The following is a 57,671-nucleotide window of genomic DNA, read 5'->3' as shown; positions in this document are numbered from 1 at the left end:
GTCCGAAGGGCTGGTCGTACAAACTGCGGGTGACACGAACGAGGATGGGCGAGGCGGCCGGAGCCTAGGCGCAAGCATGCCGGGATTCACACCCGGCCGCATCTGGCCGGCCCCTTCAGCGCTGGCGGCAAGGACCGTGCTGGGCTAAGACGCTGCAGGCGCTGCACCATGCGCATGCAGAGGGTATGGCAGCACGGCGGCAGAGGGCCTGCCTGCGCTGTTGTCACCACCAACCAGGCGGTGACGGCGCAATGTATGGCGGCTGCGCCATCGTGGGATGAAAGTTGAGCGGATCGCTGATCGGGGGATCAGGAGGCACCGGGACAGCAGCACCGAGTGTGCCACCGCTGCTGCTGTCAACGGGTTACAAACGGTCCAATTCCGCGACGGCGGTCGTAAACAGGTCCAGCGCCGCATCCCCATCAATGGTGGCCATCAGGTCGATGTCCAGCTCTTCCAGGCTGACATCGCTGTAACCCATCGACCATGTCGCATAGCGCCGCTCTTCCAGCGAGCTGCCGGCATTCAGCTGCAGAAAGTCCGTATGCCGGCGGTCCCGGACAAGATTGCGAACGAGTGCATCGATTTCGCTACCGGGACCTTCGATGTACTGGGTGAATCGCTCACCATCGAACACCAGGATGCCGGTGATGCCGTGCAGCGCATTGAATTCCCGCGCCACCTTCACAATGGCGCCCACTTCGGTGGGATCGCAATCGGGAGCCAGCCGACTTGAATAGAGGAAGTAACCCAACAGGGTCGACATGGTGGCGCCTTTCAAGAATATTGACCCAATGTAACCCCTTATTCAATAGACCTTTGCTTTTTTGCAGCTTATTTGGTGAAGTAGCGCAATGACTGCCCACAAAATCCGCGCCGGCAGACAGCAGTCCTGCAGGGGTTTGGCAGTGCAGCGGCTACGGGGCGCCCTGGGCCGCGTGCCACCGGCCTGGTTCGGCCGACGGCCACTGTCCGCCTCAAGCCCCCAGAACGGATTGCGCGCAGCGGCGGCCCAAGAACGGTGCCAGGATCACGCCAGGATGCGCGACCAATGCAAACAGCCCGTCGATCCCCTCCACATAGCCGCACAGCGGCCGGTCGTCGGACGTCATCGGGCGCTGGGCAGCGCCTACGGACCGCAAAGGTGGCACCTTCGCGAGCCCCAACAGCTGAGCGACCTGGTGGCCCGTGCGGGCGGCAAGCGCGGGCAAGCCGGCTTCACCCGCGCGCGGATAGTCCGCGGCCGACACCAGTCCACCGGCCAGCGCGGGCCGAAGCTCTACATCGTCAGCGCAGAGGAGGTGACGAAGGCCATGGGCCTGCATATCCCATCGAAGCAGCACGGCCGGCGACTGGCCAATGGGAAGATCAACGCCGGCGGTCAACGCCAGTGCGCCCGCGCCAAAGCCGTTGGCCAGCACGACGGTGTCTGTCACCAGCTTCTGCCCGTCCACAACGACCGCGGCCACCCGGTTGCCGGCCACTTCAACGGCATCTGCCGTCCCGTGGCGCACGCATGCGCCCAAGTCCAGAGCGCCGGCCCGCAACTGGCGTGCCAATAGCGCGGGCTCCACTGCGAAATCGTCGGGCGCCCAGGCGGCCAGAGGCGGCCGCTGTGCCAGCCTCGGCTCCTTGTCAGCGATCTGGGACTCGGCCAGTCCTTCCATTCGCGTACCAGCCGCCCTGTGCTCCGAAATCATCGCCGCCGTTTCCTCTTCACTGGCCCCCCACAGCAGCGCTCCGCGCGCAGCGATGGGCAGCGGGCCGAGTTGGCGCTCGATCGCTGCGAACGCTTCCAGGGCCTGGAGCCTTTCGGCGAAGGCGGCAGGGTTGCTGGAGGGGGTACTCGCGCTGGATCCCACCCAGCCAAAAGAGCAGTAGGTCGCGGTGGTGCGGCTTTGTGGAGCGCTTTCGACCAAGGTCACTGCGGTACCGGCATGGGCGAGATGCCAGGCTGCCGAGGCACCCATGATGCCGCCCCCCACCACGACGACCTGGACGCGACGTTTGACAGTGAGCGAATGGGAGGTGGATAGCGGTACCGCTGTCGAAAACCCGGATGGTGGGCGTGGTGCAAACTCGGATGTCATAAGGCGCTGTCAAGACGCCTGGTGCCTGTGGCAGCCAGGGTCTCTCAATGGTGCTTGAAGGGATCAACCGCACATGCTAGCCGCGCCTGGGATCCCATGCCAGGCCGGAGGCAAACGGCTGCGGGCTGTGCTTTGCGGTCAGCGATACCGGAATAGGCATTGACCTGGACCGGGGGCATTGGTATTTTTGGCGCCTTCCAGCAAATGCAGGAGGAAAACGGCAGCACCGGATTGGGGCTGTTCATTGCACAACGCATTGTCTCGGCGATCGGGGCTCCCTGAGAGTCACGAGCACCGCGGGCGCAGGAGCGACGTTTTCATTCAGCTTTCTTGCACCACTAACCGAGGGCCCCAGGGCAGAGTGGCCCGTTCTGGCACGAACACCGATGCAGCCTGCCAAGCAGACGGGAGATGCTGCACCAACCCCGCACGCCATGCCGGCAGACCAGGCTTTGGAGGAACTCACCCATCTGGCGCTTCAGGGCCGCCTGAGCGATATGGAGCGCTGGATCGACGTCCAAAGCGCCTCGGGCGATAGCGCACCCTTCTTCGCTGCGCTCCGCGATCTGCTGGAACGGTTTGATTTTTCTGCCATCCAGCAGCTGACATCCCACCGGGCTGCCGGCAGCGCCGTGAATGGCCAGGGTGTGGGCTGATCCGACGAGGCTGCGAGGCGACGCTCCAAGCCGTCTGAATGGGCAGCAGCAACTGCCGGGAAACCGGCTTGGGGCAGCAACCCGCTTGAGTCTGCCAACGCAACCGGTCCATGCAACACCTCGCCGATTACCCCGCTTCATGCCGAGCGGGAGAGAGTGAAGACAGTGACGGCCGACCCAAAATCCGCATACCAATATTAAGAAATCTTCGTAGACGCGCATCAGCGCTGCATGCGAACCTTGCCCCCTTTCAAGCAAGCAAGGAACCTTTGATGTCACTGCCTTCCGTGACCGGGCTGGACCATTCCATTGTCCGCGTCAACGATCTGCAAGCCGCCACCGCGTCGTACCAGAAGCTGGGCTTCTCACTTGCGCCCCAGGGGCGCCACCACACCGGAACCACCAACCAAACGCTGATCCTCGATGCCAACTACATCGAGCTGCGGTGCTTTCCGCCTGGCCAGCGTGCCACGTCGCTTTTCAACGATTTCGCCGACACCGATGAAGGCCCGGTGGCGGTGGCGCTGCAAACCACTGGTATCGCGGCTGGCAGCTTGCAAGCCTTCGGGCAGGAGAAACAAATATGAGCACCGCATCTACGGTAGAGGCTCCACTGCCCGGCACCATTCCGGAATACTGGCAGGCTTTCTCGCGCGACTACGCCGATGCGCGCCTGCGCTTCATCACGCAAGCCCAATCGGTCGGCGCGTCGGTACACAGCTACACGCACCCCGACAGGACGACGCCCGATGGCCAGCCGCTGCGCATCGACGTCGCCCGGCTCGGGCCTGCGGATGCAACGCGCACCTTGCTGCTCATCAGCGGCACGCACGGACTCGAAGGTGCTGCCGGTTCGGCCGCGCAGATCGGCTGGCTGGCCACCGGCAGCGCACGCGCGTTGCCGGCGGACACCAACGTGGTGCTGATCCACGCGATCAATCCCTACGGCTGGTCGCACCAGACACGCACAACGGAAAACAACGTCGACCTGAACCGCAACTTTGTCGACCACAGCGAGCCGTATCCGCCCAACGATGCCTACGATCTTCTGCACCCGCACCTGGTGCCGGCGCAGTGGACGCAGGCCGGTCTGGCAGCCGTCAAGGCAACGGTCGATGCCTTCCGCGAAGCACACGGTGCAGACGCCACCTTCAACGCCACCGCCAGCGGTCAATACAAGTATCCGCAAGGGCTGGTCTATGGCGGAGAGCAGCGTGAGTGGTCGAACCTGACCCTGGAAACCATCCTGCGCGAGCACCTGGCGCAGTCGCAAAAAGTGGCGCTGATCGACTGGCACACCGGCATTGGCGAATACGGCGAGCCGTTCTTCCTGTGCTTCAACGAAGAAGGCAGCGAGGAGCAGCAACAAGCCGCCAGCTGGTGGGGCAAGGAGCGCGTGCTCGACCAGCGTCCGCACGGCTTGGCGCGCCCCAACTACCAAGGCCTGGTATTCCGTGGCGTCGAGCAGTTCTTGCCTGGCCGCCAGGTGGCCGGTGCCGTCGTCGAATTCGGCACACGCGGCCGCCAGGTCGGCGAAGCGCTGCGGCTGGACCAATGGCTGCGCTTCAAGAGCAGCCAGGCAGCGGATGCCACCCGCGACGACATCCTTCTCCATGACCTGATCGACGCATTCGTTCCTTATGCCAGCGGCTGGCGCCAATCGGTGCTGAGCCACGGCATTCACATCACGGAGCAGGCCTTGCAAGGTCTGGCCTCCTGGTAATTTTTTGATGCGAGTTTCCCCATGAAAGCCATTGTTTTGCACGAACACGGCGGCAACGACAAGTTGACGCTGGACACCCAATTCCCCGATCCAACACCCGGCCCTGATGACGTCGTCGTCCGCGTCAAGGCATCGTCGCTGAACTACCACGATGTGTTCACGCGCCGTGGCATGCCGGGCATCCGCCTGGATTTCCCGATCATCATCGGCCTGGACGTGGCCGGTGAAATTGCGGAAGTCGGCGCCAACGTCAGCGACTGGAAAGTCGGCGACCGCGTGCTGGTGGATCCGATCGACCGCGTCAACGGAGGCCTGGTCGGCGAGACCATCCACGGCGGCCTGGCCGAGCTGTGCCGCGTCGGCGCGCACCAGTTGATCAAGCTGCCGGAAGACGTCAGCTTTGCTGAAGCCGCCGCCTTGCCGGTGGCCTATGGCACCGCGCTGCGCATGATGGAAACCATTGGTCAGGTCAAGGCCGGAGAGAAGGTCTTGATCCTCGGCGCCAGCGGCGGCGTTGGCGTCTGCGCCGTGCAGCTGGCCAAGCTGGCCGGCGCCACCGTCATCGCTGCTGCCGGCTCCAAAGAAAAGGCCGACCGTCTGCGTGAATTGGGCGCGGACGACGTGATCCTTTATACCGAAGAAGATTTCGTCAAAGCCATCTACACACGCTACGGCAAGCCCGGCCGCCGCCGCAACGGTCCGCAAGGCGGTGTCGATGTCGTGGTCAACTTCACCGGCGGCGATACCTGGACCCAATCGCTTCGCGTGCTGCGTGTGGGAGGCCGCGTGCTGACCTGCGGCGCCACCGCCGGCTACGATCCGAAGGAAGACCTGCGCTTCATCTGGACCTTCGAGCTGCAGATCCTTGGCTCGAACGGTTGGGAGCGCCAGGACCTGCACCGCCTGCTGGAGCTGGTGCAAACCAAGAAGCTCAAAGTGCTTGTCAACAAGCAATGGCCGCTGGAGCAAGGCGCGCAGGCACTCGCCAGCCTGGAAGACCGCAACGTCTTCGGCAAGGTGTTGGTGGGCGCATGAGCATCCCCTCTCCCCAAAAACTCGGCGCCGCCGACATCCAGGCCATCTTCGAGAACTCCCCCTTCATCGCATCGCTGAAGCTGGATGTGAAGAAAGTCGACCATGACAAGGGCGTGCTGACGGTGGCCGCCCCTTTTCTGCCGGGCTTCGAGCGCGGTGCGAACACCGGCCAATGGCATGGCGGTCCGCTGGCCGCCATCATCGATACGGTGGGCGACTTCGCTGTCGGCATGCAGATCGGCCGTGGCCTGCCCACCATCAACTTCCGCGTCGACTACCTGCGCCCGGCCATCAACACCAACTTGTTGGCCGTTGCCACCGTGCGCCGCGCCGGCAAGTCGGTCGGCGTCGCCGATGTCGACCTGTACAACGACCAAGGCGTGCTGCTGGCCATCGGTCGCGCCAGCTACTCCACCCTGCCCTGAACCAAGGAACCACCTATGAGCACGTCCGGCCTGTCACGCCGTCAATTCAATTTCCGCAGCATCTCTGGCGTAGCACTGGCGGCCTCTGGCGGTTGGGCGCTTCCGTCCTTCGCGCAAACCGCCACGCCCAAACGCGGCGGTACCTTGGTCGCCACCTGGGGCGGCCTGGAGCCGCAAGCGCTGTTCGTGCCGGGCGGCGGAGGTTCAAGCCCGTTCCAGACTTCGACCAAAATCCTGGAGCGCCTGCTCAAGCTGGACGAAAAACTGGAGTTCCAACCGGTGCTGGCAGAAACCATCACGCCATCTGCCGACTTCAAGCAATACACCATCACCTTGCGCAAAGGCGTGAAGTGGCACGACGGTGCAGACTTCGACGCCAAGGACGTGGTCTATAACTTCCTGCAGCACTGGAAGCCGATTTCGGCCGGCATCGCGCTCAAGGCCCTGAGCAAGGTCACCGCCCCCGACAGCCACACCGTGGTGCTGACTTTCGACCAGCCAACCCCTGAGTTCTTCCTGAAGTCCATCCTGGCAGGCCAATACCAATTGGTGGTACCGCGCCATCTGTACGAAGGCAAGGACCTGCTGACCAACCCGCTCAACAACACGCCGGTCGGTACCGGCCCGTGGAAATACGGCCAGTGGGTGCGCGGCAGCCATGTGCTGTATGCGCGCAATGCCAGTTACTGGAGCGCCAACCGCCCCTACCTCGACAAACTGATCATCCGCTGGTGGGGCGACCCGGCTTCGCGCGCGGCGGCGCTGGAGACCGGCGAGCTGTCGGTGGCCTATTCGAATCCGGTGCCTGCACGCGATATCGACCGTCTGGTGAAAACCGGCAAGGTCGTCGTCGACACGCGTGGCTACGAGAACTCGGCGTGGACCGTGACTGCCGAATTCAACCAGCGCCGTGAGCATGTAAAGCGCAAGGAGGTGCGCCAGGCGCTGCTGCATGCGATCAACCGCCAGTTCATCGTCGACACGATCTATTTCGGCCGGGGCAAGCCCGCCATCTCGCCGATCTTCAGCAGCAACAAGCAGTTCTATACCGACGATGTGCCGCGCTATGCGTTCGATCCCAAGAAGGCGGGCGCGCTGCTGGACGCCGCAGGGCTGCCGCTGAAAGACGGCAAGCGCTTTTCCGTCAATGTGGTGGCTGCTGCATGGTTTGAAGAGAACGCCAAGCTCGGTCAGTACATCAAGCAGGCGCTCGAAGATGTGGGCGTGGAGGTCAAGCTGGACTCGGTCGATCGCGCTACCGCGCTCAAGCGCATCTATGGCGACTACGACTACGACATTGCCATCTCCAACTTCACCGCGCCGCTGGAGCTGGTGCCGACGGTGACGCAGTTTTTCACGACCGATGGCATCGTCAAGGGGGCAGCCTTCCGCAATGCAACCGGGTACTCCAGCAAGGACATGGATGCGCTGGTGTCACAGCTGATGACGGAAACCAATCCAAAGGCACGCCAGAAACTGGCTGCAGACTTTGCCAAGCTGGCCTCGACCGATGTGCCGATCGTGCCGCTGGTGGAAATGGAGTCCTTCACGCTGGCCGGCAAGAAGGTACGCAATGTCACGCGTGGTGCCAACGTCCAGGGCGAGTCGCTCGATGACGCCTGGATCGACAGCTAAAAAGGTGGGTTGAAATGCTTGCTCTTCTGCTGCGCCGGCTCCTGCAGGCCGTGCCCCTGCTGCTTGGCGTGATTGTCCTCAACTTTACGTTGATCCAGATGGTGCCCGGCACGTTCCTGGACGTCATGACGGCCGAGCAGCAGGTGACCGACCAGGCCATGATCGATCGCTTGCGCGTGACCTACGGCGTGGACCAGCCACCGGCCATTCAGCTGGCGAAGTACATCGGCTCGGTCGCCAAGCTGGACCTGGGCTATTCGTACCGCCACAACCTGCCGGTGATCGACGTGCTGTGGGCGCACCTGCCGGCGACCTTGCTGCTGATGTTTGCAGCCTTGCTGATCGCGGTGCTGGTGGGGTCGGCTGCGGGCATCGTCTCTGCGCTCAAGGTGAACACCTGGTGGGACACGGCGGTGTCGGTGTTTGCCGTGCTGTGCTTTGCCGCGCCAAGCTTCTGGCTCGGCATCATGCTGATCATCCTGTTCTGCGTGAAGCTGGGCTGGTTCCCGGTGGGCGGCATGGTCACCATCGGCCTCGACGGGGGCTGGTGGACGCAAGCGGTGGATATCTTGCATCACCTGTTCCTGCCCGCGCTGACCCTCGGGCTGTTCTACAGCGCCAACTATGCCCGCGTGATGCGCGCCTCGATGCTGGAAGTCAGCCGCATGGACCACGTGCGCACCGCGCACGCCAAAGGCCTGAAACACAGTGCCGTGGTGCTGCGGCACATGGCGCGCAATGCCATGCTCCCAGTGGTCACGCTGTTTGGTCTGCAACTTGGCGCGGTGCTGGGCGGCAGCATCGTGGTCGAGGCCGTTTTCAGCTGGCCGGGTATCGGCGGGGTGCTGTTCGACAGCGTGATGAGCCGCAACTATCCGGTGGTGCTCGGCATTCTGGTGCTGAGTTCCGTGGTGGTCATTCTGGCCAACATCCTGATCGATCTTCTCTACGCCCGGCTCGATCCGCGCATCAAGGCCCACTGACATGACAACGCCCTTAACGCTCGCGCCGGCGCCCACCGTTCGCGCCAAGCGCAGCGACCATCTCATCGCCCGTTTTGCCCGCCATCGCGGCGCAGTGGTGGGTGCCTTGTTGCTCGCGCTGGTGGTGCTGATGGCGCTGACGGCAGACCTGCTGTACCCCGGCAATCCGCTGCGCATCGTCGCCGCGCCGGAGATCTGGCCCTTCACCGACCGCGCCTACCCGCTCGGCACCGATGCATTGGGCCGCGACATCACCGCCATGATCGTGCATGGCGCGCGCGCCACCTTGCTGATCGGCCTGGTGGCGGCTGCGGCGGCCACCGCCATTGGCGTTACCGTCGGCGCGCTGGCGACCTGGTACGGCGGCTGGGTGGAAGAGATTTTGATGCGCCTGACCGAGCTGTTCCAGATCATCCCGAACGTGGTCTTTGTGCTCACGGTGGTGTCTGTGCTGGGACCGAAGATCGGCAACATCACGATCGCCGTGGGCTTGGTGTCATGGCCGCCGATTGCACGACTCACCCGTGCTGAATTCCTGTCGCTGAAGGAGCGTGAGTTCGTACAGGCCTGCCGTGCCGTGGCGCTCAGTCCGGGGCGCATCATCTTCCGCGAGATCCTGCCCAACGCGCTGCCGCCGGTCATCGTGATGGCGTCGCTGGTGGTGGCCGGCGCCATCCTGTACGAATCGGTGGTGTCCTTCCTGGGCCTCGGTGACCCGAACATCGCCAGCTGGGGCCGCATGGTCGGCGAGGGCCGCACCTTGATCCGTTCGTCATGGTTCCTGAGTGCCGTGCCCGGCGTGGCAATCATGTTGATCGTGCTCGCCCTGAACCTGGTCGGCGACGGTCTGAACGACGCCCTGAATCCCAAACTGCGCAAACGCTGACCGCCCGCGCTGCAATCCTTCCCTTACGCCAACGCACCATGACTGACTTTCGCTATAACCTCGGCGATCTGAACGATCCCGCCCTTCCCCTTGACCTTCCGGCCATCGTCGACCTGCGTGACTTTGACCAGCCCCGTGAATACAGCCATGCGGATATCCGGGGGCTGGCCGGCGGCGTCGCTCGCTGGTTGCAGGCGCAAGGCCTGCCGCGTGGTTCGCGCATCGCCATCGCCTCGCTCAACCGGGCTGAGTTTCTGATCAGCTATTTCGGCATCATGCGCGCCGGCTACGTCGCCGTGCCGATCAACATCAAGCAACCCGAGCAAACCATTGCCTACGTGCTTCAGGACGCACATATCGTGCTGGCGTTTGTCGATGGTGCACGACGCAATACCTTTTCTGCCTATGTGCGCGTGGTCGACTTCGACGATGCCGGCCCCGAGGGCTTTGCTGCACAGATCACGCCGGCCGAGTTCGAGAGCATTCGCCCTCAAGCGGATGAAGAAGGCCAGATGCTGTACACCTCCGGATCGACCGGCATACCCAAGGGTGTGCCGCTGACCCATAGCGGGCAATTGTGGGCGCTCCAAGTCACCACGCCGCCGCCGGCAGAGCCGCAACGCCTGCTGCTGGCGCAACCGCTGTTCCACATGAATGGCCTGTTCATGGCCAAACGCGCCTTTGCGTTGCATTCGCAGCTGGTGATCCTGCCGGGCTTCGATGTGGACCATTACCTGACCGCGTTGGAACGCTACCGCATCAACACAGTGACCGCTGTGCCGACCATGTTCGCCCGCTTGATCCGTGATCCGGCACGTCTGCAAGGCCGCGATTTCTCGTCCCTCAAGCGCGTGGCATTGGCATCCGCTCCGATGACACTGGACCTTCTCGGCCGCCTCAAGGCCCTCTTTCCCGCGACCCAGTTTGCCCATGGCTATGGCACGACCGAAGCCGGGCCGGCGGTGTTTGGCCCCCATCCGGACGGCATCCCCTCGCCGGACCTGGCGGTCGGCCATCCGATCCATGTGGACCATGTGCGGCTGGTCGATGGCCCCAATGAGAACGAAGGCGTGCTGCTGATGCGCAACCCCGCCGTGCTGTCCGGCTACCACAACCTGCCCGAGAAGAGCGCACAGGTGCTCCACGACGGCTGGTACACCAGCGGCGATGTGATGCGGCGCGACGAGCAAGGCTTTTACTACTTCATCGGCCGCGCCGACGACATGTTTGTCTGCTCGGGTGAAAACATCTATCCGGTGGAAGTGGAAAAGCTGCTGGAGCGCCATCCCGATGTCATTCAGGTCAGCGTGGTGCCATTGCCGGATGAAGAACGCGCGCATGTGCCGGTGGCCTTTGTGGTGCGCCGCCCGGGCAGCACGCTCGATGCCGACACGCTCAAGCGCTTTGCGCTGGACAACGGCCCCGCCTACCAGCATCCGCGCCGTGTGCGCTTTGTCGCGGAGTTGCCATGGGCCGGCACCAACAAGGTGGACCGCCATGTGCTGATCCAGTTGGCACGCCAGCTTGAAGCCGAGCAAGGCTGGCTGCGCGCCGATGACGAGGTGGTCGCATGAGCCAGCACAACCGCTTTGATCTGACCGGAAAAATCGCGCTGGTGACCGGCGCCAGCCGCGGTATCGGCCGTGCCATCGCCATCGCCTTGGCGGAACAAGGTGCGCGCATCATCTTGCATTACCACCAGGCCGGCGATGCCGCTGACGGATTGGCATCCGAGATCCGCGCACAAGGCGGCGAGGCCTGGACCGTGGCCGCAGACCTGTCTGCCGCCGATGGTGCAAGCGAGCTGGCCCATGCGGTCAAGGCCATCGTCAGGGACACGTCCGCAGGAGGCCTGGACATCCTGGTCAACAACGCCGGTGTTGGCTTACGCGCACGCATTGCCGATGTGCGCGAAGAAGACTTTGACCGCGTGCTGCAGGTGAACCTGAAGACGCCGTTCTTCCTGATCCAGCAATTGCTGCCGGTGCTGCGCGACGGCGGCCGCATCATCAACGTGTCGTCGATGGGCACACGGGCGGCCTATCCGGAAATGAGCGTGTATGCCCCGGCCAAGGGCGGGCTGGAAGCGCTGACCTTGCTGCTGGCAGCGGAACTCGGCCCGCGCAACATCACGGTGAATGCCGTGCTGCCCGGCGCGACGGCGACCGACCTCAACCAGCGTGCCCGCGATCCGGAAACCGCCAAGGTCATTGCCCAGACGGTTGCATTGGGCCGCGTCGGCCAGCCCGATGACATCGCCGACATCGTCACCTTTCTGGCCAGCAACGCCGGCCGCTGGGTGACCGGCCAGAACATCGATGCCACCGGTGGCCAACGCCTCTGAAACCGCATTGGACCGGTCCACACCAAGATCGCCAAGATTGATTTATGACTGCCCTGCTTTCACTCCAGAACCTCACCGTCGCGTTGCCGCCCGGTGCTGACCGTCCCCATGCGCTCTCCGGCGTCAACCTGGACATACATCCCGGCGAAGTGCTGTGCGTGGTCGGTGAAAGCGGGTCGGGAAAATCGCTGACGGCAGCGGCCGTGCTGGGCCTGCTGCCCGAGGGTGTGTCTGTCACCGGCGGCCGCATCGCCTGGAATGGCGAAGACCTGCGCTGCGCGAGCCCCGAGCGCCTGCGCCAGCTGCGCGGCAAGGAAGTGGGCACGATCTTTCAGGAGCCGATGACGGCGCTCAATCCGCTGCGAACCATCGGCGACCAGATTGCCGAGTTGTTCCGCACCCACACCCAACTCCGCCGCAAGGAGATCGAGACGCGCACGGTGGCGTTGCTGGAGTCGGTGCATATTCCGAACCCGGCTGCTGCCGCAAAGGCGTACCCGCACGAGCTGTCCGGCGGCCAGCGCCAGCGCGCCATGATTGCCATGGCGTTGGCATTGGAGCCCCAACTTCTGATCGCCGATGAGCCCACCACGGCGCTGGATGTGACCACGCAGGCGCAGATCCTGAAGCTGATCCATGAGCTGCAACGCCGCAAGGGCACCGCCGTGCTGTTCATTACCCACGACTTCGGCGTGGTGGCCGACATTGCCGACCGCGTGGCAGTGATCCAGAAAGGCAAGCTGGTAGAAAGCGGCCCGGCAGAGCAAGTGCTCAACCATCCGCAGGACCGCTATACGCGAGCCTTGATTGCGGCCGTGCCGCCGCTGGAGCCAGCGCCTCGCGTGCGTGCCGAAGGACGGCCGGTGGCGTTGTCTGTCAGCCATTTATCCAAGACCTATGGCAAGAAGCGCTGGTTCAAGCGCAATGCGCGCATCACGCATGCGGTGAGCGACGTCTCGATCGAACTGGCCGCCGGCAGCACGCTGGGCATCGTGGGCGAAAGTGGATCGGGCAAATCCACATTGGCGCGCAATGTGCTGGGCCTGCTGGTGCCCGAAGCCGGTGAGATGAAGGTGTTCGGCGAAGCGGTGGACCTGCGCACGCCCTCCGGACGCCGGCACCACGCGTCACTGGTGCAGATGGTGTTTCAGGATCCGTATGCATCGCTGAACCCGCGCCGCCGCGTGGGTGATATCGTCACCCAAGGACCCATCGCCCACGGCAAGACGCATGATGGTGCATGGCGGCATGCGCGCGAACTGTTCGATCTGGTCGGCTTGGCGCCGGATGCGCTGGAACGTTATCCCCATGAGTTCTCCGGCGGGCAGCGCCAGCGCGTCGGCCTGGCACGCGCACTGGCGATGGATCCCAAGATTCTGGTGGCCGATGAACCTGTCTCTGCACTCGATGTATCTGTCCAGGCACAGGTGCTGGAGCTGCTGGCACGGCTGCAGGACCAGTTGCATCTGTCCATTCTCTTTATCACCCACGATTTGCGCGTTGCTGCGCAGGTCTGCGACCGCATCGCAGTGATGAAGTCCGGCCAGATCGTGGAACAGGGTGAGAGCGCCCATGTCTTCGGCAAGCCGTCCCATCCGTATACGCAGGCCTTGCTGGCGGCAGTGCCGGGCCGGCACTGGCATCCCGAGGCAGCCGTCCAGACGAAGATGGCCGAGGTCGCCTGAGCGCCTCGTCCCCCGGGCCGCCTGCCTGCTTGGCCGCGAAAACCATGCCCCTGCGCGCCGCAAAAGGATTATTTATGGCGTGTGCAACGCCTGTGGCGACTGCGCCGCCAAATGGCTCAACAACGCTTTGGCTGCCGACGACAGCAAGGCCGCATCCCGGTAGCTGATCGCAAACTGCCGCTGCGCCCAGCTGTCCGCCAGCGGAATCACCCGAACATCCGTGTTGGCGGCAAAGCTCAGTGCCACTTCGCGCGGCACCACGCTGATCGCCAGGTTGGCCTGAACCACGCGCAGCGCGGCATCGAAGTTGGAGACGTGCACGCGGTGGCGCAGCGCCTTTCCTTCTTGCGCGGCAGCGCGGGTGAGCAAAATTTGCACTGCGCTCAACGCCGGCATGCTGACATGTTCGTAGTCCAGTACGTCAGAGAAGTGCACCGCTGCGCTTTGCGCCATGCGTGCAATGGGGTGGCTTTTGTGCGCCGCAATGGCCAGGTGGTCGCTGCCATAGGGCTGGGTCTGCAGGCCGCTCAAATCGGCCGCGTCCCAGCAAATCCCCATGGCCGCGCGCCCTTCGCGCACGCCGCGCACCACATCCGGGCTCACGCACTCCTCCAAAGTCACACGGATACTGGCGTGCGCGGGTTGCTGCAAAAAACTCGCGACATGGTCAGCCAAGGATTCGGCCATCACCGACGCCGTGACCAGCACCCGTACCTGCCCCTGTACGCCCTTGCTATAGGCCGCCATCTCCTGCTGCAGGTGGTTGGCGGCGGCCAGTATGGTGCGCGCATGTTCCAGCAAAGTCTCACCCGCTGCCGTGGGGCGCAGGCCGCGCCGTTCGCGGATGAACAAGGGCGCGCCCATCTGGTGCTCAAGCTGCGCCAGCCGCTTGCTGATGGCCGATGCCACCAGCGCCTCGGCCTGCGCCACACGGGCAATGCTGCGCTGCTCACAGACCTGCACAAACAGCCGCAGGTTCAGCAGACTCAGGTCATACATGATTTTCCTTTTTGGAACGAAACCGGTTCCGTATTCGATTATTGCTGATACTTTGGAAAATCTAAAATCAGCACCAACGACAAAAGCCTGGAGACACGATGACCGCCACCTCAACCCTTGCTACACAGCGCGCCAGCATCCGCGAAGTTGGCCTGCGCGATGGCCTGCAAAGCCTGGCCAGCATCGTCAGCACCGCCGACAAATGCGCCTGGATTGACGCCGCCTACGACGCCGGTATGCGCGAGATGGAGGTGGGATCGATGGTGCCAGCGCACCTGCTGCCCCAGTTGGCCGATACCGAAGCCGTGCTCGCCCATGCCTGCCGCAAACCGGGCTTGCTCGCCTCCGTGCTGGTGCCCAACCTCAAAGGCGCCGAGCGCGCCTTGGCAGCGGGCGCGCAGTCCATGGTCGTGCCGCTGTCGGCCAGCCACGCGCACAGCCTGGCCAACCTGCGCAAAACCCCTGACGAAGTCGTGGCGGAAGTCGCCCGCATCCGCGCAGTGCGCGACGCAGCGGGGAGCCACGCCCACATTGAGGGCGGCGTGGGCACGGCCTTTGGCTGCACCCTGCAAGGCGATGTGGCCGAAAGCGAGGTGCTGCGCCTGATGCAGGCCTTGCTGGACGCCGGCGCCGACCATGTGAGCCTGGCCGATACCGTGGGCTATGCCGACCCCGACAGTGTGCGCCGCTTGTTTGAAAAAGCCCGGCGCCTGGTGGGCGGCCGGCTGCGCACCGCCCATTTTCACGACACCCGCGGCATGGGTCTGGCCAACGCCTATGCGGCCTGGCAAACCGGCATCACCCACTTTGACGCCTGCCTGGGCGGCATTGGCGGCTGCCCGCATGCACCGGGGGCAAGCGGCAATGTCACCACCGAAGACCTGGCCTATATGCTGCAGCGCATGGGCGTTGATACAGGTCTGGATGTTCCCGCACTTTTGCAGCTGCGCCAGCGCATGCACGCCTGGCTGCCCAACGAGAAACTGCACGGCAGCCTGTGGCAAGCCGGTGTGATTGCAGCCCCCCAGGCTTGTGCCGCCCTTTGCACTTGATTCTTAAACCCAATCAACCGCTGGTGCCACACCATGCGCACTAGTAGCTATCCAAATATGAGTAACCCCTCTCCCACCCCATCGCTCCCCCTCGCCGGTATCCGCGTGGTCGAATTCACCCACATGGTCATGGGCCCCACCTGCGGCATGGTGCTGGCCGACCTGGGCGCCGAAGTCATCAAGGTTGAACCTGTCGAGGGCGACCGCACGCGCCACTTGCTGGGTGCGGGTGCCGGCTTCTTCCCCATGTTCAATCGCAACAAGAAAAGCATTGCGCTGGACCTGCGCCAGCCCCAAGGACTGGAAGCCGCCATTCGCCTGGCCAGCACGGCCGATGTGGTGGCGCAAAACTTCAAGCCCGGCGTGATGACCAAGTACGGCCTGGACTATGCCGCGCTGTCCAAGCTCAACGAGCGCCTGATCTATGTGAACCATACCGGCTTTTTGCCCGGGCCTTATGAGCACCGCACGGCGCTGGACGAGGTCGTGCAGATGATGGGGGGCCTGGCCTACATGACAGGCCGCCCCGGCGACCCGCTGCGCGCGGGCACCAGCGTGAACGACATCATGGGCGGCATGTTTGGCGCGATCGGCGCCATGGCAGCGCTGATGCAGCGCGCACAAACCGGCAAGGGGCAAGAGATTGACTCGGCGCTGTTCGAGAACAACGTCTTTCTCGTTGGCCAGCACATGATGCAGTACGCCGTGACGGGCGAGGCGGCCGATCCCATGCCCAACCGCATCTCGGCCTGGTCGGTGTACGACGTGTTCACCGTCCAGCACGGCGAGCAGATCTTTCTGGCGGCCGTGAGCGATGCCCAGTGGCGCACCATGTGCCAGGCCTTTGGCTGGGCCGATCTGCTGGCCAATCCGCACTACACCACCAACAACGAACGCGTACGCGCGCGCCCGGCCCTGCTCGCCGATCTGCGCGCGCGCCTGGCCCGCATGGATGTCGAACAGGTCGCCAAAATCTTTGAAGACAACGGCCTGCCCTACGCCCCCATCAGCAAGCCAGAACAACTGCTCGATGACCCGCACCTGCTGGCCACCGGCGGCTTGGCCGAGGTAACGCTGACCGACGGCGAACGCGCCGGCCAAACCGCACAGACCACCTTGCTGCCGCTGCGCATGGCGGGCGAGCGCCTGGCCGTACGCCAAAACCCGCCGCGCCTGGGCGAGCACACCGCCGAGTTGCTGGCCAGCCTGGGTTACGACGCCGCGCAGATCAGCGCCATGCAGGCTACCCAGGCAGCGGCGTAACGCTACCAATATAAGAGCAAACCATCCTTTACAGACAGGCGCAAAGCCGCAATCAGGAGACAAACATGCACCCCACCCGCCCATTCAACCGCCGCACCGCACTGGCGATGGCCCTGGCCAGCCTCGCCAGTGGCGCCTTGCCCGCGCTGGCGCAAACCAGGGCTGCAGGGCACGACAAAGCGCTGCGCGTCATCTTGCCGCTATCGGCGGGCTCGGGGGCCGACGGCGCCATCCGCGCCATCAGCACGCCCATCAGCAAAGCCCTGGGCCAGCCCCTGGTGATTGAGAACCTGCCCGGCGCAGGCGGCATCACCGGCACGGCGCAGATTGTGCGGGCGCCCAAAGATGGGGACACCATCGGCATCGTCAGCAACAACCATGTCGTCAACCCCAGCCTGTACAAGAACATTCCCTTTGATTCAATCAAGGACATCGCGCCCATCACCATCATCGGCACCACGCCCTTTGTGCTGGTCGCCAACCCCAAGGTGCCCGCACGTACCGTGCAGGAGCTGATTGCCCACGCCAAGGCCCATCCCGGCACGCTCAATTACGGCTCATCGGGCAATGGCACCATCCTGCATTTGGGCGCCGCCATGTTTGTCGAGCAGGCCCAGATCGATGTGCCCCACATCCCCTACAAAGGCATGGGCCAGCTGATGAATGACTTGCTCAGCGGCCAGGTGCAGCTGGGCGTGGTGGCGGTCGCACCCGCCATGGCCCACATCAAGGCCGGGAGCCTGCGCGCCATCGGCATCACCAGCGCCAAACGCAGCGCCAGCCTGCCCGATGTGCCCACCGTTGCCGAACAAGGCCTGCCGCAGTACGAGCTGGATGGCTGGATCGCCGCCATTGCCCCAGCGGGTGTACCCAAGGCCGAAATGGACCGCCTCTACCAAGGCTTTGTGCAAGGCATTGCCTCCCCAGAAGCCCGCGAAGCGCTCATCGCCCAAGGCTACGAGATCCAGCTCACCCCGCCGGAAGTGGCAGCCCGTTTTATGGCGAGCGAAAAGCAGCGCATGCAGGCGGCGGTGAAAGCCGCCCAAGTCAAAATGGATTGAGCCCGCAGATGGGTCGTGCTCCTCCAATGAACTCCCACACCGGACGCTGAATGGCGGGAGCTGCGGCATCGCAACCGGGCAGCACGGCTGAGCACGCATGCCGCCACTTCCCCGCTCTGCGACAGCGTCATTCCCGCCGAGTGTGTTAGCACGCTACACTGGCCGGCAGCCCAGCAAGCGGACAATGTATGGGTGGGCGACTTGTTCCCTGGCGGCCTCGGGGCGGTTGCCATGCGGGGACCGCTTCTTGGGCAGGTAGCACCCCGGCAAACCTGCCGAGCCTTCTAGTACTTATGAACGACAATCTCAGCCAGGCACTGGCAGACCAGTTGCAGAGCTCGACGAAAAACGTCGATGTGTTCCTGGCGCTGGAAGCGCTGTCTCATGCAGACCCCGCAGTGGCCTTCGAGGCCACCACGACCTTTTTACGGTCCGCGCCGGAAAATCGGCTGCCGCTGGCCCGAAGTGCGCTGCACGCATTGGCGGATCGTGCGCCCGCGCTTTTGCTGAAAGCCACGCTGGACGAAAACGCCAAGGTGGCAGACGCGGCCAAGCAGGCCTTGTTGGCCCGCCCCTCGAATGATGCGTTGCCCCTGTACCTGCGCATGGCCAAATCCAAGAGCGTTGACGAAGCCTGCTCGGGTTTCATGTTCCTGGGCCGTATCTCCTCGCCGCAGGCGCGTGCGCCCTTGTTCAAGGCCCTGGGCCACCGCAGCGCGGCGGTGCGCGCGTATGCCGCCACATCCATCCACAGCCATGCCGACGAGCACTGGATTGCCGAACTGCTGGAGGCTATCCGCACGCTGCGGCGCGAAGAGGCCGACAAAAAGAAGGACTTCGACGAGGTGATCAACACGCTGTGCAGCACGGTGGTCCAGAAATCCACGCGCTCCAACCTCGAACTGCTGATCGAAGGACTCGGCGACGCGGACGCGAGAGTCCGCCGGACCTGCATCAGCGCACTAGGGCGCCTGGGCGACGCGGCAGCGGTGGTCCCGCTGATCGAGACGTTGGAACACCCGCGCCGGGGGATGCCGCTGCAGCTGCGGATGGAACTGGTCAAGGTGCTTGGCGAGTTGGGCGACGCGCGTGCGATCGCGCCGCTGCTGCGTGCCGGGGTGGCGGTTGCCGGCCCGGCGCTGGGCCTGCTGAAGGCGCAAGAAGCCGTGCCCGAACTGATGGCCATGCTGGAGCAGGCCAGGACACCGCGCGATGCCAGCGAATGGGCCGAAGTTTTGGCGCAGTTGGAAGGCCCCGGCGAGCAGCAGTGGCCCCGCGCCGGGTTGCAGTCGGCGTCGTTGCAGGTGCGCCGTGCCGCTGCGCTGCAGCTGGCGCGCACGGCGCCCGAGGACGCGGCAGAGCATCTGCGCGCCCTGCTGCCCCAGCTCTCCAGCGGCGACGCTGTGCGCGTGGCTGAGGCGCTGGTCTCCATGGGCTGTAGGGAGGGTTTCGAAGGCTTCGCGCGGGCATTGGAAGACGATCCCCATCACTGGAACGCCAGCGCCGTCGCATACGCCTGCAAGAATCTTCGCGGCCCCCAGGTGCAGGCCCTGCTCTTGGGCCTGCTGCCCGGCATCCGCAACGAGTATGTCCATAATGTCTGCGCAGCGCTGGCTGCGCAAGGGGCTGAGGTGTTGCCTGCGCTGATCGGCGCAGCCCAGGAGGCCGGCGACGGCTTGCGGTACCGCTACAGTGCGGCGCTTGCCGAGTTCCGCGACCCGCAAGGCGCCAGCTTGTTGGCACCGCTCATGGTCCGCCGCAACCCCTTGCGGGACGCGGCCACGCTGTCGCTGTCGGCCACGCCCAGCGCCGAGACCCATGCAGCGCTGGCTGCTGCATTGCCGCTGGCGGCGTCGCCTGCCGATGCGCGGCTGATCACCGAAGCGCTGGCGCAGGCAGCCACGCGCGAGGCGATCCCCGATTTGATACGGGCGCTGCAAACCGATACCGCCACCGAGGCGGTATTGGAGGCCTTGGGCCGCCTGGGCGATCAAGCGGCTGTGCCTGCACTGGTCGACCAACTCAGCAGCCCCCATGCGCGCCGCCGCCAGGGTGCGGCGATGGCGCTGGGCCAGATCGCAGACCCTGCAGCAGGGGCGCCGCTGGTCAAGCTGCTGCTGACAGAGCTTGATCTGGCGGTGGCGCAGGCTGCATTGCATGCCTGGCTGGCCAGTGGAGCGGTAGACGGTGGCGCGCTCGACGGGCAGGATGTGCCGGGCACGCGCGCATTCCTGTTGGCCCATGCCCGGCAGCGGCGCAAGCAACGCTAGCACGCAGGTCCGGTGGTGCGGGCGCAGTGCCTTTGTCAGCGGATTGCCGGATGGGGTGAGCGGGGCTGGCAGGCACCTCCCGCCCCCATTGCGGCGCACCCGGTACATCCCGATCCCGCAGGCATTCTCTCAATCTGCATTGCCGGTGCGGATGGAGACATACACAGTCCACCCGCTGGAGATGCGCAGGCTGGAGCATTGCAGGACGTGACGCCCTTCATGGTGATTTCTGCACCCCATCTGCATTCAGCAATGCAGGGATCTCTGCCACCAGCGCATCGATGGCCACGCGGAGCTTGCAACGCAATTGCCGCGTCTGGGGCCAGATAGCATGGATCTCATAGGAACGGGCCCGGTATGCGGGCAGGATGTGTACCAGCTCACCACGTTGGACATAGCTGCTCAGCAGCCAGCAAGGTACCCAGGCAATGCCATAGCCGGCAACGGCAGCAGCAGCCAGGGCCTGGATATCGTCCATGCTGATTTGAGAGCGCAGTTGCGGGCGATGGCTTGCTGGCGCGCTGCCCCCTGTGGCTGGCAGGGCATTCCACGGCGCAAGCACACCCGATCTCGAATAGCCCAGGACGGTGTGGCCATCGAGCGCCTCCAGATTCCGGGGTGTTCCATGGCGGGCCAAATAGGCCGGAGACGCACCGATGCTGATGTGCTGCGTGCCCAGCAGGCGCGCAGACAAAGTGCCACTGTCATGCAGCGGGCCTATGCGTATGGCCAGATCAAAGCCCTCTTCGATCAGATCGACGGTCCGGTCACTGAATGACAGATCAATGCTCAATCGCGGGTACAACCGCGTCAGATTCAGCAGGATGGGTGTCACGCACAGCTGGCCGAAGCCTTCGGGCACGCTCACCCGCAGGCGGCCGCTGGGCTGCATTCGTCCGCTGTCCAGATCCGACTCTGCCGCCTCCAGCTCCTTCAGGGCGCGAATACAGCGCTCGTAATAGATCTGCCCTTCCTCGGTGAGGGTCTGCCTGCGCGTGTTGCGCTGCAAAAGCCGTGTTCCCAGGCGCGCCTCCAGCTTGGCCACGGCCTTGCCGACCGCCGAACGCGTCACACCCATACGCGCAGCAGCCGAGGTGAAGCCACCGGCGTCCACCACATGCACAAATGTGGATACACCGTCGAGAGGGTCCTGTACTGCCATCTTTATTGGTTCCCAAAAGGCGTCATAAACGGGAATTTATTGCGCCAATCCGGGAATTATATTCTCGCAAACTCGCATGGAGTGTTCTGCACCAGAACGCCGCTTTCCTGTTTTTGGAGCGTTTAACCATGTCCTTGAGAGATACCCATGGATCAACCACAGACCGCCTGCCTCTGACCATGGCCCGCCGCAATCGCCTCGCGCTGCTTTCTGTCTGTCTGGCAGCGCTGATGTTCAGCCTCGAGATCTCCAGCGTGCCGGTGATCTTGCCAACGCTGGAGTCCTTGCTCCACAGCGACTTCAAGGACATTCAGTGGATCATGAATGCCTACACCATTGCATGCGTCTCGGTGCTCATGGCGACCGGATCGTTGGCCGATCGTTTTGGCCGCAAGAGGGTCTTTCTGATCTCTACCGTGCTGTTCGCAGTCGCATCGCTGTTGTGCGGCATGGCATGGAACACGCCTCTATTGATTGCCAGCCGCGCCTTCCAGGGAGCCAGCGGCGGCGCCATGCTGATCTGCCTGGTGTCCGTCCTCTCTCACCAGTTTCCCCAAGGGGCCGAGCGCAGCCGCGCATTCAGCATCTGGGGCATCATTTTGGGTATCGGTCTGGGTTTTGGCCCGCTGATAGGCGGCCTGATCGTCGCCCTGGCGGACTGGCGCTGGGTGTTCTGGGTACATGTATTCCTGGCCGCATTCACACTGATTCCGGCCGCGATGGCCGTGCAGGAATCCCATGATCCGGACGCCGGCACGCTGGATATCGCGGGCATCGTGACGCTGTCTCTCGCGGTGTTCGGTCTGGCTTTCTTTGTGACGCAGGGCGCATACACCGGTTTTGCCAGCGTGCCCGCGCTGGCCGCCATCACCGTTGGCCTGCTGAGTTTTGCTGCCTTTGTGTGGGTGGAGTTGCATGCCCCGCATCCGATGTTCGACTTCTCCGTCTTTCGGGTGCGCCATTTCTCAGGTGCACTGATGGGCTCCATGGGCATGAACTTCAGCTTTTGGGCATTTATCATCTACCTGCCCATTTATTTTCAAAGCGCGCTGGGCCAGGATGTCGCGGCTGCCAGTGTTTCCCTGCTGGCCTACACGCTTCCAACGCTGGTGTTTCCAGTGGTTGGCGAGCGCATCGCGATGCGCTATGGCCCGCATATTGCGATTCCGCTGGGGTTGTTTGTCATCGGCCTGGGTTTCGTGCTGATGCTGATAGGCAGCCAGCTTGTCCATCTCCACTGGCTGTACGTGCTGCCAGGCTGCCTGATGGCTGGTGCCGGGCTGGGGCTTACCAACACCCCGGTCACCAACACCACCACGGGCTCGGTCGCACACAACCGCGCCGGCATGGCCTCCGGCATTGACATGAGTGCGCGCATGATCACGCTGTCGATCAACATCTCGTTGATGGGCTTTTTGCTGGTCCATGGCGTGCAGCAGCACCTGCAGGCTGCATTGCCTGGCGCTGTGGATGCCGAGTCACTGCGCAAGATGGCCAATGGGGTTGCGTCCGGCAACTTGCACGCGCTGCAGGCGAGCGCCGACGCCGGCACGTCCATGCCGTCTCTGACCGGCATTGCCCGCGAGGCACTGGCCCATGGCTTCAGCGGCTTGATGCTGTATGCAGCGATTGCGGTATGGCTGCTGGCGCTGGGAAGCGCTGTGATATTTTTCGGTGGCAGGCCCAGGCGGTGACCGCCCCATAGCCCAAGGCATCGATGAGGGACGTACAAATGCCGGGGCGCGTCCGCCCAAGCCGCTTGCCGGTATCGCGCAAGCTACCGCTGGCTATTCAGGGAGTACCCGGCAGCGCATACACTGGCTCCTGGTTTTCAGGGCGCTCACGGGCGCCTTGCTGCTTCGCGAGTCCGCACCACCCGTCTGGGCGGGCATGCTGCTGATCCTCAGCAGCTTCGCCTTGGCAAGCCTGCGTATGCCGCCATTGTCAGCAGGCCAAATCCCCGCCAACGAACCGCGCCCATCGGGCCCATGATCTGCCATGCCACTCCACATTGAAACCCCTCTCGTCCGATCGCAACCGCTCAGCCTGCTGAGCGCCAAAGACGTCTGGCTGAAGTTGGACGCGTTGCAACCCTCGGGCTCTTTCAAGCTTCGCGGTGTTGGTGCCCTTTGCGAAGCCCATGTGCGCCAGGGCAAGAAGCGATTCATTTCCTCGTCCGGCGGCAATGCCGGAATTGCGGTCGCCTATAGCGGTCGTCAGCTTGGCATCCCCGTGACGGTCTACGTGCCGGAAACCACGACCGCACGCGCCAAGCAACTGATTGAACAGGAAGGTGCCGCAGTTGTCGTGCATGGCGCCTCCTGGCAGGAAGCCAATGCGCTCGCGCTGGCGCAACTCGATGACGACACCGCATTCGTGCATCCGTTCGACAACGAGACCATGTGGCAAGGCCACGCGACGATGGTCGATGAGGCGGTGCGCGCCGGGGTCGAGTTCGACTGCGTTGTGCTGTCCGTGGGCGGCGGCGGCTTGCTCTCCGGTGTCGTGGCAGGCCTGGACCGCAATGGGCTGAGCAAGATGCCCGTGGTAGCGATCGAGACGGCAGGTGCTGATTCGCTGTCGCAGTCTGTCCAGCATGGTGCCCGCATCGAGCTGCCTGCCATCACCAGCATCGCCACGTCGCTCGGCGCAAAGCAGGTGTGCGAGAACGCTTTCAACCTGACCCGCACGCATGACATTCGCACGCACGTCGTCACTGACCTGGAAGCACTCGACGCCTGCGAACGCTTCCTTTTCGACCATCGCATTCTCGTTGAGCCAGCATGTGGCGCTTCGCTCGCCCCGCTCTACAGTGCCCAGCCTCCCGCTCTCGACGGGTTGAAAGCGCCGTTGGTCATCGTTTGTGGTGGCGCTACGGCGACTGTCGAACAGCTGCGCGTATGGCGGCAGCAGCTGGGTGCTGCCGCCTGACAGAGACCGCAGCGGCGGCGCCATCCACCCGCGCCCTGGTGGAGGTCGCGGGCTCCCGCATCGCCAGAGATGCGCAGAGGCTGTTGGGCGCACGGGCCGCCAGCTGCTGTGCAGCCTTACTCTTTTGGTGCCGCGCTGCGCTATCCGGTCACTGCCCGGTGAACTCTCCTGCTGCATCTGCCGTTGAAGGCAAATCGCAACACCCACACCTTGCGGGCGCCATCGCCCCTCAGCAAAAGCCAAGGGACAACGCCTAGCGCAGGCGCCCCCCGCCTTCGGCACCGGGGCTCGCACAGCCTCCATGTCGTTGCGAGCCTTGGCATGCTGCCTTTCCAAAAGCCTGTAAGCCATGGCGCAGGGCATGCATACGATGGGGTCGCTGGGCCAATCCTGGATGAATCTGGCTGCCGAGAGGTCGATAGCGGGATTTCTCCCAGGCAATCCGGCCGAAAAGACCGCATTGGCGGGTTTTGCGGTATGGAGGGCCCGAAAACCAAAAACCCCTGAGTGCGAACACTCAGGGGTTTGGTACTTGGCGGAAACGGAGTCCGCCATGATGATGTTCAAAACAGACCAGAGAAGATCATTTAATCATTGATTTTTAAGTAATTTTTATCATACCACGTTCACCGACGTTCGCACAATTTCATCAACAGCCAATGTTTTATGTGGGCATAATGTGGGAATAGATCTACTACTTCATGCACCATGCCCAAAGTCGCCAAACAACTTTCAGACCGCGCTGTCGCGGCCATCAAAACAGAAGGGAGACACGCCGTAGGAGGCATTGCCGGATTGCACCTTCGCATCTCTGCTGGCTATCGCGGATGGATACTGCGAGTGCAGGTTGGCGACCAGCGCAAAGACATGGGCCTTGGCCCGTATCCGGCAGTCAGCCTACTGGAGGCTCGAGACAAGGCCAGAAAGATCCACGATGATCTTCGAAATGGTCAGGTCCCCATATCTCCCAAAGTACAACAACGCAGTCTTATCGCATCCAAGGCAGCCACCGAGAGGACCTTCCACTGGTGCGCTTCCGAATACCTCAAGACAAAAGCACCCGAGTGGAAGAACGCTAAGCACCGCCAGCAGTGGGAGAACACCCTTGAAGCCTATGCGATGCCGCATCTGGGGCAACTCAGTGTTTCGGTCATCGATCTTCCACACATCCTTGCTTGCCTAGAACCCATCTGGAGCACGAAGAACGAAACTGCCAGTCGCCTGCGGGGACGAATTGAGTCGGTGCTCGATTGGGCTACTGTCCGCAAATATCGTAGTGGTGAGAACCCAGCTCGATGGAAAGGCCATCTCGACAAAGTGCTGGCAGCCCCAGGCAAGATTCAGAATGTAGAACACCACAGGGCCATACCAGTAGATAACATGCCTACCTTTATGCAGGACTTGCGCACGCGCGCAGGCATTGCAGCTAGAGCTCTTGAATTTCTCATCTATACAGCAGCACGCTCCGGAGAAGTGAGAGGTGCGCTGTGGTCTGAAATTGACTTAAACACAGCAGTATGGTCTATTCCTGCTGCACGAATGAAGGCCGGAGTGGAGCACCGGGTACCGCTGTCTCAAGCCGCGCTCAAGCTACTTGCTGACATGCCTCGTGTTGAAGGCAGCAATCTACTATTTCCAGGAACTAAAGGCCAGGCCCTTTCCGACATGACTATGACCGCTGTAATGCGGCGAATGGAAGTGAGCGCAGTTCCACACGGTTTTCGATCTACATTCCGTGATTGGGTAGGAGAAAAAACCAATTTCTCTCGAGAACTGGCGGAACATGCGTTAGGACACACGTTGGAAAGCAAGGTAGAAGCTGCTTATCGACGAGGAGACGCGCTAGAAAAGCGACGAAACATGATGCAGGAGTGGGCAATTTTCATTTGCAAATAGACGGTTACTTTGTACTTGGGGAATTTCTTAGCAAATACATCAAGCCATCTTTATTAATCTCTTGAAAGATCGTATTTAAAAGAGCAGATCCTTTCATTTGACGTTCTTTGGCAAGCTTCTTAATAAAAGACTCTGCTTCCCCGGTAAGAATAAAGCTGCAGCTTTTCCTCTTATTCTTTTTATTTTGAGCTCTCGATGAACGCGTGTTATACAAATCGCGAATTTTTTCAAAAACCAGAACTTTGATTGCGGACGAAACATCGAGACTATGAAAAAATATCTCGATATCATCGTAACTTTCTACAATCGGCATTAATATAATTTTCGGAGATTTGTTCAGAATCAATGCAATTTGATTTTCTACAACGCCATGGAATTGCTTCCCCGAATAAAAAGCAGCCGCCCTCAATTTCTCCATATTCTTGTCTTTTTCTTTGGAAAACCAAGCGATATGTTTGCTCCAAGTAATTCTCATAACTTGGAGCTGCTTCTCTAGCTCCATCAAGCTTTCAGCAATTTCATCTGCCGTCATTTTCGAGATGTCGCAAAGATAGCCAAGAATCACTCCTATATCTTGCGCATTTTGGAATACCTGCCTCACCATTAAATCACTACCAACCCCTGTTTTTCTTAATTTAAAGATTATTGAATTTCTCGAAAAATCCTTTAAAAACGCAAAATAATTTTCGGAAACATAATGTTGCGTCTTGATTTTCGCAATCTCACCAATCAGTTTATCGGGGAGGCGTACGACTGCTGGAGAATTAGGCCCAAAAGACCCAATTGGATAAGAATATTTTCTAATTAACTCATTTCCAATTTCAATAATTAATTTTTCATCGGGCATAGATGAAATATTAGCTGAAACTCTTAAATGAAAGGCAATGGATTGCAATCTTCTTAGCGATAGCGTTGCGACTGAAACATTGGCTTCAAACACCTTATTTGGATTCATTTTACCCCCTAAAAATATTTAATCAATCCAACAGATATACTTATATGTTAAATCTATAATGGCGAATTAAAATGATAGAAAAACGATAGAAACATGTCGTTATCACGGAGTCTATTAACCCGAAATGTACCATGATCTTGGCTAGGAGCATTCGAGGGCCTTGCTAGGGGGAGAACGGATTAGAAATCTCATGCGTAGGCGCATCAAGATCGTGCAATATCCTGCGAACAGATGCAACTTGGTGGATGACTCTTGGCGCAAGCTTGAGGGCATCGCAGTGCTTGCAAGAACCGTATTTCATGCAATTGAATCATCCGCCAAAGTGGCGAAACATATCCACCTCTCCCCACTGATGAAAAGGTATTAGTCAGGTGACAAAAGAGCTACTAACGCACTTTGGTGGAAATGGACTTGGAGTGCATTTTTTTTGCTTCAGGGGAATTTTTTCTGGGACGCTGCTGGATTACAGCAGACACAGCTTAAAAAGCAAGCCGCAGGCAATCTGATGTCAAAGACACCGGAGTTTCATCATGCGCGTTCTGAAGTTGAAAGATGTTCTTTCCAAGACAGGATTGGGTAAAACGTCCCTCTACAAACTCATCAGCCTCTCTGAATTCCCGAAACCCATCAGCTTGGGCTTGCGATCCGTTGGCTGGCTTGATAGCGAAATCGAGGCTTGGATTCAAGAGAAAATTAACGTCCGTGACCAGCAGTTGGTTTGATATTTTTTCAGAGTGAGATAGGAAACCTAAAACAGCAGATTACAGACACTCTCCCCTCTGTAATCTGCTGTTTTATGGTCTAGATATGTGTCCTATCGTGTATGTTTAAGTTCTATTAATTAGTATAGAGATGGTGCTAGGCATGGAAGAAATTTAGAGACGTTGGGGTATTTAGTTGATATCCCCATGGATGAGTACAGGCTAGTTCACTAGCAATGGAATAGATCCATCAATGGCCACTAGTACACCCTATAGATGTATGTGGTTGAAATGCGCACACACCACTTTTGAGCCTCAAGCTCAGATGGAAGAGCATCAAAGCGTCAATTGCTGAACTGCATTGAAGGAACTCAATGCAGTCATTCGATAGAGCAGGAAGAGATTCACCCGCCCTACTGCACTTTTTCTCCATAAAAGAGCAAGTCTGTTTACCGCTTTCAACTGTGTGTCAACAACTACCAGGACACACAGCATGAAACGCAATCCTTTGAATACCAACCATCAACTGCTCCATGGAGATCATTTCCATGGATCACCTGTGCAGACTGCGCACGGGTATCTGATTAGTAATCACCTTCAGCGCATCCATGATTGCCTATATCGTTGTTTGGATCGCCATAGCAACATCTGTGTGATGCGCTTTGATTTGTTTGTGCCTGGCCATGTTTCAGCCGATGTATTGGTGTGCAATGCAGTCATTTCCAAGTTCATTGCATCTATGCGAGCTAAGATCGAGCACTCTCAGGAACTGAGCAGAAATCAAGATCATCGCGTCCATGACGCAGATATGCGCTATATGTGGTGCAGGGAGATCAGTGGCAATGGCCGCGTGCACTACCACGTGGCGCTGGTGTTCAACCACGCTGCTTACGCATTCATGGGGAAATTCGAATTGGAACGTGAAAACATGTACGTAAGAATCCATGGGACATGGGCGTCGGCTGTTGGCATGTTTGTTAACGATATGCGAGGTTATGTTCATATCCCAACGGATTCGAATTACCAAATAATCAGAGGCAATGAGGACTCGTTCCGACAAGCATTTTTTCGTATCAGCTACCTTGCAAAGATGCAGACGAAGGAATACAACCAAGGGTTCCACACCTTTGGTTGCAGCTATAACTAAGACGGCAAGATGGGATAAGAGCAGTGAGAAATCACGGCTCCCATTTAAAACGCTTTATCCGCGATGTATACGTCGTTGAGGACTTCAGCAGACTGAATGTTGGAGACCGGGGCGACGAGCCGGCCTAGATTAAGGATATATCTGCCGATGATGCTGGGTGAATATTTTCCTGAATTCCTTCACAGCAACTATTCAGCAGCTTTCGCATCAGCCAATGTTTCTTATGCAGCGAGTGCTGCCTTTCGGTCTCTGCGTCCAAACTCTCGCTGTTGGCCATCTACCTGTCACTCACTTGCTCTACTCAGGATCAGACCAGCGGCCGGTTGAAGAGTCGCTGCGGTCATTTGCGGATGAATGACCCGCGGCCAGATCATGACGCTGTCGGAAAACCGCTGCCGAGGTCAGCGGGCTCTCGCAACAGACTCAACTGCGACCTTCCCCACGGGCTGCAACACACCAACGGCTTCTGCTGCCGTCTCACTCGTAATTCCGGTGGCAATCTGCTTCCAGAACTGCCGCTCCACTTCACGCCTATGCGATGGAACGCCTGGCGATCGCATCCGTACTCACCCCGTTAGTTCCTTGATCCAACTCGCAAGACGACCCATAAATACCTCCATGATTGAAGGTGTTGTGGCCACCGGTTGAATCCGCCCATCACACCAGCGCACATTTCCATCAGATGCTGCGCGAATATGGCATCACCTGCAGCATGAGCAGAGCCGGTGAGATCTGGGATCAATCGGCGATGGTCAGCTCAATGAAGACCGAGTGCACGGCCAGGAAGGTGTTCTGCAGAAGTGAGTAGACTTGCGCCGACGTGTTCGACTACATCGAGCGCTTGTACAACCCAACGCGTCGGCATTCGACGCTCGTGTACCTCAGTCCCTTACAGTTCGAAAAACCTCAAGAAGCTTAGGTCGGTGTCCACGAGACCGGTAATAGCCCATTCTGCTAAACAACCTGTAAAGCAGCGTCTTTTAGGAAGATGTTGTTTTCGACGTTCATACCGATAGTCATCATGCCGTAGTTAACTCAACGGCGAGCATATTAGCAATACATAGCTTAGGCCGGGCATTTGTAATGTGTCCGACAACAGTATGAGGCCGGTGGTTGGGACCTGTGGCATTGACAATCAAGTCGTGTGCGCCGACCTGGGTGAAGCGCATATCGGACTGCATACATTGCTCAGTTTTGCTAACCATTGCTAAGGCTTGAGCAGGGTCAACGTAACCTAGTAAACCGACAACACCATTCGTCTCATATGGGTCAATCTTACGCACAAAGCACCCAAAGCCTGGCTCGCCCAAGAGTTCTTTTGCAATGTCCGTTGCCAAGCGGATGATTTTGGCTTCCATTGCAAACTGGAGCTGCAGTGCAGGGTCAGCTGGAAAGAAAACAAGATCTGGGCGTTTAGAGCTAGAGCCTGTGGCAATGTCGCTGGGTGCTGTCTGGTCCGCAATGACACAAGCAATACTAATCCCCGGAACTAGCCCAGCAGAGCCACCGCGCTCTTGTAGCAGTCGCTGAGCCTCCCTCGATAAGTCAGCAGTAATCGCCGTTTCCGAGATGTTTGCGGGAACGGCAGCTGTCCGTCTTCGCCTTGTTGTGGCGCCGCGTGTTGCACAAAATTGGCGCCACCTGACGGGCTGTACCAGAGCATGATGCGCTGACAAAAGTATGTCGTAGCACTGAGTGACGAAGCTTGCTACCGCCGATGCGCGATATGGATTAGTACCCGCATCAACCAGAGATTGACGAAGCTTCGCGAAGAATTCTTCAGGTAGAGTCATTGAGCGGCTAGAAGGAGGTTAGCAACTCTCAGCGCATCACTGTAAGCTCGGTCAAGTGAGAAGTTAAGGCGCCCCGCTGGCTTATCTATACTTACTAACCGCTCACCTTTAATCCAAGTGACAAGTGCCGAGTCGTAGAACTGAAATGCAGTCACTCGGCTAGCCGGTGGTGTTGGTAGCGGTTCAGCCATACATATGACGATTCGAGCCGAAACATCGCTAATCCAATCCACTTTACAACATTGAATGAGAGGGCCAAAGCTTCCATGTAATGATGTGCTCAGTACCTTCAAGTAATCGTCAGGCACTTGGTCAATGCACTCATTGGCACTCGCCGGTGTGAGCCCATTTTCGAACTGAAGTCGCGTTTCCAAATAATCCTGCATGGCCGATGCGACATCTTGAATCTGCATCGCCTCGATATAGTTTTCTCCACCTTCATGTTGCAAGAAATACTCTGGCAGTGGGACCACGATGCTGTCCAAATCGCGCCGCTCGACGCGCGATCGATCTACCTGCCACAGTCGTCCGAATAAGGCAAATTGATAGCGTGCGAAGTCACTCATCAAGAAGCGCCCTAGTTTTGACAGCACTGCACTACAATCCATGGGCTTCAATTGTGAGGGGGTGTCCTTCCAGTGGATTACGTTCATTGAAGAGTTGACTGCTAGAGGGAATCCCACTGCTAAGGCTTGTGCCAAGCTGCGCGAAACCAGCAATCGCTCACCTTGGAACTTCTTCCGATGCTGCGCGCTACAGGCTTGGAGCCGCTGGTCAGACAACTGCTTTGGGTGTTCTTCTAGCAATTGAAATCCATTGCCATATGCGGCGAAATCGAGTGTGCTGCAGATTTCGTCGGCTTCCAAAAAGGTTCTGGCAGGTGTACTGCCTCCGGCCGATAGTAGGCCAAGCTGCTTCAGAAGTTCAGCGAATGTGGTGGCTGTTCCTCGTTGCACGGCTTGACGCAGTCGATTCTTTGCCGCTCTATCCAACGGACGTAGCGCATATGCATCGAAAATCTGATCATGATCGCGAAATACTAGAAAACTAGGCATCCACTGCACGTCAGAACAGTCGATCGCCAGCGTCCACATCGCCTTGGGTGTGAATGGTTGAGTCCACAACGCAGGTGAATAGAACGCAGTGCGGTTTGCATGTGTAACGGCATGCGCCGATACGAATAGTAAAGCCGCCGGTTGTTCAGCATTTTCGAAAAGATGTCGACGCCATTGCGACAAGTTAACGATGGCACGAATATGAAATGTCTGCCCCAATGCAGTCAGAAAAGTCTTAGCGGAAGGACTTGAAATCGACTTTGATGGCATGACTAACCCAAGCACCCCGTCAGCGCCCAGGTAGCGCCGTAAGCTAAGCCACGTGACATGCTCGGAAGCTTCTCGACCATCGATAGGATCATCACTGTGAACTGCACAGGTTGTGACTTCCTCTAGTGGCTTCCATGGAGGATTGCCAGCCACGCAGCTGAACTCGATCTTTTCGAAATGCCGCGGCACGCTAAAGAAGTCCGCAACCAGAATATTTGAACCAATGAGGGGTGGGAAGACCTTCGGCCGCCGTCTCTCGGTAACGATGGCCTTCAATTCGGCTGAGTCTGCGTACTCCAGAAGATGTAGATAAAGGCTAAACGCGGCAACTGCGGCCGCGGAAGCGGACTTCTCCACGCCATAGATACATTGAACCAAGATCTGGCGCAACTCCTCCATGGGAAGGCGCTGCAATTGCCGATCGGCGAGAGTCTGCTCCACAATCCGCCGAAAAGCGGCCACTAGGAACACGCCAGAACCTGCTGTCGGATCTAGAACTCGTGAATTCTTAGAGAACTCCTGCTCGTCATCAAGCCGATTAACTACGAAATCCACAAGGAATGGCGGCGTGTAGACTACCCCATCATTGCGCGCGCTTGCAGGGCTTTCGCTTCTGAGGAACTCTTCGTAGACCGCTGAGAGTGTCTCAATCTGAATTGCGGTCAGATCAATTTCGAAGAGTTCAGTCTGCTCGCCCCCCGTATGCAGAGTGGTCCCCCCACGCAGGTAATCAATAGCCAGATCCAGGTGCTCTTGCTGAATTTGGAGCCTCTGCTCGGAATCAAGCACGAAAACGGCGCCATTGAAAATGTCGTCAATTCGATCCTGTAGTGCCCAAAACTGGCCAAGAGTGATCGCAGCTGGCGCGTAATGCAACAAGTCCTCGTCATTAGCGAGGCCATGCGCCCAAGCACTAGGTACAATCCGCCTATCCAATAGAAGGAATGTATAGAGGACACGCCCTATAAGTCGATTAACGGTGGCGGCAGGAAGCGTACCGTCAGAGATTGCCGAGACTAAGCGCCTATGAAGATGCTCCAGTGCACGTAGCAGGCGTTTGTCTACGGTTCCCGCCGACTGCAGCCTAAAATCCCGCCATTGGAGCGACGAGCGTAGGCGCACTGCCGTGAAGTCTTTCAACGCGGAATCTTTGCCATCCTTTTGCAGATCGTAGATATCAACGGCAACTACGAGTGTTGCCCAGTTTTTCTGGGACGAGAAGTCAAACCCGGGGCAAATAATGAAGCGCTGTTGGACCTCAATGATCACCCAAGGTACGATGCCTTGGCTCCAGGCCCAGCGATGGTGGCGCTGTGCTTCTTCAATGTCGTCTGCGCGAGCGAGGTAGACGATGGGTACAAACCGGTCTTTATTACGATCACCAAGCCCAGGCTCCCAGGCACCAAAACATGCTTGCAGCTTGATCGCGTCTGCTGCTGCGTGCAATGCATGAGCACTCCCGACTGCACGAGAAAAGTCAGATGAACCGCAGAGTAGTCCCTCATCCTGAGAGTAGCCGAGTTTGTCAAGAAGCGAGTCAATAGGACTACTCACGGCTACGTCCCTGCCCTATAGCCCCCAAGGAGGTGGTTGCTGGCGCTTGTGCTTTTTTTGCGTTCTGTGTCAGACGCGCTCTAGATGAACGAAACATGTCCAATTGCTTGACATTACTACCTGTTGGTACAGAGGAAGGGGTGACACCGAAATGTCCCAGAAGTTGGGCGCTATTGATGCCTCGATCAGCAGCTTCACCTAGAAAGATGGCAATGATGGCATAGGTGCGCGGAACCAAGCCCGATTTTGAGTAGTTCGAAACTGAAGCAGGCCGGACTCCCAGATACGCTGCGAAGTCATTGATAGTCATTCCAGCTTTGCCAAGATGGCGACGAAACTCGGAGTACAGCACTAATTTTTCCCGATTTTTCTCATGATTTTATGAGAAAAGAACAGACTTGTAAATCATGTGCAACAGCTATGATGTTCTTCAAAAAGATAGGAATCGCCTCGCGGAAGCGCGGATCTGTTCACCACAATCTGGCCTCCCAAATGCTATCTTGCTTAGGTCGCGGCTGTGAATCGACCAACCCATCCTAGGCAGACATTGGACTGTTTTGTCCATGGGAAGATTTTCGCAGAGGCCTCGGATCAATGACTGCTCTGAGCATCAGTAGTCATTGGTACTTCTGAGTTGACTGACTGCATTCAGCCTGAAGTAGTCCCACAGCACCAATTTCGACTTTGCAGCGGTTGCTGCCACTGGTCTGCTGCGCGCGAACTCACGCTAATTGGCCTGTCGCGGGCGTAGGTCTTAGTCGTTTCGGCTGCACTAGAAGGCGAGCATCGACGACGTCAAGGGCGTCATGCAGGTCGGGATGATCACCAAGATCAATCAGAGAACGGCGACGCTAGGCGATGGGCGGAAGGGACTATTACGTTGACTTTTAGTTGCTGCGGCCAGTCTTGGATGTGTAGGACCTCCATCGCCAGTCAGCAGGGTGCTGGGGCTGTGCTTACGCTGAGCGCCGCTCACCGGCGTGCCAATCTTGGCGCAGGCGATCAGGTGCTGAATGAACCTCGACGGCTGCCGCTGGATGGATGGCCAGACTTCAAACGCCGGGAGGGCGTGCGACGAGTCGGGTGGTGTGCGTCCTCTGGCTGCATCTTCGGCCGTCCGAAATCAAGAGGCTGAAACTAGCCTCTTTGGGTCGCGCAGCTTTGGCCTGTTTTGTACTCCTTTATACTGGCGTATCCCCTTGTTCCCGTTTTTTGCCATGAACACCGCGACCGACAGCGTCATGACCGTGAAGGAAGTCGCCAACTATCTGCGCGTGAACCAGCGCACCGTCTACCGACTGGCCGTGGACCGCAAGCTGCCTGGATTCAAGGTGGGAGCGACCTGGCGCTTCAAGCGTGCGGATATCGAGCGTTGGATCGACGCTCAGGCGGCGTCTAGCCTGCCTGAGTCTGGCGCAGAGATCAGCTAGGGGGCTGAGACACAGGAGGGAGAAGTTCATGAAGCTGGTGCAAAACAGCGGCTCAGACCGCGTGATCGACCTGCTGCTGCCGCACTTGGTGTCAGGCAGCAGGCTGGGCTGTGTCACGCCCTCGTTTTCGTTGCATGCCTTCGCAGAGCTTCGCGAAGCCGTGAATGAGCTGGGGCAGGTGCAACTCGTCCTGCCTGCCGACAACGATCAGTTGGAACTCCTTGGCGGGGAGAGCGACCGCGCTCAGCGGAATCGCCTACAAGCGCGATGGTTGGCGAGCCAGTGCGCCCAATGGCTGACGCAGAAGGCGGAGGTGCGCCGCGCGCATGGCCGAGTACCTCAAGGCGCTGCGGTAATGACCGGTGTCAGCGATGAGCCTGCGCAAGTAGTCCTAGGCTCGTTTGCACTCAGCTCTGAAGGTTTGGGCTTGGCCCCAAGCAACCCCTTGAACCTGATCCAGGCCTCCGAATCGCCGGAGGAAGCTCGCACGCTGGCGCGCTGGTTCGACCAGCAATGGAACGCGCTGCGGCACCAGCCTGACGGAGCGCAGAGCCTTGTCGAGGCTCTCAAGGGCATGTCGGTGCACCGAGCGCCCTTCGAGGTGTACGCGCTGATCCTGCATCACTTGCTCGGTAATCGCGACGAGGCGCTTGACGAGGACCGCATCGTCAAGGCGGCTACCGGCATTCGCAACACCGTCATTTGGAAGAAGCTCTTCAAGTTCCAGCGCGACGGCGTAGTGGGCGCCATTGACAAGCTGGCCCGCTTTGGAGGCTGCATCATTGCCGACTCAGTGGGTCTGGGTAAAACGTTCGAGGCTCTGGCCATCATCAAGTACCACGAGCTGCGGAACGACCGGGTTCTGGTGCTAGCGCCCAAACGCCTGCGGGACAACTGGACGCTCTATAAGGCCAACGACCGCCGCAACATCCTGAGCGCCGACCGATTCAACTACGACGTCTTGAACCACACCGACCTCTCGCGTGATGGTGGCCAATCCGGCGACATCGACCTGGCTCACGTGAATTGGGGCAACTACGACCTGGTCGTCATCGACGAGTCGCACAACTTCCGCAACAAGAAGTCCCCCAAGCAAGGTTCCGAGACCCGCTACCACCGGCTGATGCGCAAAATCATCCGCGAAGGTGTCAAGACCAGGGTGCTGATGCTCTCGGCCACGCCGGTCAACAACCGCCTGTCCGACCTGCGCAATCAGATCGCCTTCGCTACCGAGGGGGACGACACCGCACTGCAAGACCATGGCATCGCCAGCGTCGAGCAGACGACCCGCAAGGCTCAGATTCAGTTCAACCGCTGGTTGGAGTTGCCTGAGGAAGAACGTGTCCCTGGCCGCCTGGTCGAGATGCTGGGATTCGACTACTTCACCCTGCTGGATCACCTGACCATTGCGCGGTCGCGCCGACACATTGAGCGCTACTACGGCACCGAGGAGACCGGGCGCTTCCCGGAGCGTCGCGCGCCCATCAACATCAAGGCCGATGTGGACACCGCAGGCCAGTTTCGGGCCATTCGTGACATCAACCTCGAGATTCGACGGCTCAACCTGGCCTCCTATGCGCCGATGCGTTACGTCTTGCCCCACAAGACCGAGGCCTACGATGCCAAGTACAGCACGGAAATCCGCGGCGGCGAGAGCATCTTCCGCCAGGCAGACCGTGAGGAGAGCCTGATTCACCTGCTGCGCGTCAATGTACTGAAGCGCATGGAGAGCGCGGTCTCCTCGTTCGCGCTAACCATCCAGCGCCAGCTCAAGGATGTAGAGACCACGCTGGCCCGAATCGAGGAGCATGCATCGGATGCCGGCGAGGTCGAAGAGTTGGATATTGCCGCCGTTGACATCGACGACCCAGTCTTCGAGCAATTGCTGGTCGGTCGCAAGGTCAAGGTGCTGCTTAGCGATGTGGACCTGCACCGCTGGAAGCAGGACCTCGTTGAGGATCGCAACCGGTTAGACAACCTGCTTCAGGCTGCCCAACAGGTGGACGCGGCCCGCGATGCCAAGCTGGCCAAGCTGCGCGAAGTGATCGAGCGCAAATGCCGCGAGCCTATCAACGTAGTGGGGGGCAAGGCTAATCGCAAGATTATCGTCTTCACCGCGTTCTCCGAAACGGCGCAGTACCTCTACGCCCAGTTGGCGCCGTGGGCCAAAGGCAAGCTAGGGCTTGAGTCCGGGCTGATAACCGGCTCAGCGGGCATCCAGTCCACGCTGCCGGGGCTGCGCAAGAGCATGAGCAGCGTGCTCTCCGCTTTCGCCCCTCGCTCCAAGGAGCGCCCAGCCGAGCTGGCGGAGGAAGGCGAAATCGACCTGCTGATCGCCACCGACTGCATCAGCGAAGGTCAGAACCTGCAGGACTGCGACTGGCTTATCAACTACGACATCCACTGGAACCCGGTACGCATCATCCAGCGCTTCGGGCGCGTGGACCGCATTGGCTCGCCGAATCAAAGCGTCCAGCTCGTCAATTTCTGGCCCAACATGGAGCTGGAGGAGTACATCGGCCTGGAGCAGCGGGTCAGCGGCCGCATGGTACTGCTGGACGTGTCGGCCACCGGCGAAGAGAACCTGATCGAGCAGCAGTCAGGCAATCCGATGAACGATCTGGAGTACCGGCGCAAGCAGTTGCTGAAGCTGCAGGACACGGTCATCGACATCGAAGACCTCTCCAGCGGCGTCTCCATCACCGACCTCACGCTGACCGACTTCCGCATCGACCTGGCCGAGTTCCTGAAGGAGCACCCCGGCGTGCTGGAAGAGGCACCGCTCGGCACCTATGCCGTCACCTCCACCATCGACGCCGACATCCCGCCCGGCATCGTCTTCTGCCTGCGGGCCGAGGGCGCGGCTGCGGCCAAAGGTGCGGCGTCGGACTACCCGCTGGCGCCAATCTACCTCGTGCATGTGGGCGACGATGGTGCCGTCCTGCTACCCTACCCGCAGGCCAAGCGCGTTATGGACCGGCTCAAGCGCGTGGCGCTCGGCCGTGAGCTGCCGGACGAGGGTGCGTGTGCCCGTTTCGACCGGCAGACCCGCCAAGGCGAGGACATGCGCCATGCGCAGAAGCTGTTGGCGGCGGCCATTGCCTCGGTCGTCGGCAAGGCTGAAGAGCGTGCCGTAGCCAGCCTGTTCGCGCCGGGCGGCACGCATGCCATGAAGGGAGAGTTCGCGGGGGCCAACGACTTCGAGGTTCTGGCTTTCATGGTCATCCTGCCCGGCAGCATGCAGCTCCAAGGAGGCGCTGCGTGAGCGACTCCGTGCGCGCTCTACACGATGCCATAGTGGCATCCCTGGCCTTGCCGCCGAGCTGCAGGGTGGATCAGCGCGTGCCCAAGAAGATGCTGGCGGAGCACGGTGGTACCACCGCGGCCGACCGCCGCTTGCTTACGGACGGCATCGAAGAAGCCCACTGGCTGGCCGCCATCAAGCCGGCGACGACTGCCATTTCGACGTGGCGGGACGAGATACGGGAGTATCTGGAGCTCGCCGTCCTGAGCATGGAGGTGCGGTCCACCCACGCCCAGCCGGCTCAATTGCAGCGCCTGGCCGAGCTTGTGCATCGGGCCGTGCCCTACCCGGTGGTGTTGATCGTCAGCACGCCGGATACAGCGGCGATAAGCCTCTCCCACAAGCGCACGGCCCAGAACGAAGCGGGGCGCGTGGTTTTGGACGGCGATGTCGTGAACTTCCAGTTCAGCGATGAGGTGCCGGACGGACTGTTGGATGCCTTGGCGCTTGGGCGACAGCCTCAGCAAGACCTGAAGGCTCTCTACCAAGGCTGGATGGACACCCTGTTGGCCGCCCAGGTGGCGCGAGTGACAGGGCACTTCCATACGGATTCCTCGCCCGACCAGGCCGCCATGCGGCGGATCGCTTTGATCGAACACCAGCGACTGGAGGCGGAGGCCGCCCGCTTGCGGGCCCAGGCTGGCAAAGAAAGCCAGATCGCCAAGCGCGTGGATCAGAACCTGGCGTTGCAGCGGCTGCAGGTCGAGCTGGCTGCGGTGCGGGCTCGGCTTCTATGACACAACAAGAACAGACACATTCATGACGAACTCGAACATGCAGAAGATAACCGCCTGCGCGCCTGAGGCGCAGTCCGCCAACCTGGTGGCTGGCAATATTGCCCAGCTCAAGGACTTGTTCCCCGAGCTTGTCACCGAAGGCGCCAAGGGCATCGCCATCAACTTGGATGTCCTTAAGGCCCTGGTGGGCGACGCCACGGTCACCGATGCCGAAGAGAAGTACGGCCTGAATTGGCATGGCAAGCGCAGGGCGCGCCAACTGGCCCTGACGCCCAGCACTGGCACGCTGCGCCCTCGCCCTGAAGAGAGCGTGGACTGGGACAGCACCCAGAACCTCATGATCGAGGGTGACAACCTGGAAGTGCTGAAGCTGCTGCAAAAGAGCTATGCCGGCAAGGTAAAGCTGATCTACATCGACCCGCCGTACAACACAGGCAGGGACTTCGTATACCCCGATAACTTCCACGACAGCGTGAAGAGTTACCTGGAGCTTACTGGGCAGGTAGCTGAAGGGCAGCGGATTACAAGCAACACAGAGGCAAGTGGCCGGTTTCACACCGACTGGCTAAATATGATCTATCCGAGGCTAAAGGTCGCCAGAAACCTCCTCACGGAGGACGGAGTAATCTTTGTCTCGATTGGGGATCAAGAGGTTCAGCACCTTCGCAATGTCATGGACGAGATTTTCGGCGCTGAGTGTTTCTGCGCAACCGCAATCTGGGAGAAGGCCGACTCTCCAAGAAACACTGCGCGGCAGTTCTCGGAAGACCATGATTTCGTGCTTGTGTACTCCCGAAGTCCAGACTGGGCACCTAGCAAGCTGCCGCGCACCGAGGAGGCAAACTCGATCTATGCGAATCCTGATAATGACCCAAGAGGCGAGTGGATTGCAGGAGACCCGTTTGCCAACAAGCCTTACTCTAAGGGAACCTATCAGATTGTCGGTCCGACGGGGCGGACCTTTGGGCCTCCTCCTGGTCGCTTCTGGCGGGTCTCTGAGGAAAAACTGAAAGAGTTGGACAACGATGGGCGGGTCTGGTGGGGCCCCAAAAAAGATGCCCGACCGAGTATTAAGCGCTATCTCAATGAGGTCGCTGACCTCACGCCACGTACGTTGTGGAGGAAAGAGGACGTTGGGAGCAATCGCACGTCAAAGAATGAATTGCGCACGCTATTTCCCGATAGCGAATCGTTCGATACTCCAAAGCCAACCAAGCTGATTCTTCGGATGCTTCAGTTGTCTACGTCGAAGGACGGAGGTGACATCGTGCTCGATTTCTTTGCTGGCTCTGGCACGACCGGTCATGCGGTGTATCGCGCGAATCAGGAAGATGGGGGGAATCGTCGATTCGTCCTCGTGCAATTACCCGAGCCCATTGAGGATGGGATGTTTAAGAGCATCTCGGGAATTACCAGGGAGCGGTTGCGGCGATCTGCCAAAGCAATTGCTACTGATGGTCCGGAACAGCAGGATTTGGGCTTTCGCTCATTTCGCCTGGACCTATCCAATATGCGCGCGTGGAACCCCGGCTCCGACGATCTTCAATCGGACCTTTTGAGTCATCAGGATCACTTGCTTCCCGGTCGTTCCGAGCAAGACCTACTCTACGAACTGCTTCTCAAACTTGGCTTGGACCTCTGCGTTCCCATCCGGCAGCAGATGATTGCCAGCAAGTCCGTCCACTCGGTGGGTGCAGGTGTGCTGCTGGCCTGTCTGGCCGAAAGCATCACTGCCGCCGAGGTGGAAACGCTGGCCGAAGGCATTGTTCAGTGGCACCAGCAACTAGCGCCGGCCGGCGACACCACCTGCGTATTTCGCGATAGCGCTTTTGCGGACGACGTGGCGAAGACAAACATGGCGGCCATCCTGCAGCAGCACGGCATCCAGAACGTGCGGAGCCTCTGACCATGGCCGTACCTGATCGCCCGAAGCTGTACCACATCTGTCATGTGGACCGGTTACCGTCCATTATTGCCAGCGGCGGTCTGCTGTCCGACGCGGCCGTGGTGCAGGCGGCGGCGCCAGGGACGGTCATCGGCATGAACCACATCAAGCAGCGCCGGATGACGGAGCTGCAGTTGAGCAGCCACCCGGGCTTGTTTGTGGGGCAATGCGTGCCGTTCTACTTCTGTCCACGCTCGATCATGCTCTACCTGATCCATATGCGGAATGCCGACCTTGCCTACAAGGGCGGACAAGATCCTATCGTGCATCTGGAGGCCGACTTGCAGTCGACTGTGGCCTGGGCTAACAATCAGGGGCGACGTTGGGCCTTTACCTTGTCGAATGCCGGGGCGTACTACTTCGAGGATCGAGCCGATCTGGCAAAGTTAGGCGAGGTGAACTGGGACGCCGTTGGCGCCCGCAATTGGAGCGCCCACAAGGAAGGCAAGCAGGCCGAGTTCCTGCTGGAAGAGCGCTTCCCCTGGCACTTGATCGAACGCATTGGGGTGCTGTCGCAGCCCATTGCTAACCAGGTTGCGCATGCGCTGCCCGTTGGAGGCCACCGGCCCACGGTGGAGTTCATGCCTGCTTGGTATTACTGAATCGGAGACTGACCATGATCGAACTCACCAGTGGTGACATCCTGAAGGACGACTCGGATGCCATCGTGAACACGGTGAACTGTGTCGGCATCATGGGCCGCGGCATTGCGCTGCAGTTCAAGAACGCTTGGCCCGAGAACTTCAAGGCCTACAAGGCGGCCTGCGACCGCGAGGAGGTGCAGCCTGGGCGGATGTTCATCTACGACACGGAGCAACTGGCCGCACCGCGCTACATCGTCAACTTCCCGACCAAGCGCCATTGGAAGGGCAAGAGCCGTATGCAGGACATCGACGCCGGCCTGGAGGCGCTGGTGCGCGACGTCGCACGCCTTGGCATCCGATCGATAGCCATTCCGCCGCTGGGCAGTGGCCTGGGCGGGCTGGAGTGGGATGAGGTGCGCCCGCGCATCGAGGCTGCCATGCAGGCGCTGCCCGAGGTGCGTGTTCGCCTCTACGAGCCCAAGGGGGCCCCGCAAACAGACAAGATGCAGCACAGCCGCGAGGTGCCCCGCATGACGGCCGGCCGGGCGGCGCTCGTCGAGCTTATGAACCGCTATGTGCAAGGTCTGCTAGACCCGGCCATTTCGCTGCTGGAAGTGCATAAGCTGATGTACTTCATGCAGGAGGCGGGCGAGCCGCTGCGCCTCAACTACGTGAAGGCGCCTTATGGTCCGTATGCGGAGAACCTTCGGCATGTGCTGCAGAAGATCGAGGGGCACATGGTGGCAGGGTACGCCGATGGTGGTGATGACCCCACCAAGCCGCTGACCGTGGTGCCTGGCGCCATTGAGGAGGCTGGAGCCTTCCTGGGCGAGCATGTGGACACCCGCGCGCGGTTTGACCGTGTCGGTGACCTGGTTGAGGGTTTTGAGACGCCGTTCGGGCTGGAGCTTCTGGCGACCGTGCACTGGGTGGCTGCCCACGCGGGCGCAGGTGCGGTCGTTGAAGACGTTGTCCGGGAGACGCATGTCTGGAGCGACCGGAAGAAGCAGTTCACCCCGCGGCAAATCGGTATTGCATTGAACGTGCTAGATGCCAAGGGCTGGCTGCCTGCAGCAGAACAGGTGAGTGCATGAAGCTGCATTTCGAGCCCGACCTAGACTACCAGAAGCAGGCCATCGAGTCGGTCTGTGACTTGTTTCGAGGCCAGGAGGTATGCCGGACGGAGTTCACCGTCACGATGCGTCTGCCTGAGCAACAGCTCACCCTGGGTGTAGCCGAAACCGACCTGGGCGTGGGCAACCGCCTGACCCTGCTCGATGACCAGTTGCTGAAGAATCTGCAGGACGTGCAGCTGCGCAACGGCCTGGCCCCGGCCGGCACGCTGGCGTCAGGCGACTTTACTGTGGAGATGGAAACAGGCACCGGTAAGACCTATGTCTACCTGCGCACGATCTTCGAGCTGAACAAGCGCTACGGCTTCTCCAAGTTCGTCATCGTCGTGCCGTCGGTGGCCATCAAAGAGGGCGTCTACAAGTCGCTGCAGATCACCGAGGAGCACTTCAAGGCCTTGTATGCCGGCGTGCCCGTGGACTTCTTCCTGTACGACTCGGCCAAGCTGGGGCAGGTGCGCAACTTCGCTACCAGCTCGGCCATCCAGGTGATGGTAGTGACGGTCGGAGCAATCAACAAGAAGGACGTCAACAACCTCTATAAGGACAGCGAGAAGACCGGCGGCGAGAAACCCATCGACCTGATCCGGGCCACGCACCCCATCGTCATCGTCGACGAGCCGCAAAGCGTGGACGGCGGCCTGAGCGGCGCGGGCAAGACCGCGCTGGACGCCATGAACCCGCTGTGCACCTTGCGCTACTCGGCCACCCACGCCAACAAGCACCACATGGTGTTCCGGCTGGACGCGGTGGACGCCTACGAGCGCAAGCTGGTCAAGCAGATCGAGGTGGCGGCAGCCACCGTGGAGGATGCCTTCAACAAGCCCTATGTGCGGCTGGTCGGTGTCACCAACAAGCGTGGCCGCATCAGCGCACAGGTTGAATTGCATGTGCAGGAGGCTGGTGGCCCGAAGCCGAGGGAAGTGGCTGTCAGCGATGGTGACGACCTGCAGCAAGTCACCAAGCGCGCCATCTACGCCGACTTCCGCGTGGGTGAAATCAACACCGCCAAGGGTGCCGAGTTCGTGGAACTGCGCTACCCCGGTGGCGAGGTGGCCCTGGCCATTGGCCAGGCGCACGGTGGCGTTGATGAGCTGGCCGTGCAGCGAGAGATGATCCGTCGCACGATCCGTGAGCACCTGGAGAAGGAGAAGCTGCTGCGGCCAAAGGGCATCAAGGTGTTGTCGCTGTTCTTCATTGAGTCTGTAGAGCGCTACCGCAAGCTCGATGCCCAGGGCCTGGCAGTGAAGGGCGACTACGCCCACATCTTCGAAGAGGAGTACCGCCGCGCGTCCAGGCTTCCCAGCTACCAGAGCTTGTTCGCCGAGGTGGACCTCAGCACCGCCGCCGAGGAGGTCCACAACGGCTACTTCTCCATCGACAAGAAGGGGGGCTGGACGGAGACGGCGGACAACAACGCGGCCGGCCGCGAGAACGCCGAGCGGGCTTACAACCTTATCATGAAGGAGAAGGAGCGGCTACTGGACTTCGCCACGCCGCTGAAATTCATCTTCAGCCACTCGGCCCTCAAGGAAGGCTGGGACAACCCCAACGTGTTCCAGATTTGTGCCCTGCGCGAGATGGGCTCCGAGCGTGAACGGCGCCAGACCATCGGCCGCGGCCTGCGCCTGTGCGTGAACCAGGCTGGGGAGCGGGTGCGGGGTTTCGACGTCAACCGTCTGACGGTCATCGCCACCGAGTCCTACGAGGACTTCGCGGAGAACCTACAGCGGGAGATCGAGGCCGACACGGGCATCCGCTTCGGCATCGTGGAGCCGCACCAGTTCGCCGGCATCCCGGTGGCGGGTGCCGATGGGCATGTGACGGCACTGGGGGTGGATCAGTCCAAGCTGCTGTGGGAGCACCTGAAGGCCACCGGCCACATCGACGCCAAGGGGAAGGTGCAGGACTCTCTCAAGCAGGCTTTGAAGGATGGCACGCTGGCCTTGCCTGATGCGTTCGCCGCACAGCGAACGCAGGTGCTGGAGCTGCTGCGCAAGGTGAGCGGTCGCCTGGAGGTGAAGAACGCGGACGAGCGCAAGACGGTGCCGCTGCGCAAGGGCGCGGATGGCAAGGCGATCACACTGGGCGAGGAGTTCAAGGCCTTGTGGGACCGCATCAAGCACAAGACTACCTACCGGGTTCAGTTCGACAACGCGAAGCTGCTTCAAGACTGCACTAAGGCGTTGCGCGATGCGCCGCCGATCCCCAAGGCCCGCCTGCAATGGCGCAAGGCCGACATCGCCATCGGCAAGGCAGGAGTCGAGACCAAGGAGCAGAAGGACGGCGCTTACACCGTCGGGCTGGACGAGGCCGGCATCGAGCTACCAGATCTTTTGACGGACCTGCAGGACCGCACCCAACTGACGCGCCGCAGCCTGGTCAGCATCCTCACCGAGTCGGGGCGCTTGGATGACTTCCGCCGCAATCCGCAGCAGTTCATCGAGCAGACGGCCGAGCAGATCAACCGCTGCAAGCGCATGGCTCTGGTGGACGGCATTAAGTATCAGAAGCTGGGTGAGCAGCAGGTCTACGCACAGGAGCTGTTCGAGCAGCAGGAGCTGACGGGTTACCTGAAGAGCATGCTGCAGGACGCGGCCAAGGCTATCCACGAGCACGTGGTCTACGACTCCGCCACCGAGCGCGACTTCGCCCAGGCGCTGGAGTTCAACCAGGACGTGCTCCTCTACGCCAAGCTGCCCAGTTGGTTCAAGGTGCCGACGCCACTGGGCAACTACAACCCGGACTGGGCCGTACTGTTGAAGAAGGATGGCGTGCAGCGCCTGTACTTCGTGTTGGAAACCAAGAGCAGCCTGTTCGCTGACGATCTACGCGATAAGGAGTGGGGCAAGATCGAGTGCGGCCGTGCTCACTTCGCTGCACTGGCGACCGGTGAGAATCCGGCGCGTTACTTGGTGGCGAGGTCATTCGACGATGTGCTGCAGACGGTTGACTGATTGTCTGCCCTGGTCTGTTGGTGGGTGAAAGGGCGGCGTCTCGAAAGAGTGAGACGCCGCCAAGCCCTTGGCGATCGTCTCGACCCGACCCGACTTCGTGCCTGTGATAGCAATGTGCCGGACCTTCAGTAGCCCGTCACTCGGGAAAGATGCGTTACGCTGCACTGCGCATGCCGAGCAAGGCCCCAAGGCGACCGACAGCGACTGGCGCACTGCTGACCACGGAGCCTTCGAATCACGTCTGATAGGTTTCGTACACAGCAGTCGTTTGGGTTCAAAAATCGAACGACTGCAACCAGCCTACACCTGACGTCGAAACTCAAGTAAACCAAACACCCATCGCAAGGAAAAAAGAAAAAAGCACACGCGGAGGCAAACGCCTCAGTGTGTGCTTTCCCTATGTCTACGCGAAAGCTTAAACTCTGAGTGGAACTTCTCTACATTTGACCTGGCAACATCCAACCCTTTTCGGTTTTCACCATCGTTCGCTCGGCCTGCATACTTACCACGGCTCCCTTGCGCGAGAAGTAAGCATCCAATTTTCCGCCTTTTGTAGCTTCCTGGTAAAGCAAGCCCAAGGGAGTTCTGGGATCAACGCTAGAGCAGCCGGTTGGAATGCCAGGCTTGAAGATTGGACGAAAACGTCCTATCCCACCATCTTGATAGCTGCTCAAAATTCCTTCGGCGTCCTTCGCGTACTTGTTGAAGATGTCGTTGGCACCTTTTTTGATCCACTCCCCCATCTTCTCGCGTTTCTCGTCAGCCCGAGCTTTCGCAGCACGCTCTTGCTCTAGCAATTCTGGCGATGCTCCCCCGTTATACATAGCCTCTTTGTACTCGGCTGTTTCTGCATCGTATTCATCCGTTATTTTTGACCGTGCCTCAGCAATTTCCTTGTTGAAGTTCTGAATGTCTTCGCCCCAAGCCCAGAAGATCTCACTGCCCTTATCAAAGTTGTCCCACGACTCCAAGAGCTTGCCGGTGATCTTCACATTAACATCACCCGTAAACTTCACGTGGATGCGCTCCTTATTTTGCGGATCACCGTACTGCGTGTTCAACACCTCCACGTTTGTCACCGAGGCGTATTCGCAGTTTTTCTGAACCTCAAGGGTCAATGCCTTCTCAATTTCAGAACTGGAAGGCTTGCCTGAGCAACCTCCCAGAAACACGCCAGCGAAGAGAGCCACAAAAGCACTCTTGGCAGGCATTTGGAGAAGTGCCTTGTGCGCCCCAAACGCATTCGAAATTTTGTTTGTTTTCATAAATAGTCTCGTTAGAAAAAGTGGGATGGATCTCCACCCCATGCCGGCTCCGAACGGATAGCCGGCGGTGAATTGACAGGTAACAGTGACAATTAGCGATTGATATGTGAAGCAAACTCCGTAGATGTAAATGTATCAGAAACAGATGCTTGGAGGGATGTCAGCTAAACCAACTCCTCCCACACATCTGCCCGATCCCGAGAACCTCCGCGACGTCCTCGCCTACTGGATTCGGCTCAAGCGCGTCGACAAGGGTTGGTCGCAAGAGAGGTTGGCGATGGAGTGCGAGCTGGATCGCACCTACGTTTCAGCTGTAGAAAGATCCCGCTGGAACGTGTCACTCTCCAACATCGAACGCATGGCCCAAGCATTACAGGTAGAGCCCTGGACCCTGCTCAAACCACCTGCCGAATCCGTGCGCACCAAGTAGCTTCGCTTAGTAAGTTGCGAGGGATGCCCCTGCTGCAGGCTCGACAGTGATGGCGGCTGTCAATCGCCCTCGCATGACCTCACCATCGACGCTGCAGATCCTCCAGTTCCCATCCGGCAACGGCTGCGCCTTGGCTCCAAACCCGCTCCCCCATGGCGCAGACCAATGCGGTCCGACCACCAATAAAGCAGACTTGCCGTTGTCGCCTACCCTCGTCTCTGCACCCACCATCCAGACCCATTGCATGCGAGAGGGCACGGATGTACTTGCTGCCGCTTCAAAGCGGAGCAAGGCACAGCCTTGCTTCTCTATCGTTGCGACCAAGTCGTCGATAGCGCTACAAAGAGTTCCTTCTGCATGCCCTGCATCCAGCTCCCGCACTTTGCAGTTGGGCGGCATAGCCTGCAGCATCTCCTTGAGGTTAGGACAAGGAGGCAACTGCTTATGACGTTGCTGGCTGGCACGAGATCTTCGGCCTATAAGAACAGAACACTGCCGCACACACCACCAGGCCCCTTGAGGATCGAGTTCCCTCGTCTCGTTCGAGGAAGGCTCCCATAGGTCTATGGCTCTCCAGCGCCACTGCCCTGCCCTCGTTTGAGCTTGGTACTCCCAGATGCCGTTAAACCGCAGTCCCGCCATATAGCGGTGCTGCAGCTGAAAGCTCTCTCCAGCATCAGGCGCCCCTTCAGCGCTCGTTAGAATGACCATCGCCACCTCCTTGTGCCAGGCCACCGTCGTCGCGTGGATAGAACTCCTGGAGTACGGTGCTCACTTCTTCTGCCGTTTCTTCAAAGAGGCCTTGCGCATAGCCCTTGCGCGCAGCAGCATCCAATGCTGCCTGGTCCAGTCCTGCATGCTTCGCGCGGTCTGCCGCTTCCCGCGCTTGACCAATTGCTGCTTCCAAGCCCATACCCTCACGCACGCACAGATCCACGTAGTAAATCGGTGCGCGGCGGGATTGGGTCGTGGACTTTCCTCTGAGACGCAACTCCAACGGCAGATAAGCCAGCAACCCTCCAGAGACCGCTTGCAGATACTGCATGCGAGCCATCAAGGTTCGGATAGTGTTGACGCCCGTGGTGCGCAACACAAACGTGCCACAGTCATCGCTGGGATAGCCAGAATGGTCAATACGCACATGCAAGCGTCCAAACAGCTTGCAGTGGCCATCCATCCCCAGCACGCAATGGTCAGGCCCGGGACATGGGTGAGATTCCATCACGCCTTGGTTGGCCCGCTTGCAGCTCTCGCCATCCCCCACGCATATAGGCCGTGCGGTCGCCCGGTCAAACATGGTGTAAGAAGCTCGCAGGTTCAAGCTCGGGTCATTGAACAACAGCCGCACAGGAATGCTGCGCAGTTTGGGAGCTGGCAATGGAGCTTGATTAGGCTCAGCTGAAGGAATAGTGAATGGACCTGGGCCAGAGCCGCTTTCAGCTGCTGGAAGCACGGCAGCTGCAGATGCACCCTGCTCTTTGGCGCGTCTTGCCAGCTTGCTTTGCAGTGTCGATTTGGCACTGGGTCTGCTTGCTGCTTCGCGCTCCTGCGTGCCTTGCTGCACCGCGGGATCTGACGCCGGCAGATCAACATGACCAGCCGGTTTAGCCAGCTGCGCGCGCAGTAGTCCGTCGATCGGATGCAACACCCAACCGGCCCTGTTTTGCACTTGGGTGGTGATGGTGAATTCATCGTCCTTTTCAGGCAAGCGCTTGCCGTTGCGTTCTACCATCTTGCCGATGGCAATTCGACCGAGCACAGGCGGGGTCATCATCAGTCCTTGGATCATGGTGTTCTCCTGTCATAAAGAAACAGCCCCTGCTGGATGGCAGGGGCTGTAGGGTTGGGGATGCTTGCGCAGCGGGTGTGGTGCGGGGGTGGTAGCGGGCCGCAGCCTAAATGCTCATGAGATCTCAGGCATCTCATGAGTCTCCGCCATCCCGTGTTTCTCCGGTCTGTACCAGAAAGCGCCTGGAGCCCTGCTTGCGCTGCAGGTAGCTGGCTGCCAGCTGTGGGTGGTTTTGCTGGAAGCGCGCAGCGTCAAAGCTCTGGCTGTCCTTGCTGCGCTTCCAGCTGATGGATCCTCTGCCAAAGCTGGCCAGGGGAGCATTGCCCATGCGCTGCTGGATCTGGTGCTTGAGTAGCGCCTCTTGCGCCTCCCAGTCACTTATCCATTGCCGGATTTCAACGAGCTGATTGAATGCATGAATTGCCGGAATGTCCTCCGACAAGTCCACTGTGTCTCCGCTGTCTTGGGGGTAGAGACAGCGCAGTGCTGTATCTGCGCTTTCCGAGGCATCAGCGGGAGGCTCTTTGCCTCTCTGGACCCAGTCCCAGAATTGCTCTTCTAGTGCAATCAGCTGCGCGATCATGGCCTCATCGCGCTCGATGCGGTGGACCTGCAACTCCTGACCACAGATCAATATTGCGACATCAGCAGCCTGTTTGCCAGTGACAGCCAGCTGGTGCATGACCTGCAGCTGGACATATTCCGGCACGCCATCTCTCCAGAGTTTTGCGCCATTGATTCCAGCCGTTTTGCATTGCAGAATCTGGACGCCCGAGGCGCCAACCACTTCACGATCAATATTGGCCAGCATCCAAGGAATGCGAGGATGACCCAGCACTGCATTGACACGGCGCACGCGGTTTCCAGTGCGCTTGGTGTAATGGGCTGCAACGATGGGCTCAAGCAAGGTGCCCCAGTACAGAGGTGATGTCTCATCGTTAGGGTCCACGACAGGCAGCAGCTCGGCTTTGCCGGTTTTGTGCATCCACAACTCCAGCTGAGACTGGTAAGGGTTTAGGCCCACCGCTGCTGCAGCGTCTGAACTGCCGATGCCCTGCCGCCTAACATCGAGCCAGGTTTCCCGGGGCATGTTTCGTGTCGATACGAGTCGCAAGGCGGGGCGGGTTGATCCATGGCTTGCGCCAGGATTGCGTTCAGAAGGATTGGCATGTGCAAGGGGCTGCCCCTCCACTGCAGAAACTAAAGTTATAGGCATAAGAAAGCTCCATTTCAAAACATCCCCGCTAAAGCACAGAAGCCCTTACCGCAATGGCAAGGGCTTCTGATCTTGGAGGGATGGGAAGGAAGTGCTGATAGTGGATGGAAAGAATTGATATATGATTGATCTGGATGCCGGCACATATGCTCTGAGCACTGCGCCAGGTCTTCACCTGACAGCCACCTAGAGGTCTTTAAGCCACCAGTTGCAAGGCATGCTCCAGGGCGCGCTGCTTGATCGCCGCGCCCTGGCCAAACCATGCACTGTCCAGGCGGTTGTCCTGGCTGCGTGCGCGCCGCTCATGGTCGACATACTCGGTGATCGAGCACAGCAGGCCCCAGGCAGTGCCTTGGGCTGCTGATTTGGTGGCACCCCGGCCATGGCCGTCATAGAGCATTTGTGCCTTTTGCAAGGCACGCTCATTGGTGAAGCCACCCTTCCCTTTGACCAGAGTTGAAGGCTTGTCGGTGTCGCACAGGACCTTGAGGAAGAAGTTCATCGCTTCATGGCTCTTTACCTTGCGCTCCGCCAAGGTACGCATCTGGTAGATGAAGCTGTCCCACTGGCCCACAGCGATGCCCAATTGGCGTTTGACGGCCTGGGCATCGAAGCTGGTGGAATGCGGGACCTTCACTGCATTCACACCACCCTGCAGTGCAATGGCCAAGGTGTTGTTGCAGACCACGCGCACCGTGGTGGGCATGGCGACCGTTGCCAAGGTACCGTCGCAGGAGGTTGCCAAAAGCAGATAGCAATTGACCTGGTCATCGCCTTTGAGAGCAACGGACTTGCCTGTCCTTGCCAGAGCCCAGAACTTACGTCCAGCCTTGAGCACGCCGGCGGTTTCGAGCTCATACCCTGCGACCTCGGTGAGGTCACGGTAGAACTCCAGCACATCGCGGGGCTGGACGACCTGGTAACGGTTGCTGACCACGGACAGAGGTGCCTTGGTATCGCTGCGGTAGAGCACCTTTTGCTCTGGGTACTCCATGGGTTCGCCATACAAGGACGACGCCGCATCCAGTCCTTCAGTGGCCAGGTAACGAACAGGCGTTTCAAGGATCTGCCACTGCATGCCAGCAGCTTGCGCCCAGACTTCGAGAGGTTGCTTTTGCGGGAGCACGTGGCCCAGTTGGTGCCAAGGGGTTTGGCCGGTGTAGGCCATGGTTTCGATGAGGTGGGACATGGTCGCTGACTCCTTGGTTTAAGCGCGAAATGAGTGGTTGCAGTCGAGGCATTGGTGGTTTTCGAGATAGATCTCATCGACCTTTTCGCCCACGCTTCCACCGATCTCTCGGCCGATGGCAGCGCCTGCTACGATGCCTACGATGCCGCCTACGGCGGTGCCAAACACGGTGCCGGCAGGGCCAGCTACAAGCCCTACGCGCGCGCCGAGGGCTGCGCCTTGGACTGCGTTTGCAAAGCCTGCTGCAGTGCCTGCAATGGCTCCTACGTTTTGGCCTACTTTCTTAGCGGTAGATTTGGTTCGGATCAAGGTGGAATGACATTGAGGACATTCGATCGTCATGGATGCTCCAGGCATAAAAAAGCGCCCCTGGCAAGAAGCCAAAGACGCTAGACAAGGAAGAGTTGATAGTTGCAGCACCAGTTCAGACAGATCTGCACTGGCACCGACTCTAGAATATGTGACTGAGAATTTCTAGATTCCGATACGTAACTATGAATTGCAAAAAATCCGCGACTACCACATGAAAACTAGTTGCAAAGCCAAGAAGAGATTGCAGGAGCTTCGGTGCTCCAGCTAGCACTTCTTAGCGTATCTAAATTCAGCAGTTTGTAAGGGGCCGGTAATCCCATCTTGATGCGGCACTCACCTCTGAGCAAGATCGTGTCCACGAAACCTACGTGGACACGATCTTGCTCAAAGACTCTCAAGCCCCTCGCTACTCGGTGCCGCGCACGCGCCGTACCTATACCCCGCAGTTCAAGAGCGAACTGCTCACCGCCTACAAGCAACCTGGCGCCTCGATTGCCGCCTTGGCCCTGCAACATGGCATGAACGCCAACGTGTTGCACCACTGGCTCAAGGACCATCGCCAAGGGTCACCCTTGCTCAGCGATGAGGTCCCGGCTCCTGCATTCATCCCTATTGATCTCACCGCCTCGCGGCCTGTATTGGCCAGTAAAGGCGAGCCCTCGACACCGCCATCCAGCATCCGCATCAAGCTCCAACATCACGCCATGAAGATCACCCTGCATTGGCCTGTGGACGCTGCCAGCGCCTGTGCTTAGATGCTGCGTGCGCTGCTGCGATGATCCGCATCGACGCTGCCTGGCTAACCAACGCCCCACTGGACATGCGCGCTGGCGCCGACACAGCGCTGGCCCGGGTGATCACCGTCTTCGGCGCAGCCCACCCCCACCACGCCTACCCGAGCCGTTGACCCGGCGGAAGTCAGCGATCGTCTTGAAGTCAGGCGCCAAGCGCCCTGTGAGCCACATGAGCTCCACATTGCGCTGCGCTTCACGCTCCAGGCGGCGACTCGATTGGATGCGATTGAGATACCCATAGATGTAGACCTTGAGCAGTACCGCAGGGTGGTAGCCCGGGCGGCCTGTGGCTGCGGGTGTTGACCCATCAAAGCCCAGTGAGAGCAAGTCCAGCTCTTCAACGAACGCATCGATAATGCGCACAGGATTGTCTGCCCCCACAAAGTCATCGAGACACTCGGGCAGTAAGGTCACTTGCTCGCGGGTCTGGCCTTCAATGAATCGCTTCATGGGTCACCTCGCTGAAAACGGGTGCTGTGATTTTAATTTTTGAAGCGTGGTCAGCCAAGCGTTTTTACACAGCCTCGACCCATTGCAGTCACTCGCAGACTTACCAGTCAAGGACTGCTCTCAACGGGAGCGGTCATTCGATGCTGAGCAATCTCAACGAAGATTGGCCGCAAGTAGGCATGCCTCTTAGCAGTTGTTGGCAAGATCCTGAGGTCCACCCATGGCCGTCTTTCAAGAAGAAAAGAAGCAGCTGCTCGATCGGCCTCGAAGGAATGCGGGACGGACCTCTCATATGTCTTAAATGCTGCCTTGGTTGACCCGCTTAGACAGCTGTTGGGCACTTTCACGGCGCTCGCTATAGCGACTTACAAGATAGTCCGAACAATCTCGGGTGAGCAGTGTGAATTTGACCAGCTCTTCCATCACATCCACCACCCTTGCATAGTACGAAGATGGCTTCATCCGGCCAAACTCATCGAACTCCGCAAAGGCCTTGGCCACGGATGACTGATTGGGGATGGTGATCATGCGCATCCAGCGACCCAGCACGCGCATCTGGTTGACCGCATTGAAGGACTGCGATCCGCCCGAGACTTGCATCACGGCCAATGTCTTCCCTTGCGTCGGACGAACCGCACCCACTGACAAAGGTATCCAGTCGATCTGTGCTTTGAGAATACTGGTAATGGCACCGTGGCGTTCTGGTGAAGTCCAAACCATCCCTTCTGCCCATTGCGCCAGTTCGCGCAGCGCTTTGACCTTGGGATGGTCCTCCGGCGCACCGTCAGGTAAAGGCAAACCACGCGGATCAAACACCCGAGGTTCGGCACCCATCGTGCGCAGCAATCGCGCCGCCTCTTCGGTCAGCAGCCGGCTGTAGGAGCGCTCACGAACAGAGCCATACAGCAGCAGAATGCGAGGCGCATGCGTCGCACGCTGTGCAGGCAATAGGCCTTCAAGGCTGGGCTTTTCGAAAGCTTGTTCGTCGAGGTTCGGTAGATCAGCGCTTGTCAATTCGATGTCCATTCGAGTCAATGACGGCTTCTCCGTATTCTTTGGAAAATGCGGCCTGCTGGGGCTGCGGCAGGATGTCCAGCACAGCCTCTGATGGGCGGCACAGGCGGGTTCCCAGCGGGGTGATCACAATGGGACGATTTATCAGGATGGGGTGCTGGAGCATCAAATCAATCAACTGCGCATCCGTCCATTTGGACTCGCCCAAGCCAAGTTCGTCATACGGCGTACCTTTTTGGCGCAACAGCTCGCGCACTGGCGTGCCCATGGCTTGGATCAGGCCCACGAGGGTGGCGCGATCAGGCGGCGTCTTGAGATATTCAATGACCGTGGGATGCTCGCCGCTGTTGCGGATCAGCGCCAACACATTGCGAGAGGTGCCGCAAGCGGGGTTGTGGTAAATCGTGATGTTGGTCATGGCGGTGGATCTCCGTTGCAAAGGTTCATGAGGCCAGGCTGAGCCGCAGGGCCAGCGCTGCAAGAGTGATAAGCAGCACTGGCATGGTCAGCACCGCACCAACTTTGAAGTAGTAGCCCCAGCCAATGCTTGTGCCCTTCTTGGCGAGCACATGCAGCCAAAGCAACGTGGCCAGGCTGCCAATCGGCGTGATCTTGGGGCCGAGATCGCAGCCAATCACATTGGCGTAGACCATGGCCTCCTTGACGGTTCCGCTGGCCGTCGACGCATCGATGGACAAGGCTCCGATCAACACCGTGGGCATGTTGTTCATGATGGATGACAGAACTGCAGAGAGCACTCCTGTTCCCAGCGATGCTGTCCATATGCCACCAGCTGCAAATTGGTTCAGCAGCATCGCGATGTATTCCGTCAGACCTGCGTTGCGCAGCCCATAGACCACCAGATACATACCAAGCGAGAACGCTACGATCTGCCAAGGCGCACCGCGCAACACTTTCTGGGTGCTGATGACATCGCTGCGTGCCGCCACCACCAACAAGATCGCAGCACCGACCGCTGCCACAGCGCTGACGGGAACGCCCAAGGGCTCCAGCGCGAAGAAACCAACCAGCAGCAAGACCAGGACGACCCAGCCCGCGCGGAAAGTGGCCATGTCCTGGATGGCTGCCGAAGGCTGCTTGAGTTGGCCAAGGTTGTAGCTCGCAGGAATGCTTCCCCGGAAGAGCAGCAGCAACACACCAAGGCTGGCCAGGACCGATACCACCGTGACCGGCAGCATCACAGATGCATAGTCGTTAAACCCAATCTTGAAAAAGTCGGCTGAGACGATGTTGACCAGGTTGGAGACGATCAGCGGGAGGCTGGCTGTATCGGCAATGAAGCCTGCTGCCATCACAAATGCCAGCGTTGCAGCCGCAGAGAAGCCCAGCGCGACCAGCATGGCCATTACGATGGGAGTGAGAATGAGGGCCGCTCCGTCGTTGGCGAACAAGGCTGACACGGCAGCGCCCAGCAGCACGATGAGGGCAAACAGCTTGACGCCGCTTCCGCCTCCCCAGCGTGCAAAGTGCAGCGCGGCCCATTCAAAGAATCCGGCCTCGTCCAGCAACAAGCTGATGATGATGACGGAGACAAAGGTCGCCGTAGCATTCCAGACAATGTTCCAGACCACCGGTATATCGGTCCAGTGCACGACACCCAACAGCAATGCGATACCGGCTCCCAGCGAGGCGCTCCAGCCTATGCCCAGGCCGCGTGGCTGCCAGATAACCAGTGTCAGAGTGAAGATGAAGATCAGAATCGCCGTCAACATGATGAACTGCACCTAGCAAAGACAGCTTTAGCAAGGGCATGAAACCGAGGCATTTGGCGAGCAAGCCTTGCCCTGACAGCAGTTGTCGACGAGGTACGCGAGCAGGCTATTCATCGCGGGAAACGCCGCGCGATACAGCACATTGCGCCCCTGTCTTTCCTGACTCACGAGCTCAGCGTGGGAGAGCTCTTTGAGGTGAAACGACAGTGCGTTGGGGGCTATGTCCAACTGCTCGGCCAACGCACTGGGAGTCAGGCCTTCAGGCCCTGCAACCACCAGTGCACGAAACACGCGCAGGCGTGCTTCATGGGCCAGGGCAGAGAGGGAACGGATAACTTGGGCTTCTTGCACAAATCAATTATACAACAAATGTTGAATAGTTGATTTATTTACCATCGATGGCAACTCTTCGGCTGCAGGATGATCGCATTGAGAAATGCACAACAGGTGCCTTCTTTTGGCCTACTGACGACGGCTCGCCCCTATTGATGGCCAAGACAGAACCGAACGCTCAGAGCGCAGCACCGCAGGTCGGCTATGTGGTGCTGCATTCACAAGTGGACAGGCCCGGCTTCGGCCAGTAGCAGTCATTGAAGCTGTTCCTGCAAGCGACTGCTTTTGGCTGCTTGACTGGTCTGTCGCCGGACGGCTACTAGATGGTGCAGCGTGATAAAGCGAGGGGACCCATCAGCGGCCCTTCGAGACTGCCAGCGATCGACCCCAAGCCGACGTACGATCTGACCAGAAGCGGTCCTTAGGTGGAATGGATGTCATGCATAGGCAGTGACTCTGGCTTGCAGTCGGAGAGACGACGCAAAAGGGCAAATTCATTTGGCTTTTGAACGCCCGCGGTACTCAAGGTCCTTGGCGGAGTAGGTCTCACGAGTTCGCCAATCCATCTGAATTGTGGGCTGCTGCCGGTTTCAAAGACACCTTGTTAAGGTGGAAGATGAAACCGGAGGTGGTTCATGGAGAGAAGAAGGACATTCAGCCGCGAGTTCAAGCTCGAGGCGGTCAGGTTGGTCACCGAGCGTGGCGTGGCTGTGGCCCAGGCAGCCAAGGACCTGGACGTTCACGAGAACGTGCTGCGCAAGTGGGTTCGTGAGTTGCGAGAGGAGCCCCAGGAGGCGTTCCCTGGCAACGGCAAGCAGAAGGCCCAGGACGCGGAGATAGCGCGACTGCGCAAGGAGGTTGCCAAGCTTAAGATGGAGCGCGACATCCTGAAAAAAGCCGCGGCCTACTTCGCGAAGGAGTCGATGTGAAGTTCGGCTTCGTGGCGAAACACCGAGGGGCCTGGCCGGTCAATCTGATGTGCGAGGCGCTCGGTGTCTCGCGGGGAGGCTTCTACGCGTGGCTCACACGGCCCAGGAGCCAGCGCAGCCTCAGCGATGAAGTGCTGGGCGCGCAAGTCCACCAGAGCTTCGTGCGCAGCGACCGCACCTACGGCGCGCGCCGTGTGTGGCACGACGTGCTGGAGCAAGGTCAAGCCTGTGGTCTGCACCGCATCGAGCGACTCATGCGAGAGCAGGCACTACGAGCCAGGCCCCGACGACGTGGACTGCCCAAGGACCGGGGCACGCGCAGCGCGGTGGCCGACAACGTGCTGGACCGCCAGTTCCGGGCCGATGGCCCGAACCAGAAGTGGGTAGCCGACTTCACCTACATCTGGACAGCCGAGGGCTGGCTGTACGTGGCGGCGGTACTGGACCTGTACTCGCGGCGCATCGTGGGCTGGTCGATGCAGGAGAGCATGACCTCGCAGCTCGGTAAGCGTCCGGTCATCCCATCTTGACTCGCAATAGCGTGCGGCGAAGGCGTTTG

General features: G+C 59.7%; 47 protein-coding genes and 2 pseudogenes. 31 read left to right on the top strand and 18 right to left on the bottom strand.

All coding sequences use genetic code 11. From position 1 onward, the window contains the following. Positions 1 to 364: 364 nt before the first annotated feature. Both ACCQ08_RS08520 and ACCQ08_RS08515 read right to left on the bottom strand, forming a co-directional pair. Positions 365 to 766 carry a BLUF domain-containing protein gene (locus ACCQ08_RS08520; RefSeq protein WP_312415587.1) on the bottom strand — a complete coding sequence of 134 codons (402 nt, stop codon included), beginning with the start codon at positions 764 to 766 and terminating at the stop codon, positions 365 to 367. Positions 767 to 977: 211 nt separating this feature from the next. Next, complete coding sequence (locus ACCQ08_RS08515; RefSeq protein WP_373449485.1) at positions 978 to 2,090, bottom strand: NAD(P)/FAD-dependent oxidoreductase; 1,113 nt, start codon at positions 2,088 to 2,090, stop codon at positions 978 to 980. Positions 2,091 to 2,476: 386 nt separating this feature from the next. Here ACCQ08_RS08515 and ACCQ08_RS08510 point away from each other — a divergent pair, with 386 nt between their 5' ends. From ACCQ08_RS08510 to ACCQ08_RS08460, 11 genes are all read left to right on the top strand, one after another. Next, complete coding sequence (locus ACCQ08_RS08510) at positions 2,477 to 2,746, top strand: hypothetical protein (protein ID WP_373449484.1); 270 nt, start codon at positions 2,477 to 2,479, stop codon at positions 2,744 to 2,746. Positions 2,747 to 3,018: 272 nt separating this feature from the next. Then, positions 3,019 to 3,333 (top strand): VOC family protein, encoded by a 315-nt coding sequence (locus ACCQ08_RS08505; RefSeq protein WP_373449483.1) that lies wholly within the window; start codon positions 3,019 to 3,021, stop codon positions 3,331 to 3,333. Continuing rightward, positions 3,330 to 4,469 carry a M14 family metallopeptidase gene (locus ACCQ08_RS08500; protein WP_373449482.1) on the top strand — a complete coding sequence of 380 codons (1,140 nt, stop codon included), beginning with the start codon at positions 3,330 to 3,332 and terminating at the stop codon, positions 4,467 to 4,469. Before ACCQ08_RS08505 ends, ACCQ08_RS08500 begins: the two co-directional genes overlap by 4 nt. A gap of 21 nt (positions 4,470 to 4,490) precedes the next feature. After that, positions 4,491 to 5,504, top strand: coding sequence for a zinc-binding alcohol dehydrogenase family protein (locus ACCQ08_RS08495; RefSeq protein ID WP_373449481.1), 1,014 nt, complete (start codon positions 4,491 to 4,493; stop codon positions 5,502 to 5,504). Continuing rightward, a complete protein-coding gene (locus tag ACCQ08_RS08490) occupies positions 5,501 to 5,929 on the top strand; it encodes a PaaI family thioesterase (RefSeq protein ID WP_373449480.1) in 429 nt (142 codons plus the stop codon). The genes ACCQ08_RS08495 and ACCQ08_RS08490 overlap by 4 nt, the downstream gene beginning before the upstream one ends. 15 nt (positions 5,930 to 5,944) lie before the next feature. Next, positions 5,945 to 7,564, top strand: coding sequence for an ABC transporter substrate-binding protein (locus ACCQ08_RS08485; protein ID WP_312415565.1), 1,620 nt, complete (start codon positions 5,945 to 5,947; stop codon positions 7,562 to 7,564). Between the two features lie 14 nt (positions 7,565 to 7,578). After that, positions 7,579 to 8,547, top strand: a complete 969-nt coding sequence (locus ACCQ08_RS08480) for an ABC transporter permease (RefSeq protein WP_239812607.1) — start codon at positions 7,579 to 7,581, stop codon at positions 8,545 to 8,547. Between the two features lies 1 nt (position 8,548). Further along, positions 8,549 to 9,433 (top strand): ABC transporter permease, encoded by an 885-nt coding sequence (locus ACCQ08_RS08475; RefSeq protein WP_312415560.1) that lies wholly within the window; start codon positions 8,549 to 8,551, stop codon positions 9,431 to 9,433. Positions 9,434 to 9,471: 38 nt separating this feature from the next. Further along, entirely contained in the window at positions 9,472 to 11,007 is a 1,536-nt protein-coding gene (locus ACCQ08_RS08470) for a class I adenylate-forming enzyme family protein (protein WP_373449479.1), read from the top strand. Next, complete coding sequence (locus ACCQ08_RS08465; protein WP_373449478.1) at positions 11,004 to 11,777, top strand: SDR family oxidoreductase; 774 nt, start codon at positions 11,004 to 11,006, stop codon at positions 11,775 to 11,777. The genes ACCQ08_RS08470 and ACCQ08_RS08465 overlap by 4 nt, the downstream gene beginning before the upstream one ends. A gap of 44 nt (positions 11,778 to 11,821) precedes the next feature. Further along, positions 11,822 to 13,462 carry an ABC transporter ATP-binding protein gene (locus tag ACCQ08_RS08460; RefSeq protein ID WP_373449477.1) on the top strand — a complete coding sequence of 547 codons (1,641 nt, stop codon included), beginning with the start codon at positions 11,822 to 11,824 and terminating at the stop codon, positions 13,460 to 13,462. A 72-nt stretch (positions 13,463 to 13,534) separates the two neighbouring features. Here the strand turns inward: ACCQ08_RS08460 and ACCQ08_RS08455 are convergent, their stop codons facing one another. Further along, positions 13,535 to 14,461, bottom strand: a complete 927-nt coding sequence (locus ACCQ08_RS08455) for a LysR family transcriptional regulator (protein WP_373449476.1) — start codon at positions 14,459 to 14,461, stop codon at positions 13,535 to 13,537. 98 nt (positions 14,462 to 14,559) lie between these two features. On the opposite strand from ACCQ08_RS08455, the gene ACCQ08_RS08450 reads away from it, so the two are divergent. The 4 genes from ACCQ08_RS08450 (at position 14,560) to ACCQ08_RS08435 (ending at position 20,107) form a co-directional block, all read left to right on the top strand. Continuing rightward, positions 14,560 to 15,513, top strand: coding sequence for a hydroxymethylglutaryl-CoA lyase (locus ACCQ08_RS08450; protein WP_373449475.1), 954 nt, complete (start codon positions 14,560 to 14,562; stop codon positions 15,511 to 15,513). A 57-nt stretch (positions 15,514 to 15,570) separates the two neighbouring features. Further along, on the top strand, positions 15,571 to 16,776 hold the full coding sequence (locus ACCQ08_RS08445; RefSeq protein WP_373449474.1) for a CaiB/BaiF CoA transferase family protein: 1,206 nt from the start codon (positions 15,571 to 15,573) through the stop codon (positions 16,774 to 16,776). A gap of 65 nt (positions 16,777 to 16,841) precedes the next feature. After that, a complete protein-coding gene (locus tag ACCQ08_RS08440) occupies positions 16,842 to 17,837 on the top strand; it encodes a tripartite tricarboxylate transporter substrate binding protein (protein WP_373449473.1) in 996 nt (331 codons plus the stop codon). 293 nt (positions 17,838 to 18,130) lie between these two features. After that, positions 18,131 to 20,107, top strand: a complete 1,977-nt coding sequence (locus ACCQ08_RS08435) for a HEAT repeat domain-containing protein (protein ID WP_373449472.1) — start codon at positions 18,131 to 18,133, stop codon at positions 20,105 to 20,107. A 217-nt stretch (positions 20,108 to 20,324) separates the two neighbouring features. On the opposite strand, the gene ACCQ08_RS08430 is transcribed toward ACCQ08_RS08435, so the two are convergent. Continuing rightward, complete coding sequence (locus ACCQ08_RS08430; RefSeq protein ID WP_373449471.1) at positions 20,325 to 21,269, bottom strand: LysR family transcriptional regulator; 945 nt, start codon at positions 21,267 to 21,269, stop codon at positions 20,325 to 20,327. 128 nt (positions 21,270 to 21,397) lie between these two features. On the opposite strand from ACCQ08_RS08430, the gene ACCQ08_RS08425 reads away from it, so the two are divergent. From ACCQ08_RS08425 to ACCQ08_RS08415, 3 genes are all read left to right on the top strand, one after another. After that, a complete protein-coding gene (locus ACCQ08_RS08425) occupies positions 21,398 to 22,963 on the top strand; it encodes an MFS transporter (RefSeq protein ID WP_373449632.1) in 1,566 nt (521 codons plus the stop codon). A gap of 304 nt (positions 22,964 to 23,267) precedes the next feature. After that, the gene (locus ACCQ08_RS08420; RefSeq protein WP_312527279.1) at positions 23,268 to 24,200 is read left to right on the top strand and encodes a pyridoxal-phosphate dependent enzyme; all 933 of its coding nucleotides are present in this window, start codon (positions 23,268 to 23,270) and stop codon (positions 24,198 to 24,200) included. Positions 24,201 to 24,908: 708 nt separating this feature from the next. Next, a complete protein-coding gene (locus tag ACCQ08_RS08415) occupies positions 24,909 to 26,096 on the top strand; it encodes a tyrosine-type recombinase/integrase (protein ID WP_373449470.1) in 1,188 nt (395 codons plus the stop codon). Positions 26,097 to 26,100: 4 nt separating this feature from the next. On the opposite strand, the gene ACCQ08_RS08410 is transcribed toward ACCQ08_RS08415, so the two are convergent. Further along, positions 26,101 to 27,051 (bottom strand): hypothetical protein, encoded by a 951-nt coding sequence (locus ACCQ08_RS08410; RefSeq protein ID WP_373449469.1) that lies wholly within the window; start codon positions 27,049 to 27,051, stop codon positions 26,101 to 26,103. Positions 27,052 to 27,581: 530 nt separating this feature from the next. Here ACCQ08_RS08410 and ACCQ08_RS08405 point away from each other — a divergent pair. The 3 genes from ACCQ08_RS08405 to ACCQ08_RS08395 all read left to right on the top strand — a co-directional run bounded on the left by ACCQ08_RS08405 (position 27,582) and on the right by ACCQ08_RS08395 (position 29,818). Continuing rightward, entirely contained in the window at positions 27,582 to 27,773 is a 192-nt protein-coding gene (locus tag ACCQ08_RS08405) for an AlpA family transcriptional regulator (protein ID WP_373449468.1), read from the top strand. 472 nt (positions 27,774 to 28,245) lie between these two features. Then, entirely contained in the window at positions 28,246 to 28,899 is a 654-nt protein-coding gene (locus ACCQ08_RS08400) for an inovirus Gp2 family protein (RefSeq protein WP_373449467.1), read from the top strand. Between the two features lie 820 nt (positions 28,900 to 29,719). Continuing rightward, positions 29,720 to 29,818 (top strand): IS3 family transposase, encoded by a 99-nt coding sequence (locus tag ACCQ08_RS08395; RefSeq protein WP_373449466.1) that lies wholly within the window; start codon positions 29,720 to 29,722, stop codon positions 29,816 to 29,818. A 100-nt stretch (positions 29,819 to 29,918) separates the two neighbouring features. On the opposite strand, the gene ACCQ08_RS08390 is transcribed toward ACCQ08_RS08395, so the two are convergent. The 3 genes from ACCQ08_RS08390 to ACCQ08_RS08380 all read right to left on the bottom strand — a co-directional run bounded on the left by ACCQ08_RS08390 (position 29,919) and on the right by ACCQ08_RS08380 (position 33,881). Beyond that, entirely contained in the window at positions 29,919 to 30,257 is a 339-nt protein-coding gene (locus ACCQ08_RS08390) for a hypothetical protein (RefSeq protein ID WP_373449465.1), read from the bottom strand. 431 nt (positions 30,258 to 30,688) lie between these two features. Beyond that, positions 30,689 to 33,571 carry an N-6 DNA methylase gene (locus ACCQ08_RS08385; RefSeq protein WP_373449464.1) on the bottom strand — a complete coding sequence of 961 codons (2,883 nt, stop codon included), beginning with the start codon at positions 33,569 to 33,571 and terminating at the stop codon, positions 30,689 to 30,691. Beyond that, a complete protein-coding gene (locus ACCQ08_RS08380) occupies positions 33,564 to 33,881 on the bottom strand; it encodes a hypothetical protein (RefSeq protein WP_373449463.1) in 318 nt (105 codons plus the stop codon). Before ACCQ08_RS08380 ends, ACCQ08_RS08385 begins: the two co-directional genes overlap by 8 nt. Positions 33,882 to 34,788: 907 nt before the next feature. Between ACCQ08_RS08380 and ACCQ08_RS08375 the strand changes: the two genes are divergently transcribed. The 7 genes from ACCQ08_RS08375 to ACCQ08_RS08345 are packed head-to-tail and all read left to right on the top strand — an operon-like array spanning position 34,789 to position 45,658. Further along, entirely contained in the window at positions 34,789 to 35,001 is a 213-nt protein-coding gene (locus ACCQ08_RS08375) for a helix-turn-helix domain-containing protein (RefSeq protein ID WP_373449462.1), read from the top strand. Between the two features lie 28 nt (positions 35,002 to 35,029). Next, the gene (locus ACCQ08_RS08370; RefSeq protein WP_373449461.1) at positions 35,030 to 38,266 is read left to right on the top strand and encodes a helicase-related protein; all 3,237 of its coding nucleotides are present in this window, start codon (positions 35,030 to 35,032) and stop codon (positions 38,264 to 38,266) included. After that, complete coding sequence (locus tag ACCQ08_RS08365; RefSeq protein WP_373449460.1) at positions 38,263 to 39,042, top strand: DUF4391 domain-containing protein; 780 nt, start codon at positions 38,263 to 38,265, stop codon at positions 39,040 to 39,042. Before ACCQ08_RS08370 ends, ACCQ08_RS08365 begins: the two co-directional genes overlap by 4 nt. A gap of 22 nt (positions 39,043 to 39,064) precedes the next feature. Then, positions 39,065 to 40,948: a site-specific DNA-methyltransferase gene (locus ACCQ08_RS08360; protein ID WP_373449459.1), complete on the top strand. Its 1,884-nt coding sequence runs from the start codon at positions 39,065 to 39,067 to the stop codon at positions 40,946 to 40,948. Positions 40,949 to 40,950: 2 nt separating this feature from the next. Continuing rightward, positions 40,951 to 41,589, top strand: a complete 639-nt coding sequence (locus ACCQ08_RS08355) for a DUF4433 domain-containing protein (RefSeq protein WP_373449458.1) — start codon at positions 40,951 to 40,953, stop codon at positions 41,587 to 41,589. A 14-nt stretch (positions 41,590 to 41,603) separates the two neighbouring features. Continuing rightward, positions 41,604 to 42,665 (top strand): macro domain-containing protein, encoded by a 1,062-nt coding sequence (locus ACCQ08_RS08350; RefSeq protein WP_373449457.1) that lies wholly within the window; start codon positions 41,604 to 41,606, stop codon positions 42,663 to 42,665. Next, a complete protein-coding gene (locus ACCQ08_RS08345; protein ID WP_373449456.1) occupies positions 42,662 to 45,658 on the top strand; it encodes a type III restriction-modification system endonuclease in 2,997 nt (998 codons plus the stop codon). The genes ACCQ08_RS08350 and ACCQ08_RS08345 overlap by 4 nt, the downstream gene beginning before the upstream one ends. Positions 45,659 to 46,095: 437 nt before the next feature. Here the strand turns inward: ACCQ08_RS08345 and ACCQ08_RS08340 are convergent, their stop codons facing one another. Then, a complete protein-coding gene (locus tag ACCQ08_RS08340) occupies positions 46,096 to 46,923 on the bottom strand; it encodes a hypothetical protein (RefSeq protein ID WP_373449455.1) in 828 nt (275 codons plus the stop codon). A 157-nt stretch (positions 46,924 to 47,080) separates the two neighbouring features. Here ACCQ08_RS08340 and ACCQ08_RS08335 point away from each other — a divergent pair, with 157 nt between their 5' ends. Continuing rightward, entirely contained in the window at positions 47,081 to 47,353 is a 273-nt protein-coding gene (locus tag ACCQ08_RS08335; RefSeq protein ID WP_373449631.1) for a helix-turn-helix domain-containing protein, read from the top strand. A 688-nt stretch (positions 47,354 to 48,041) separates the two neighbouring features. Here the strand turns inward: ACCQ08_RS08335 and ACCQ08_RS08330 are convergent. From ACCQ08_RS08330 to ACCQ08_RS08315, 4 genes are all read right to left on the bottom strand, one after another. Further along, the gene (locus ACCQ08_RS08330; RefSeq protein WP_373449454.1) at positions 48,042 to 49,142 is read right to left on the bottom strand and encodes a phage capsid protein; all 1,101 of its coding nucleotides are present in this window, start codon (positions 49,140 to 49,142) and stop codon (positions 48,042 to 48,044) included. 133 nt (positions 49,143 to 49,275) lie between these two features. Further along, positions 49,276 to 50,232, bottom strand: coding sequence for a YqaJ viral recombinase family protein (locus tag ACCQ08_RS08325; RefSeq protein ID WP_373449453.1), 957 nt, complete (start codon positions 50,230 to 50,232; stop codon positions 49,276 to 49,278). A gap of 322 nt (positions 50,233 to 50,554) precedes the next feature. Further along, positions 50,555 to 51,547: a DUF932 domain-containing protein gene (locus tag ACCQ08_RS08320; RefSeq protein ID WP_373449452.1), complete on the bottom strand. Its 993-nt coding sequence runs from the start codon at positions 51,545 to 51,547 to the stop codon at positions 50,555 to 50,557. 18 nt (positions 51,548 to 51,565) lie between these two features. Then, positions 51,566 to 51,889 carry a hypothetical protein gene (locus ACCQ08_RS08315; protein WP_373449451.1) on the bottom strand — a complete coding sequence of 108 codons (324 nt, stop codon included), beginning with the start codon at positions 51,887 to 51,889 and terminating at the stop codon, positions 51,566 to 51,568. Between the two features lie 338 nt (positions 51,890 to 52,227). Here ACCQ08_RS08315 and ACCQ08_RS08310 point away from each other — a divergent pair, with 338 nt between their 5' ends. Continuing rightward, on the top strand, positions 52,228 to 52,614 hold the full coding sequence (locus tag ACCQ08_RS08310; RefSeq protein WP_373449450.1) for a transposase: 387 nt from the start codon (positions 52,228 to 52,230) through the stop codon (positions 52,612 to 52,614). A 132-nt stretch (positions 52,615 to 52,746) separates the two neighbouring features. Here the strand turns inward: ACCQ08_RS08310 and ACCQ08_RS08305 are convergent. The 5 genes and pseudogenes from ACCQ08_RS08305 to ACCQ08_RS08285 form a co-directional block, all read right to left on the bottom strand. After that, a pseudogene (locus ACCQ08_RS08305) lies at positions 52,747 to 53,103 on the bottom strand (transposase); the annotation flags it as partial. 297 nt (positions 53,104 to 53,400) lie between these two features. After that, entirely contained in the window at positions 53,401 to 54,117 is a 717-nt protein-coding gene (gene arsH / locus ACCQ08_RS08300; protein WP_373449630.1) for an arsenical resistance protein ArsH, read from the bottom strand. After that, positions 54,104 to 54,535 carry an arsenate reductase (glutaredoxin) gene (arsC, locus tag ACCQ08_RS08295; protein WP_373449449.1) on the bottom strand — a complete coding sequence of 144 codons (432 nt, stop codon included), beginning with the start codon at positions 54,533 to 54,535 and terminating at the stop codon, positions 54,104 to 54,106. Before arsC ends, arsH begins: the two co-directional genes overlap by 14 nt. A gap of 25 nt (positions 54,536 to 54,560) precedes the next feature. Further along, positions 54,561 to 55,850, bottom strand: a complete 1,290-nt coding sequence (locus tag ACCQ08_RS08290; RefSeq protein WP_373449448.1) for an arsenic transporter — start codon at positions 55,848 to 55,850, stop codon at positions 54,561 to 54,563. A 27-nt stretch (positions 55,851 to 55,877) separates the two neighbouring features. Then, a complete protein-coding gene (locus ACCQ08_RS08285; protein WP_373449447.1) occupies positions 55,878 to 56,201 on the bottom strand; it encodes an ArsR/SmtB family transcription factor in 324 nt (107 codons plus the stop codon). A gap of 617 nt (positions 56,202 to 56,818) precedes the next feature. Between ACCQ08_RS08285 and ACCQ08_RS08280 the strand changes: the two are divergent. Next, positions 56,819 to 57,615 (top strand): annotated as a pseudogene (locus ACCQ08_RS08280) (IS3 family transposase); the annotation flags it as partial. Positions 57,616 to 57,671: the final 56 nt, after the last annotated feature.

This window comes from Comamonas sp. SY3 (assembly GCF_041730275.1).
Taxonomy (GTDB): Bacteria; Pseudomonadota; Gammaproteobacteria; order Burkholderiales; family Burkholderiaceae_C; genus Comamonas; species Comamonas sediminis.
This window is presented reverse-complemented; position numbering and strand designations above follow the sequence as displayed.

Excerpts from the sequence above, each read along its gene's own strand:
- ACCQ08_RS08380 (WP_373449463.1), bottom strand. The coding sequence starts at position 33,881 with ATGACTATCAATGACTTCGCAGCGTATCTGGGAGTCCGGCCTGCTTCA.
- ACCQ08_RS08370 (WP_373449461.1), top strand. The coding sequence starts at position 35,030 with ATGAAGCTGGTGCAAAACAGCGGCTCAGACCGCGTGATCGACCTGCTG.
- ACCQ08_RS08360 (WP_373449459.1), top strand. The coding sequence starts at position 39,065 with ATGACGAACTCGAACATGCAGAAGATAACCGCCTGCGCGCCTGAGGCG.
- ACCQ08_RS08435 (WP_373449472.1), top strand. The coding sequence starts at position 18,131 with ATGAACGACAATCTCAGCCAGGCACTGGCAGACCAGTTGCAGAGCTCG.
- ACCQ08_RS08340 (WP_373449455.1), bottom strand. The coding sequence starts at position 46,923 with ATGAAAACAAACAAAATTTCGAATGCGTTTGGGGCGCACAAGGCACTT.
- ACCQ08_RS08420 (WP_312527279.1), top strand. The coding sequence starts at position 23,268 with ATGCCACTCCACATTGAAACCCCTCTCGTCCGATCGCAACCGCTCAGC.
- ACCQ08_RS08500 (WP_373449482.1), top strand. The coding sequence starts at position 3,330 with ATGAGCACCGCATCTACGGTAGAGGCTCCACTGCCCGGCACCATTCCG.
- ACCQ08_RS08495 (WP_373449481.1), top strand. The coding sequence starts at position 4,491 with ATGAAAGCCATTGTTTTGCACGAACACGGCGGCAACGACAAGTTGACG.
- ACCQ08_RS08470 (WP_373449479.1), top strand. The coding sequence starts at position 9,472 with ATGACTGACTTTCGCTATAACCTCGGCGATCTGAACGATCCCGCCCTT.
- ACCQ08_RS08330 (WP_373449454.1), bottom strand. The coding sequence starts at position 49,142 with ATGATCCAAGGACTGATGATGACCCCGCCTGTGCTCGGTCGAATTGCC.
- ACCQ08_RS08405 (WP_373449468.1), top strand. The coding sequence starts at position 27,582 with ATGCGCGTTCTGAAGTTGAAAGATGTTCTTTCCAAGACAGGATTGGGT.
- ACCQ08_RS08460 (WP_373449477.1), top strand. The coding sequence starts at position 11,822 with ATGACTGCCCTGCTTTCACTCCAGAACCTCACCGTCGCGTTGCCGCCC.
- ACCQ08_RS08325 (WP_373449453.1), bottom strand. The coding sequence starts at position 50,232 with ATGCCCCGGGAAACCTGGCTCGATGTTAGGCGGCAGGGCATCGGCAGT.
- ACCQ08_RS08415 (WP_373449470.1), top strand. The coding sequence starts at position 24,909 with ATGCCCAAAGTCGCCAAACAACTTTCAGACCGCGCTGTCGCGGCCATC.
- ACCQ08_RS08455 (WP_373449476.1), bottom strand. The coding sequence starts at position 14,461 with ATGTATGACCTGAGTCTGCTGAACCTGCGGCTGTTTGTGCAGGTCTGT.
- ACCQ08_RS08510 (WP_373449484.1), top strand. The coding sequence starts at position 2,477 with ATGCAGCCTGCCAAGCAGACGGGAGATGCTGCACCAACCCCGCACGCC.
- ACCQ08_RS08430 (WP_373449471.1), bottom strand. The coding sequence starts at position 21,269 with ATGGCAGTACAGGACCCTCTCGACGGTGTATCCACATTTGTGCATGTG.
- ACCQ08_RS08410 (WP_373449469.1), bottom strand. The coding sequence starts at position 27,051 with ATGAATCCAAATAAGGTGTTTGAAGCCAATGTTTCAGTCGCAACGCTA.
- ACCQ08_RS08425 (WP_373449632.1), top strand. The coding sequence starts at position 21,398 with ATGTCCTTGAGAGATACCCATGGATCAACCACAGACCGCCTGCCTCTG.
- ACCQ08_RS08520 (WP_312415587.1), bottom strand. The coding sequence starts at position 766 with ATGTCGACCCTGTTGGGTTACTTCCTCTATTCAAGTCGGCTGGCTCCC.
- ACCQ08_RS08445 (WP_373449474.1), top strand. The coding sequence starts at position 15,571 with ATGAGTAACCCCTCTCCCACCCCATCGCTCCCCCTCGCCGGTATCCGC.
- ACCQ08_RS08320 (WP_373449452.1), bottom strand. The coding sequence starts at position 51,547 with ATGTCCCACCTCATCGAAACCATGGCCTACACCGGCCAAACCCCTTGG.
- ACCQ08_RS08400 (WP_373449467.1), top strand. The coding sequence starts at position 28,246 with ATGAAACGCAATCCTTTGAATACCAACCATCAACTGCTCCATGGAGAT.
- ACCQ08_RS08375 (WP_373449462.1), top strand. The coding sequence starts at position 34,789 with ATGAACACCGCGACCGACAGCGTCATGACCGTGAAGGAAGTCGCCAAC.
- ACCQ08_RS08480 (WP_239812607.1), top strand. The coding sequence starts at position 7,579 with ATGCTTGCTCTTCTGCTGCGCCGGCTCCTGCAGGCCGTGCCCCTGCTG.
- ACCQ08_RS08355 (WP_373449458.1), top strand. The coding sequence starts at position 40,951 with ATGGCCGTACCTGATCGCCCGAAGCTGTACCACATCTGTCATGTGGAC.
- ACCQ08_RS08350 (WP_373449457.1), top strand. The coding sequence starts at position 41,604 with ATGATCGAACTCACCAGTGGTGACATCCTGAAGGACGACTCGGATGCC.
- ACCQ08_RS08465 (WP_373449478.1), top strand. The coding sequence starts at position 11,004 with ATGAGCCAGCACAACCGCTTTGATCTGACCGGAAAAATCGCGCTGGTG.
- ACCQ08_RS08290 (WP_373449448.1), bottom strand. The coding sequence starts at position 55,850 with ATGTTGACGGCGATTCTGATCTTCATCTTCACTCTGACACTGGTTATC.
- ACCQ08_RS08450 (WP_373449475.1), top strand. The coding sequence starts at position 14,560 with ATGACCGCCACCTCAACCCTTGCTACACAGCGCGCCAGCATCCGCGAA.
- arsC (WP_373449449.1), bottom strand. The coding sequence starts at position 54,535 with ATGACCAACATCACGATTTACCACAACCCCGCTTGCGGCACCTCTCGC.
- ACCQ08_RS08390 (WP_373449465.1), bottom strand. The coding sequence starts at position 30,257 with ATGGAAGCCAAAATCATCCGCTTGGCAACGGACATTGCAAAAGAACTC.
- ACCQ08_RS08440 (WP_373449473.1), top strand. The coding sequence starts at position 16,842 with ATGCACCCCACCCGCCCATTCAACCGCCGCACCGCACTGGCGATGGCC.
- ACCQ08_RS08485 (WP_312415565.1), top strand. The coding sequence starts at position 5,945 with ATGAGCACGTCCGGCCTGTCACGCCGTCAATTCAATTTCCGCAGCATC.
- ACCQ08_RS08315 (WP_373449451.1), bottom strand. The coding sequence starts at position 51,889 with ATGACGATCGAATGTCCTCAATGTCATTCCACCTTGATCCGAACCAAA.
- ACCQ08_RS08345 (WP_373449456.1), top strand. The coding sequence starts at position 42,662 with ATGAAGCTGCATTTCGAGCCCGACCTAGACTACCAGAAGCAGGCCATC.
- ACCQ08_RS08490 (WP_373449480.1), top strand. The coding sequence starts at position 5,501 with ATGAGCATCCCCTCTCCCCAAAAACTCGGCGCCGCCGACATCCAGGCC.
- ACCQ08_RS08475 (WP_312415560.1), top strand. The coding sequence starts at position 8,549 with ATGACAACGCCCTTAACGCTCGCGCCGGCGCCCACCGTTCGCGCCAAG.
- ACCQ08_RS08515 (WP_373449485.1), bottom strand. The coding sequence starts at position 2,090 with ATGACATCCGAGTTTGCACCACGCCCACCATCCGGGTTTTCGACAGCG.
- ACCQ08_RS08335 (WP_373449631.1), top strand. The coding sequence starts at position 47,081 with ATGTCAGCTAAACCAACTCCTCCCACACATCTGCCCGATCCCGAGAAC.
- ACCQ08_RS08505 (WP_373449483.1), top strand. The coding sequence starts at position 3,019 with ATGTCACTGCCTTCCGTGACCGGGCTGGACCATTCCATTGTCCGCGTC.